Origin of the sequence: Pseudoalteromonas sp. (genome assembly GCF_018402495.1) — a bacterium.
Lineage (GTDB): Bacteria > Pseudomonadota > Gammaproteobacteria > Enterobacterales > Alteromonadaceae > Pseudoalteromonas.
Window position 1 is genome coordinate 57,672 of sequence record NZ_JAGYIU010000003.1, and the last position, 57,671, is coordinate 115,342.

The 57,671-nt window shown below is 39.3% G+C and carries 49 protein-coding genes and 3 pseudogenes (2 of these 52 cut by a window edge); 31 read left to right on the forward strand and 21 right to left on the reverse strand.

Annotated features, from left to right (window positions below):
* From KG708_RS10120 to KG708_RS10145, 6 genes are all read left to right on the forward strand, one after another.
* A protein-coding gene (locus KG708_RS10120; RefSeq protein WP_213609463.1) for an ATP-binding protein crosses the window boundary here: on the forward strand, positions 1-1,265 show its 3' end. It extends 1,492 nt beyond the left edge of the window; 1,265 of the gene's 2,757 nt are visible here — the last part of the coding sequence; its start codon lies beyond the left edge, outside the window; the stop codon is at positions 1,263-1,265.
* 131 nt (positions 1,266-1,396) lie between these two features.
* Positions 1,397-2,128, forward strand: a complete 732-nt coding sequence (locus tag KG708_RS10125; RefSeq protein WP_213609465.1) for a hypothetical protein — start codon at positions 1,397-1,399, stop codon at positions 2,126-2,128.
* Positions 2,129-2,827: 699 nt separating this feature from the next.
* Complete coding sequence (locus KG708_RS10130; RefSeq protein ID WP_213609467.1) at positions 2,828-3,616, forward strand: EAL domain-containing protein; 789 nt, start codon at positions 2,828-2,830, stop codon at positions 3,614-3,616.
* A 60-nt stretch (positions 3,617-3,676) separates the two neighbouring features.
* Positions 3,677-4,006 (forward strand): hypothetical protein, encoded by a 330-nt coding sequence (locus KG708_RS10135; protein ID WP_213609469.1) that lies wholly within the window; start codon positions 3,677-3,679, stop codon positions 4,004-4,006.
* Positions 4,007-4,009: 3 nt separating this feature from the next.
* Positions 4,010-5,392 carry a sigma-54 dependent transcriptional regulator gene (locus tag KG708_RS10140; RefSeq protein ID WP_213609471.1) on the forward strand — a complete coding sequence of 461 codons (1,383 nt, stop codon included), beginning with the start codon at positions 4,010-4,012 and terminating at the stop codon, positions 5,390-5,392.
* A 734-nt stretch (positions 5,393-6,126) separates the two neighbouring features.
* Positions 6,127-6,321: a (2Fe-2S)-binding protein gene (locus KG708_RS10145; RefSeq protein ID WP_213609473.1), complete on the forward strand. Its 195-nt coding sequence runs from the start codon at positions 6,127-6,129 to the stop codon at positions 6,319-6,321.
* Positions 6,322-6,379: 58 nt separating this feature from the next.
* On the opposite strand, the gene bfr (KG708_RS10150) is transcribed toward KG708_RS10145, so the two are convergent.
* The 3 genes from bfr (KG708_RS10150) to KG708_RS10160 all read right to left on the reverse strand — a co-directional run bounded on the left by bfr (KG708_RS10150) (position 6,380) and on the right by KG708_RS10160 (position 8,394).
* Positions 6,380-6,844 carry a bacterioferritin gene (gene bfr / locus KG708_RS10150; protein ID WP_213609475.1) on the reverse strand — a complete coding sequence of 155 codons (465 nt, stop codon included), beginning with the start codon at positions 6,842-6,844 and terminating at the stop codon, positions 6,380-6,382.
* A gap of 11 nt (positions 6,845-6,855) precedes the next feature.
* Complete coding sequence (bfr, locus tag KG708_RS10155) at positions 6,856-7,329, reverse strand: bacterioferritin (RefSeq protein ID WP_213609477.1); 474 nt, start codon at positions 7,327-7,329, stop codon at positions 6,856-6,858.
* 210 nt (positions 7,330-7,539) lie between these two features.
* Positions 7,540-8,394, reverse strand: coding sequence for a cation diffusion facilitator family transporter (locus KG708_RS10160; protein ID WP_213609479.1), 855 nt, complete (start codon positions 8,392-8,394; stop codon positions 7,540-7,542).
* A gap of 272 nt (positions 8,395-8,666) precedes the next feature.
* Here KG708_RS10160 and KG708_RS10165 point away from each other — a divergent pair, with 272 nt between their 5' ends.
* The 4 genes from KG708_RS10165 to KG708_RS10180 all read left to right on the forward strand — a co-directional run bounded on the left by KG708_RS10165 (position 8,667) and on the right by KG708_RS10180 (position 11,709).
* Positions 8,667-9,155, forward strand: coding sequence for a GNAT family N-acetyltransferase (locus tag KG708_RS10165; RefSeq protein ID WP_213609482.1), 489 nt, complete (start codon positions 8,667-8,669; stop codon positions 9,153-9,155).
* 72 nt (positions 9,156-9,227) lie between these two features.
* Positions 9,228-10,580 (forward strand): AlkA N-terminal domain-containing protein, encoded by a 1,353-nt coding sequence (locus KG708_RS10170; protein ID WP_213609484.1) that lies wholly within the window; start codon positions 9,228-9,230, stop codon positions 10,578-10,580.
* A complete protein-coding gene (locus KG708_RS10175; protein WP_213609486.1) occupies positions 10,577-11,044 on the forward strand; it encodes a methylated-DNA--[protein]-cysteine S-methyltransferase in 468 nt (155 codons plus the stop codon). The genes KG708_RS10170 and KG708_RS10175 overlap by 4 nt, the downstream gene beginning before the upstream one ends.
* 80 nt (positions 11,045-11,124) lie before the next feature.
* Positions 11,125-11,709, forward strand: coding sequence for a thymidine kinase (locus KG708_RS10180; RefSeq protein WP_213609488.1), 585 nt, complete (start codon positions 11,125-11,127; stop codon positions 11,707-11,709).
* Here the strand turns inward: KG708_RS10180 and ltaE are convergent.
* Both ltaE and rlmF read right to left on the reverse strand, forming a co-directional pair.
* A complete protein-coding gene (ltaE, locus tag KG708_RS10185; RefSeq protein ID WP_213609490.1) occupies positions 11,692-12,696 on the reverse strand; it encodes a low-specificity L-threonine aldolase in 1,005 nt (334 codons plus the stop codon). The two genes, KG708_RS10180 and ltaE, sit on opposite strands and share 18 nt — an antisense overlap.
* Positions 12,697-12,714: 18 nt before the next feature.
* Positions 12,715-13,647, reverse strand: a complete 933-nt coding sequence (rlmF, locus tag KG708_RS10190; RefSeq protein ID WP_213609492.1) for a 23S rRNA (adenine(1618)-N(6))-methyltransferase RlmF — start codon at positions 13,645-13,647, stop codon at positions 12,715-12,717.
* Between the two features lie 129 nt (positions 13,648-13,776).
* On the opposite strand from rlmF, the gene KG708_RS10195 reads away from it, so the two are divergent.
* Complete coding sequence (locus KG708_RS10195; RefSeq protein WP_213609494.1) at positions 13,777-14,685, forward strand: alpha/beta fold hydrolase; 909 nt, start codon at positions 13,777-13,779, stop codon at positions 14,683-14,685.
* Here KG708_RS10195 and KG708_RS10200 read toward each other — a convergent pair.
* The 3 genes from KG708_RS10200 to KG708_RS10210 form a co-directional block, all read right to left on the reverse strand.
* Positions 14,654-16,096: a tetratricopeptide repeat-containing sulfotransferase family protein gene (locus KG708_RS10200; RefSeq protein ID WP_213609496.1), complete on the reverse strand. Its 1,443-nt coding sequence runs from the start codon at positions 16,094-16,096 to the stop codon at positions 14,654-14,656. The genes KG708_RS10195 and KG708_RS10200 overlap by 32 nt on opposite strands.
* A gap of 144 nt (positions 16,097-16,240) precedes the next feature.
* On the reverse strand, positions 16,241-18,814 hold the full coding sequence (locus tag KG708_RS10205) for a TonB-dependent receptor (protein WP_213609498.1): 2,574 nt from the start codon (positions 18,812-18,814) through the stop codon (positions 16,241-16,243).
* Between the two features lie 323 nt (positions 18,815-19,137).
* Positions 19,138-19,296: an oxidoreductase-like domain-containing protein gene (locus KG708_RS10210; RefSeq protein WP_213609500.1), complete on the reverse strand. Its 159-nt coding sequence runs from the start codon at positions 19,294-19,296 to the stop codon at positions 19,138-19,140.
* 104 nt (positions 19,297-19,400) lie between these two features.
* Here KG708_RS10210 and KG708_RS10215 point away from each other — a divergent pair, with 104 nt between their 5' ends.
* Positions 19,401-19,823, forward strand: a complete 423-nt coding sequence (locus KG708_RS10215) for a hypothetical protein (protein ID WP_213609502.1) — start codon at positions 19,401-19,403, stop codon at positions 19,821-19,823.
* A gap of 83 nt (positions 19,824-19,906) precedes the next feature.
* Positions 19,907-21,268, forward strand: coding sequence for a leucyl aminopeptidase family protein (locus KG708_RS10220; RefSeq protein WP_213609504.1), 1,362 nt, complete (start codon positions 19,907-19,909; stop codon positions 21,266-21,268).
* A gap of 47 nt (positions 21,269-21,315) precedes the next feature.
* On the opposite strand, the gene KG708_RS10225 is transcribed toward KG708_RS10220, so the two are convergent.
* Positions 21,316-21,702 carry a VOC family protein gene (locus KG708_RS10225; protein WP_213609506.1) on the reverse strand — a complete coding sequence of 129 codons (387 nt, stop codon included), beginning with the start codon at positions 21,700-21,702 and terminating at the stop codon, positions 21,316-21,318.
* Between the two features lie 72 nt (positions 21,703-21,774).
* Positions 21,775-22,854 carry a ketoacyl-ACP synthase III gene (locus KG708_RS10230; RefSeq protein ID WP_213609508.1) on the reverse strand — a complete coding sequence of 360 codons (1,080 nt, stop codon included), beginning with the start codon at positions 22,852-22,854 and terminating at the stop codon, positions 21,775-21,777.
* Positions 22,855-23,234: 380 nt separating this feature from the next.
* On the opposite strand from KG708_RS10230, the gene KG708_RS10235 reads away from it, so the two are divergent.
* The 4 genes from KG708_RS10235 to ppiC all read left to right on the forward strand — a co-directional run bounded on the left by KG708_RS10235 (position 23,235) and on the right by ppiC (position 25,801).
* Positions 23,235-24,473: an ATP-binding protein gene (locus KG708_RS10235; RefSeq protein ID WP_213609510.1), complete on the forward strand. Its 1,239-nt coding sequence runs from the start codon at positions 23,235-23,237 to the stop codon at positions 24,471-24,473.
* Complete coding sequence (locus KG708_RS10240) at positions 24,470-24,994, forward strand: response regulator (RefSeq protein WP_213609512.1); 525 nt, start codon at positions 24,470-24,472, stop codon at positions 24,992-24,994. The genes KG708_RS10235 and KG708_RS10240 overlap by 4 nt, the downstream gene beginning before the upstream one ends.
* A 23-nt stretch (positions 24,995-25,017) precedes the next feature.
* Positions 25,018-25,437 (forward strand): DCC1-like thiol-disulfide oxidoreductase family protein, encoded by a 420-nt coding sequence (locus tag KG708_RS10245; RefSeq protein WP_213609514.1) that lies wholly within the window; start codon positions 25,018-25,020, stop codon positions 25,435-25,437.
* Between the two features lie 85 nt (positions 25,438-25,522).
* A complete protein-coding gene (gene ppiC / locus KG708_RS10250; RefSeq protein WP_008464312.1) occupies positions 25,523-25,801 on the forward strand; it encodes a peptidylprolyl isomerase PpiC in 279 nt (92 codons plus the stop codon).
* Between the two features lie 76 nt (positions 25,802-25,877).
* Here ppiC and KG708_RS10255 read toward each other — a convergent pair whose 3' ends face one another.
* The 4 genes and pseudogenes from KG708_RS10255 to KG708_RS10270 all read right to left on the reverse strand — a co-directional run bounded on the left by KG708_RS10255 (position 25,878) and on the right by KG708_RS10270 (position 29,061).
* Positions 25,878-27,287 carry a TIGR00366 family protein gene (locus KG708_RS10255; RefSeq protein ID WP_213609516.1) on the reverse strand — a complete coding sequence of 470 codons (1,410 nt, stop codon included), beginning with the start codon at positions 27,285-27,287 and terminating at the stop codon, positions 25,878-25,880.
* Between the two features lie 604 nt (positions 27,288-27,891).
* Positions 27,892-28,333: pseudogene (locus tag KG708_RS10260) on the reverse strand (nucleoside deaminase).
* A 152-nt stretch (positions 28,334-28,485) separates the two neighbouring features.
* Positions 28,486-28,728 (reverse strand): annotated as a pseudogene (locus tag KG708_RS10265) (DsbA family protein); the annotation flags it as partial.
* 189 nt (positions 28,729-28,917) lie between these two features.
* Positions 28,918-29,061 carry a hypothetical protein gene (locus KG708_RS10270; protein ID WP_213609518.1) on the reverse strand — a complete coding sequence of 48 codons (144 nt, stop codon included), beginning with the start codon at positions 29,059-29,061 and terminating at the stop codon, positions 28,918-28,920.
* Between the two features lie 42 nt (positions 29,062-29,103).
* Here KG708_RS10270 and tnpB point away from each other — a divergent pair, with 42 nt between their 5' ends.
* The 6 genes and pseudogenes from tnpB to KG708_RS10300 all read left to right on the forward strand — a co-directional run bounded on the left by tnpB (position 29,104) and on the right by KG708_RS10300 (position 39,347).
* A complete protein-coding gene (gene tnpB, locus KG708_RS10275) occupies positions 29,104-29,469 on the forward strand; it encodes an IS66 family insertion sequence element accessory protein TnpB (RefSeq protein ID WP_213609520.1) in 366 nt (121 codons plus the stop codon).
* A 180-nt stretch (positions 29,470-29,649) separates the two neighbouring features.
* A pseudogene (locus tag KG708_RS10280) lies at positions 29,650-30,303 on the forward strand (transposase); the annotation flags it as partial.
* Complete coding sequence (locus KG708_RS10285) at positions 30,282-31,055, forward strand: IS66 family transposase (protein ID WP_366513601.1); 774 nt, start codon at positions 30,282-30,284, stop codon at positions 31,053-31,055. The pseudogene KG708_RS10280 and the gene KG708_RS10285, both read left to right, overlap by 22 nt.
* Before the next feature lie 385 nt (positions 31,056-31,440).
* On the forward strand, positions 31,441-31,791 hold the full coding sequence (locus KG708_RS10290) for a hypothetical protein (protein WP_213609524.1): 351 nt from the start codon (positions 31,441-31,443) through the stop codon (positions 31,789-31,791).
* A gap of 19 nt (positions 31,792-31,810) precedes the next feature.
* The gene (locus KG708_RS10295; protein WP_213609526.1) at positions 31,811-38,881 is read left to right on the forward strand and encodes an FG-GAP-like repeat-containing protein; all 7,071 of its coding nucleotides are present in this window, start codon (positions 31,811-31,813) and stop codon (positions 38,879-38,881) included.
* Positions 38,874-39,347: a hypothetical protein gene (locus KG708_RS10300; protein WP_213609528.1), complete on the forward strand. Its 474-nt coding sequence runs from the start codon at positions 38,874-38,876 to the stop codon at positions 39,345-39,347. The genes KG708_RS10295 and KG708_RS10300 overlap by 8 nt, the downstream gene beginning before the upstream one ends.
* Before the next feature lie 672 nt (positions 39,348-40,019).
* Here KG708_RS10300 and KG708_RS10305 read toward each other — a convergent pair.
* Positions 40,020-41,057 carry an IS110 family transposase gene (locus KG708_RS10305; protein ID WP_213609530.1) on the reverse strand — a complete coding sequence of 346 codons (1,038 nt, stop codon included), beginning with the start codon at positions 41,055-41,057 and terminating at the stop codon, positions 40,020-40,022.
* A 293-nt stretch (positions 41,058-41,350) separates the two neighbouring features.
* Between KG708_RS10305 and KG708_RS10310 the strand changes: the two genes are divergently transcribed.
* Positions 41,351-41,836, forward strand: coding sequence for a hypothetical protein (locus KG708_RS10310; RefSeq protein WP_213609532.1), 486 nt, complete (start codon positions 41,351-41,353; stop codon positions 41,834-41,836).
* A 281-nt stretch (positions 41,837-42,117) separates the two neighbouring features.
* Here the strand turns inward: KG708_RS10310 and KG708_RS10315 are convergent, their stop codons facing one another.
* The 5 genes from KG708_RS10315 to KG708_RS10335 all read right to left on the reverse strand — a co-directional run bounded on the left by KG708_RS10315 (position 42,118) and on the right by KG708_RS10335 (position 45,997).
* Positions 42,118-42,777, reverse strand: a complete 660-nt coding sequence (locus tag KG708_RS10315) for a DsbA family protein (protein ID WP_213609534.1) — start codon at positions 42,775-42,777, stop codon at positions 42,118-42,120.
* Positions 42,778-42,896: 119 nt separating this feature from the next.
* On the reverse strand, positions 42,897-44,117 hold the full coding sequence (locus tag KG708_RS10320) for a Xaa-Pro peptidase family protein (protein WP_213609536.1): 1,221 nt from the start codon (positions 44,115-44,117) through the stop codon (positions 42,897-42,899).
* Between the two features lie 139 nt (positions 44,118-44,256).
* Complete coding sequence (locus KG708_RS10325; protein WP_213609538.1) at positions 44,257-44,865, reverse strand: flavin reductase; 609 nt, start codon at positions 44,863-44,865, stop codon at positions 44,257-44,259.
* An 11-nt stretch (positions 44,866-44,876) separates the two neighbouring features.
* Entirely contained in the window at positions 44,877-45,602 is a 726-nt protein-coding gene (locus tag KG708_RS10330) for an SDR family NAD(P)-dependent oxidoreductase (RefSeq protein WP_213609540.1), read from the reverse strand.
* Complete coding sequence (locus tag KG708_RS10335; RefSeq protein WP_213609542.1) at positions 45,599-45,997, reverse strand: thiol-disulfide oxidoreductase DCC family protein; 399 nt, start codon at positions 45,995-45,997, stop codon at positions 45,599-45,601. Before KG708_RS10335 ends, KG708_RS10330 begins: the two co-directional genes overlap by 4 nt.
* Positions 45,998-46,117: 120 nt before the next feature.
* Here KG708_RS10335 and ppc point away from each other — a divergent pair, with 120 nt between their 5' ends.
* Together ppc and cdd are read left to right on the forward strand one after the other, a co-directional pair.
* The gene (ppc, locus tag KG708_RS10340; RefSeq protein WP_213609544.1) at positions 46,118-48,763 is read left to right on the forward strand and encodes a phosphoenolpyruvate carboxylase; all 2,646 of its coding nucleotides are present in this window, start codon (positions 46,118-46,120) and stop codon (positions 48,761-48,763) included.
* A 121-nt stretch (positions 48,764-48,884) separates the two neighbouring features.
* Positions 48,885-49,814: a cytidine deaminase gene (gene cdd, locus KG708_RS10345; protein ID WP_213609546.1), complete on the forward strand. Its 930-nt coding sequence runs from the start codon at positions 48,885-48,887 to the stop codon at positions 49,812-49,814.
* Here the strand turns inward: cdd and udp are convergent.
* Positions 49,803-50,558 (reverse strand): uridine phosphorylase, encoded by a 756-nt coding sequence (gene udp / locus KG708_RS10350; RefSeq protein ID WP_008112319.1) that lies wholly within the window; start codon positions 50,556-50,558, stop codon positions 49,803-49,805. The genes cdd and udp overlap by 12 nt on opposite strands.
* Before the next feature lie 422 nt (positions 50,559-50,980).
* Between udp and KG708_RS10355 the strand changes: the two genes are divergently transcribed.
* From KG708_RS10355 to KG708_RS10375, 5 genes are all read left to right on the forward strand, one after another.
* Positions 50,981-52,090: an arginase family protein gene (locus tag KG708_RS10355; protein WP_213609548.1), complete on the forward strand. Its 1,110-nt coding sequence runs from the start codon at positions 50,981-50,983 to the stop codon at positions 52,088-52,090.
* 89 nt (positions 52,091-52,179) lie between these two features.
* Positions 52,180-52,881: a transporter substrate-binding domain-containing protein gene (locus KG708_RS10360; RefSeq protein WP_213609550.1), complete on the forward strand. Its 702-nt coding sequence runs from the start codon at positions 52,180-52,182 to the stop codon at positions 52,879-52,881.
* A 120-nt stretch (positions 52,882-53,001) separates the two neighbouring features.
* Positions 53,002-54,291 carry a hemolysin family protein gene (locus KG708_RS10365; protein WP_213609552.1) on the forward strand — a complete coding sequence of 430 codons (1,290 nt, stop codon included), beginning with the start codon at positions 53,002-53,004 and terminating at the stop codon, positions 54,289-54,291.
* Between the two features lie 209 nt (positions 54,292-54,500).
* Complete coding sequence (locus KG708_RS10370; protein WP_213609554.1) at positions 54,501-55,664, forward strand: efflux RND transporter periplasmic adaptor subunit; 1,164 nt, start codon at positions 54,501-54,503, stop codon at positions 55,662-55,664.
* Positions 55,665-55,675: 11 nt separating this feature from the next.
* On the forward strand, positions 55,676-57,671 hold the 5' portion of the coding sequence (locus KG708_RS10375; protein WP_213609556.1) for an efflux RND transporter permease subunit. The gene runs 1,136 nt beyond the window's last position; 1,996 of the gene's 3,132 nt are visible here — the first part of the coding sequence; it begins with the start codon at positions 55,676-55,678; its stop codon lies off the right edge, out of view.

The window sequence follows — 57,671 nt, forward strand, 5'->3', positions numbered from 1 at the left end:
TTACTTTAATTGCAGATATTTCTCAGTATAGTCCTATTTACTTTTTGGGTGATAAACAGCGAGTAAGACAGTTACTTCTTAATATTATTTCTAATGCAATAAAGTTTACTCCAGAGGGAAAAATTAAGGTATCAGTAAGTTATAACACTGAAGAAATATTAGTTATTTCGATAAAGGATACCGGTGTTGGGATTCGTAAAGAACGTATTGAACATTTATTTAAGCCATTTGCACAGGGGGATAGCTCAACGACCAGGAAGTATGGCGGAAGTGGCTTGGGCTTAGCAATATGTAAACAAATATGTGATGCCATGAAGGGGACCATTGAGGTTGAATCCGAGCTTGGCTTAGGCAGTAAATTTATATTGAGCTTACCATTAACTCAAGCAGTAACGCCTTGTCCTCAAAAGAAAAACAATTATTGTTTTCATAGTGTCGGTATAGATAAAGATATTGTAACTTCATTAGCAAACACTTTGCGAAGAATGGGTTGTTCCGTTTTTGAATATCAGAATATAGATGAGTTAGAGCATGTTAATAGCCAAGTTGATCGAATTATATTGAGTGAGTCAAATCAGCTTATTGCGCACAAGCATTTTTATGATAGTTACTTGCTTGGCGTGCCTATCTTATTAATTAATCCCAGTAATCAAACAGCACAACAATATCACAATATTCAAGCAATACAGTGTGTAAAAGGACCTATTGATGTTAAGCTATTAATAAATGCTCAGCGTTTATTTTTAGATGTTCTCATTAATTTTGGTTTTAACTTTATTACACCTTTAGCAACTCAGGATGAAAAATTTTCTCTACGTGATTATTTTAAGGCTGATGTATTAGTTGTGGAAGACAATGCTAATAATCGACTCGTGATTGGCAAGTATTTAGAGAAGTTAAACTGCAATGTACACTTTGCACATGACGGCGTGCAATGCCTAAGTCAAATTAATAAGCGTGCTTTCCAATTTATATTTATGGATATACAAATGCCGAATATGGGAGGGATAGAAGCATCTATAAGGCTAAGAGCTAGTTTTACAAAAGAGCAATTACCCATTGTTGCGTTAACTGCAAATGCATTAGATGGAGATAAAGAGCGTTACATTGAAGCAGGTATGAACGATTACATTGCCAAGCCAATTGTATTTTCTGAATTAGTACGTGTACTCGATAAGTATTTAAAACAAAGTCACACTTACGGTACCCGCCTAGAAAGAATGCAGCAAGTTAATTTGTGGGTGAAATCTCATTTGTATTCGTAAAATGATTCGCAATTTGCAAATATACACTGAATCAGTAAGTTTAAATCTCCAACTCACTGTTTAATAATTAAAAATTAAGTGGATTCATTTTTGCACATACCCTATGTAGCAACCATAAGGGAAGAGCTATCATGATCCAAACTTTATTTTTATGTGAGTTTACTGTTAACGCAGGGGCAAGCCATTTAAATTACATTAAACACTCAAATGAAGAGCGGCAACAGAAAATTTTTGGCTTAGTAAAGTGGGTATCTATCCTGTTTGCCTTTAATCAAGATATTGAGCATGTTGCTGTATGTTACGGTATTGCTTTAGATACTGGCATCGCTAGTGGTAGTTTAGCCAAACATTTAGGTAGAACACCTATGATTGTTTGGTATGACAATACCAGCGCCAAAATATTCCTTTTTAGCATAATTGAAGACTATAGCGCGTCAAAAAACATTATAAAAGGCATACATACTAACTGCAAAATTGCAATCGTATCAAGTCGTCAAGATTTACAACCTGGACTTATACTTAATGATGAACTCACTCATAGTATCCTTCAAATGCTGTCTCAAAAGTTAAAAGGTTTTGGAAATATTAGCTCCGGGTTGCCGTCACAATTAAATAATCAAGTGGCAGTTATAGACTTAATTAAAATAAGTGGGTTTGCTAAACCAAAAAAAGTAAAAATTAACTTTAATAATAGTTTTTTAGGTGAAGGTAATATTTTAGCACAGCGTTTATCGGCGGTTATCATAGTTAACAATACAGATATACTTATGTTATCAGATAAAATAAAAAACCAACTTATTCGCTTTCCGAATTCAACTGATTCCTTATTAAAAATGAGTTCGGCTTCTCTGACAATATTATAAACAGCAATACAACGTTTTCTCAGTTAAAAAGCAGTCAAAGTGATAGCTCTACTATTGAAATTCTTAACTAATGAGTCAGATTAGGGGCTGTTGACCTTTCAAGGTTAAATTTGCAGTAGTCTGTTTGGTATTTAGGCAAGGCAGAGCCTATGTGGTGTGGTTATTATTCCCCATAAATAGGCGGTAACGCAGCATCAATGCCAAACAGACACTGCCCTTCGGGTTGCACATGGATGGTGGTAAGGGGCGTGAGCAGGACGCACAAGCTGTGCTCGGGTTTGACTTAGCCCACTAGGTTAGAAGGCTCTTGGGGCGATTAAACCGCCCCTAGTTTGCGCAAATTGTAATCCGCAAAGGTCAACAGACCCTAATGTTTCATAATAAAAATGGCATCAAATAGATAACGTTGAAACAAGTACTAGCAGGGCTACTTTTATTACTTGGTAATGATCGAGTGCTTTGAACAAACAAAGTAGAAGATTTATCACAAATTTGAATATCTGTTTAGTTTTATGAAGTAAATAACAGAAAGTGAAAACAGTGCCGCCCTGATATTAGTATTCATATAAAAGGTCATGATGATGTGTTATCTAGCTTCATACGGTTCTCAATTGATGATCAAGTAATAAAGTCAATTGAGCAAGAGCGGCTATTAAATGTTTTTTTGGAATCACATTTTGAATTAAAGGGTGGTGTATTATGCTAAACGCAGAAGATATTAAGTATGAGCAGTTTTCATTAGAAAAAATATTTGAGCTAGCATTAAGAAACGATAGTTTCTATATGTGTTATCAGCCTATTGTTTCAACGAACAATAGTCGGTTAATCGGATTCGAAGCATTGATCCGTAGTCGAATAAATGATGTACGACTCAGACCAGATAACCTTATACCGTACGTAGAGAAAACAGGCCAAATTATTGAGTTAGGCTCTTGGATATTAAAACAATGCCTTGTAGATTATAAAAGGCTCGAAAGCTATGGTTTAAAGGATTTCACCATGTCTATTAATATTTCACCAATACAGATAATTGATCATGATGTGACAGTTGAAATAAACGACTTGATAAATGAGCTTGGTGTTTGTCCTAAAAATATTAAACTAGAGTTGACTGAAACCGCATTAATTAGTGACTCTAATAAAATATCTAATACGTTTGCTCGTTTAAGAGAAATGGGTATAAAAATTTGGCTGGATGACTTTGGAACAGGCTTTGCCTCTCTAAGTTTGCTGCGACAGTTTAAAGTAAATGGCATCAAAATAGATAAAAGCTTTGTGAGTAATATAGCCACCGATAACGATGACTTTACCTTATGCAGTGCCATAATAGCTATGGCACAACGGCTAAACTTAGAATTGATTGCTGAGGGTATTGAGACTCCGCAGCAGCTTCAAATACTCAATTGCTTAGGTTGTGAAAATATCCAAGGTTACTTGATTGATAAACCACTTGCTTTAGGGGATGTTATAACGAAGTGGGCAAAATAATATTGCTATTACTATAATCATTTCTATAATTAAATTAGTAAGTTATGTTGAGGTGTGAAAGTGATCAATCATACGAAGTTACATAAGCTAAGAAACGATGTTGGCGAAGATATTATTAATGAGCTTATTAAACATTTTATCAATGAGGTATCCCAGCAACTGATACAATTACAAAGCTATACTGTAGATATAGATTACAATCAAAAACAGATAAATGATGTTTTGCATATTTTAAAAAATACGACCAGTTTGTATGGTGCTGATTCATTATTTTATATAACTAATGCTAATTATGAAAAAGGTGTAGTTTCGGAAGCCGAATTGCTTGAAATATGTAAAGAGATATCTTGCTCGCTTGAGAGCTTCGAAATGCTAGTTCAACGGGGTTAACGCATGCAGACACCACTTGTATATATTGTAGAAGATAGCATAGCTGCTGGTTCCATGTATAAGGCGTACTTAGAAAGTCATGATTACAGATGCGAATTATTCATTGATGGTTACTCTGCTATAGCTGCAATAAAAGAAAAATCACCCGATATTATTGTTCAAGATGTTTGTCTTCCTGATATTTCAGGTATTGAAGTTTTAAAGTTTGCTAAAAAGATAAATAGCAATACACAAGTTATAGTAATCACTTCTAATAGCTCGATAGATATTGCAGTAAGCGCTATGCGTGAAGGGGGTTATGATTTTATTGAAAAACCTTTTGAAAATAGCTATCTCTTATCTGCAGTTGCTAGTGCAAGTAAACAAAGTTTGGCGCCTGTAGCACCTAAGAAAAAATTAAGTAGTCAACAAGCTAAAACGGATGTTCAATTTGATTTTATTGGTGATTCTATTGCTGTGCAAACTGTAAAACGAATTTTAAATTCGGCAAAAAATTCAAAAGCTTCAGTATTTGTCACTGGAGAAAGTGGCACAGGGAAGGAAGTATGTGCTCAATATTTACATGAGTATAGTAATCGAAAAAATCAGCGCTTTATAGCTATAAACTGCGCTGCTATCCCAACAGATTTATTTGAGTCTGAATTTTTTGGACACGTAAAAGGTGCATTTAGTGGTGCATTAATAGATAGAGTCGGTGCAGTGGAGGCGGCTGACGGAGGCACTTTGTTCTTAGATGAAGTATGTGAAATGGAAGCGCCTTTGCAGGCCAAGTTATTACGCTTTTTGCAAACAGGTTGTTACAGTAAGATTGGATCTTCAGATGTTAAGTATAGTGATGTTAGAATTGTATGCGCAACAAATAGGAATCCTCAAAAAGAAGTTGCAGAAAGTCGGTTTAGAGAGGATTTATTTTATAGATTAAATGTTATTCCTATTAATTTACCTCCTCTTAGAGAAAGAGAAGATGACATTTTAAATTTAGCTAATTTTTTTATTCGGCAGAAATCTTTGTCAGCAAGTAAGGAATTTAAAAGCTTAAGTCCTGAAGCTGCAAAAGCATTCGTATCTTATGATTGGCCAGGAAATATACGAGAGCTTCAAAATGTAATTGAAAATAGCGTGGTGATGAATGAAGGAGAAGTTATTGAGTTAAATATGTTGACTCAATTTAACGACCAAAAAATCTCTACAAAATGTGAAAAGTATCCAGTTCATGATCAGGAAATAGCCTTCTTTTCAGATCAAATTTTACCTTTGTGGCAAGTTGAAAAACAAGCTATTGAATCGGCGATTATTTATTGCGATGGTAATATTCCATTAGCAGCTGTTAAGTTGGGGGTGAGTGCATCAACACTTTATAGAAAAATAAAAAGCTGGGAAAATTAGGGGTTGTTGATTCTTCAAGTTTAAATTTACATTAGTCTGTTTGGTATTTAAGTAAGGCAGTGTTTATGTGGTATGGTTATTTTTTCCATAAATAGGCGTTGCTCGAAGTGTTTTTCCTAGAGGCGACTAATTCTATGTTGCCTAAATAGATGGTGGAAAGGGGCGTGTTCAGGAAGCACACGCTTTACTTGGTTTTTACTTAGCCCACTTGCATTTTAATTCGCTAAACTAAGGAGTTTAAATTTTAAATTATTCCAAAAAAGAGCTAATACATTGTCCTTAAAGTAAAAGTCGAGTAATCAACCTGAACTCTGGATAATAAATCTATCTCAAGGAGCTATTCTCAGCGTAAACTGCATTGAATCTACTTACAACAGGCCAGGTATTAACGCGAAAATTCGGCTTGTTTTCACTGTAAATCTCTGGTTTGAAAAAATAAACCTAATTATTACTATGATCCAATATGTTAGTAAATCTTTTAACCAGAGTTCAGGTTAATAAATATTTAACTTTATTGACCAAGACAAACTTAAACCTCATATAAAGTAATAGACTTTAGCTAATAAATCTCAATTTAAGTGCCATACTTCGAATGAAATTTAAACAATTCTCAATTTAAGTGGCACTGGCCAAAAAAATGCAAAAAAGTTAATTTAGGCTAAAAACCAATTGATAACTATTTTTGTTTAGATTAATATAGGCATATTAAATGTAATTGAGAGTTGTTTGTATTCATGTATGTTTGTCTTTGTCACGGTGTGACCGATAAAAAAATTGAGCAAACCATCGACGATGGTGCTACTACCATGCGCGAGCTAACTAAAGAGCTTAAAGTGGGCAGCCAATGTGGTAAATGTTGTTGTTGTACTAAAAAGATCCTCAATCGTAAATTGATTCAAATTGCTGATGTTACTGATCAAGTGGCATAGTAAATTAAACATAAAAAAAGCAGCTAAGGCTGCTTTTTTTATGTTTACAGGATTTAACTTACATTTGTGATTGTAAGTAGTTTTCAAGACCGGTGCTTTTAATTAACGCTTGTTGTGTTTCTAGCCAGTCAATTTGCTCTTCTTGCTCGTTGAGTATGTTATCGAGCGCCTCACGGCTAATGTAATCTTTTTTGCTTTCAGCTAGTTTTATAGCTGCACGTAGCTCGTCTACCGTATCGAGTTCAAAGCTCATGTTAGCTGCAATCATCTCTTCGCTGTTTTCGCCTATACGTAAACGGCCTAAATCTTGAAGGTTCGGTAGGCCTTCTAAAAATAAAATACGCTCAATTAATCGATCGGCGTTTTTCATTTTTTGTATCGATACTTTGTAATCGGCTTTGTCTAATTTACTAAAGCCAAAATCTTTGAACATACGAGCATGTAAAAAGTATTGGTTAATGCCAACCAGTTCATTGGCCAGTACTTTGTTTAAAGCTGCAATAACGTCTTTATCGCCTTTCATAATATAAGTCCTTATTCACCCATTTGTGATTGGTGATAGTTTTGAGTGCCGATTTTGTCAATTAGGCCAAGTTGTTGCTCTAACCAATAAACGTGATCTTCTTCAGTATCAAATAACAGCTTTTCTAAGATCTCACGTGATTGATAATCTTGTTGCTCTTCACAAATAGCGATGACATCTTTAACGCACTCAACAACTTCAAGCTCTAAGGTTAAGTCGTTTTGGATCATGCTTTTTACATCGTTACCAATTAATAAGTCACGACGTTTGGTCATGTTTGGTACGCCTTCTAAAAAAAGAATACGTTTTATTAGCCAATCAGCGTGGTCTTTTTCTTCTTCCATTTCATGATTAAGGCGCTCATAAAGTTTATTTAGGCCCCAGTCGTCGTACATACGAGAATGGATAAAATACTGGTCAATAGCAGCTAATTCGTTAGCTAACAATGTATTGAAGGCGTCGATTACTTTTTGATTACCTTTCATAGCGTTTACCTTAAAAATTCTAATTGCTGATAGTCTAGTGTATAGATACAAAATTGCAAGTAATTTACTTATAAATCATATGGTTAATATTGAGTTTGATTCTCGTTTAAGTTTGCATTGTTGGTTGATTTGTAAACAAGTTGCAATTTGTATTTTTTATCAGCAGCTTACCTTGATGATAAATAAACAGGTCTTTTTATTTAGCGGCGGCTAACAACATTCAATAATGCAGTGTTCAATTGCAAACTCGTCATGTAAGTAGTGTTTAATAGCGTTAAGTTCTATTTGTGTATCTGTTTGCAGAACAATTTCACAGTGAGTGGTGTTGTCGTCGAGCTGCCATGCTTTTATTGATTTTATTTGAGTAATGGCAAACTGTTGCAGTAATTTTTTGCTGATAAGTTGCTGATCAAAACCAATGGGCGCTGCTTGCATTAAAATATTGCAGCTGGCTTTAAGTAATAATATCCCATGATAAATAACATACAGTGATATCAATATAGTCGCTATTAAATCAACTACATACCACTGGTATAAAATAATTAAAGTACCCGCAATAATAACGACTATTGATGCCATTGCATCAGACACATTATGAATAAACGCCGCCTTAATATTCATATTGTTTTTAGCGCCAGCTTTATAAGTTAATAAAGCCGTTACTAAATCAATGAGTAGCGCAAAGGCAGCAACCCACACAATAATCCAACCGTTAATCGGTTGCGGATTTAAATAACTATTTATGGCTTCAAAAATTAAATAACCACCGATGACTATTAACGTAGTGCTATTAAAAAGGGTTGCTAAAATTTCCGCGCGTTTGTAGCCAAAATGATGGGTTGTATCAGCGTGTTTATTGCCAATTTTACGGGCAATTAAAGCGATAAATATAGACGCGGCGTCACTTAAATTGTGTAATGCATCGGCCATTAACGAAAGGCTGCCAGACAATAGCCCACCAATAACTTGGACCACAGTAAGTAAAACATTAATAACTACAGCAAAAGTGAGTTGTTTATCACTTTGACTGTCGTCAACATGACTATGTGAATGACCATGGCTCATTTTAGTTAAACTCCCTTATTACTATACTTTTTACTCATAATGACAATTATTAGTTGTTTATAAAAGCACTGTTTTTTATTTATTTTAAATACCACAATGGCTCAATTTAAATAAGTGGGTGTAAGTACACTGTTGAATATAAAAACAGTGTGTGAACTTGCCTAGGGTATAAATAAATGTATTAATGGCTTAAGTTATCATAATTAGTTAAGTCCTTTTTATTTTGAATTAGGTGCTTAACAGGCATAAACGTAGTTTTTAAAGGGCCAACAATGAATAAAACAATAGAAATTTGTGATGCAAAACCAAGTGACGCAAAAACAATCCTACACTTTATTAATGAGCTTGCTATATACGAAAAAGAGCCTGATGCGGTAAAAACTAATGAGCAAGCAATTTTAGATACGCTGTTTTGTGATGGGGCAACCGCACACAGTATACTGTGTTTACAAGATGACGAACCCATTGGTTTTGCCGTGTATTTTTATAACTACTCTACTTGGCTAGGTAAAAATGGTCTTTATTTAGAAGATTTATATGTCAGCCCGGATAGTCGAGGCAATGGTGCTGGTAAAGCTATAATGAAAGCACTGGCAAACAGAGCAATTAGCAAAGATTGTGGTCGCTTTGAGTGGGTGGTGCTTGATTGGAATAAACCCGCGATTGATTTTTATAATAGCATGGGCGCTGAGCCTCAAAATGAGTGGATTATTTATCGTTTGACGGGCCAGGCATTAATCGACTTTGCGAATAAAGATTAAGTACCGAATATGGCCAGTAATATATTTGGTATGAGTTAAGCTAAGTGCTAAATAATTTACACAGAGTTGTTTATGGGTGAGCAGCATTGGCAAAAAGCACGTCAGAGTCGGGATGCTCGTTTTGATGGGCTTTTTTATATAGCCGTTAAAAGCACCGGTATTTACTGTAGGCCTATATGCCCTGCGCCTACTGCGCATGAAAAAAATGTAATTTACTATCAGTTTGCGCACAATGCAGCGCAAGCGGGTTTTAGGCCTTGTATTCGTTGTCGGCCTGATAGCGCGCCAGGCAGTGCGGCTTGGCTTGGAACAAAAACAACGGCTTTGCGTGCTAAGCAACTCATTGATCAAAATAATGAGCACGACTGCGAAAAACTAGCTGTGCGTTTAGGAGTTAGCAGTCGTTACTTAAGGCGATTATTTTCTCAATACTTTGGTATCTCAATTACGCAATATCGGCTATTTAATCAATGCCACTTTGCAAAAAAGTTGATTCAAGAAACGAACTTACCCTTGACCGAGATTGCGTTTGCAGCAGGCTTTAAGAGTGTGCGCCGGTTTAATGATGCGTTTTTAAAACAACTTAATATTTCGCCTTCAGCACTTCGAAGTGCTAAACAATCACACGACTCATCTTTAACTTTAATTTTGCCTTTTCGTCCGCCGTATAACTGGCAGGCATTGCATGGGTTTTTAGCAAAGCGACTAATAAAGCCAATAGAGTGGTTAACGCCAACCAGTTATGGGCGTACTTTTACTTATAAATCGTGTAGAGGGCGCTTTGATGCTGAGTTTGTTGCAGATAAACATCATTTTCAGGTGCAAATTGATATAGATAATACGCAATATTTACAGCCAGTTATTAACAACATTCGCCGTGTACTTGATTTAGATGCAGATACTTATTTAATTGAGGCGCATTTAAGCGAACACATTAATAATGCATTTCCACTTACTAAAGGCTTAAGGTTACCAGGTATTTGGTCAAGCTTTGAAGCAGGTATTCGTGCTGTATTAGGTCAGCAGGTGAGTGTAACTGCGGCGCATAATTTAGTGACTCAATTAGTGCAACAGCTTTCAGAGCAGCAAGAGGGAAATGTTTACTTTCCAGCGCCTGAAGTGGTGGCAGGCAGTGACTTTGCTTTTTTTAAAATGCCGCAGGCACGTAAAAATGCATTACATAATCTTGCTGAATTTTGTGCCGTGAATCCCGATTATGATGACTTAGATCAATGGCTTAGTTTAAAAGGAATTGGCCCTTGGACGGTTAATTATGCAAAGTTACGCGGCCAAAGCCAGCCCGATATTTTACTCGATGGCGATTTAGGCGTTAAAAAGGCACAAGCCGCAGCCACCCCGTTTGACTCAATAGCCTGTGCTCCATTTCGCTCTTACTTAACTTTTCAACTTTGGCAGCAATTATGATCATTGAAACTGTGTTACCTAGCCCAATAGATGACATTATTATTCAGGCAAGCGATAAAGGTGTTTGCTACGTTGGATTTTATCCCCCGAACAGGTATTCCATCACACCTCTAAATAAAGTCACTAACGTGCATATTCTGCAATGTGTGGCACAACTTAGAGAATACTTTGCCAAAACCCGCACGCACTTTGAGCTGAGTTTAGATACAAAAGGGACTGCTTTTCAACAAAGTGTATGGCAAGCATTATGTAGCGTACCCTTTGGAAAAGTGGCGACTTACAAAGATATTGCCGAGCAGTTAAGCAACCCTAAAGCAGTCAGAGCGGTAGGGGCTGCAAATGGTAAAAACCCAATCAGTATTATTGTGCCGTGTCATCGTATTATTGGCGCAAATAAAAAACTAACTGGTTATGCAGGTGGTTTAGAGCGCAAGCAATGGTTACTAGAGCATGAAGCAAAATAAATAGCTAAATAACGTATCCAAATTTGTATTCTGAGCACTTTAAGGTAGCATAAGCGCACTTTTTATTTGAAGGCACGGCCATGGCGCAATTATACTTTTACTACTCTGCAATGAATGCAGGTAAATCAACCACCTTACTACAATCTGCATTCAATTATAAAGAGCGCGGTATGGAGCCGGTGATCCTTACGGCGGCTATTGACGATAGAGCCGGAGTGGGTAAAGTATCCTCACGTATAGGCCTTCAAGCAGATGCACATATTTATGATGCGGATAAAGACGTGTACGAGCTAATTAAATCGCTCAATAGTGATAAAAAACGTCATTGTGTGCTGGTGGATGAATGTCAGTTTTTATCAAAAGACCAAGTTATGCAGTTAACTGATGTAGTCGATGAGTTAGGTATTCCGGTATTGTGTTATGGCTTGCGTAACGACTTTAGAGGTGAGCTATTTAGTGGCTCGCAATATTTACTGGCGTGGGCCGATAAGCTGATTGAGCTAAAAACGGTGTGTCATTGTGGGCGTAAAGCAAACCATGTATTGCGCACTGACGAAAACGGCGATGCAATAAGCGATGGTAACCAAGTTGAAATTGGCGGCAACGACCGTTACGAATCGGTGTGCCGCAAACATTACAAAGCGGCGTTAAATATGGGCCGTTAACGCGGCTATAAAGGTATCTATATCAGCTTTACTAATATCTAAATGGGTTACTAGCCTAAGTTGCTTATTTGGGCTAAACACAATACCTTGTGTTTTTAATTGCGCTGCCAGTTTAGTGATATTAATACTAGTATCAAACGTAGCGTAAACCATATTAGTCGTGTTGTTCATGTTTACGTTAAAGCCCGCAACACAGCTTAACTGCTGCGCTAAATAACGCGCGTTAGCGTGATCATCTATTAAGCGTTGAGTGTTATTTTCTAACGCATATTGCCCTGCAGCAGCTAACATACCCGCTTGGCGCATGCCGCCGCCAAGCACTTTACGCCAGCGTCTTGCTTTGGCTATTAATGCCGTTGTACCAAGCAATAATGAACCAACGGGCGCACCTAAGCCTTTCGATAAACAAATAGAGACTGAATCAAAATGTTGGGTGATTTCTTTAATATCAACGTTAAGCTCGGCTGCGGCATTAAATGCTCGTGCGCCATCTAAATGCAGTGCTAAGTTATGTTGGTTAACAAATTCGCGTGCTTTGAGTAAATAATCAATACTCAGCACTTTACCCCCTATGGTGTTTTCAAGACTTAACAGGCGGGTTTTTGCAAAGTGGCTATCATCGGGTTTAATTGCTGCAGTAATTTTAGTAAAACACAAGCTACCATCGGTTTCATTTTCAATAGGTTGTGGCTGAATAGAGCCTAAAACAGCAGCACCACCGCCTTCAAACTTATAGTTATGGGCAGCTTGGCCACATATATACTCATCACCTCGCTCACAATGCGCCATTAATGCCAATAAGTTTGTTTGCGTGCCTGAGCTACAAAAAAGTGCATCTTCCACATTAAAGCGCAATCTAGCATAGGCTTCTAATTGGTTAACGCTTTCATCATCGCCATATACATCATCGCCAACCGGGGCATGATACATAATATCTCGCATTTTATTGCAAGGCTTGGTCACTGTGTCTGAGCGAAAATCTATCATGAGTGGTCCTTATGGTTGTTATACTAATTCTTCACAAATTTGTTCACGGGTCGTTTTATCAAAATAACTCCACGCAATAAAGCGACTGACTTTTTGCCCCTGTGCCATTTCAACAATTTTGAATTCACTAATAGGCTGTTGTTTTAGCTGTGTTTGTAAAGCAGCAAGGGTCTCTTTTTTAGAAACCAACGAGGTGAACCAGATCACTTGTTCGCTAAACTGAGCGCTCTCTTCGATCATCTTAGAAATAAAGGCTAGCTCGCCGCCTTCACACCACAGCTCATTACTTTGGCCACCAAAGTTGAGTGTTTTACTGGGGGCTTTACCTAAGTTTTTCCATTTACGCTCACTGCCTTTATTGGCTTCCTCTGCGCTGGCATGAAATGGCGGGTTGCACATCGTTAGGTGATATAAGTCTTTAGCATTGATCACCCCTTTAAAAATATGCACGGCATTTTTTTGCTGTTTAAGTGTTATTTTTAAGTTGTTAAACTGAGCGAGTTGTTTGGCTATTTTTATTGCTGTAGGGTCGATGTCGCTACCGGTAAAATGCCATTGGTACTCGCTACTGCCCGTTAGCGGGTAAACTAAGTTAGCACCGGTGCCTATATCGAGTACCTTAATTTGCCTGCCAAAAGGGAGCACATGGTTGTTATCGTCGCTGAGTAAGTCAGCTAAATAATGAATATAATCAACTCTTCCTGGAATAGGCGGGCATAAATTGTGTTCAGGAATGTCCCAAAAGTTAATGTTGTAATGGCTTTTTAATAGCGCCTGATTTAAGGTTTTTACAGCTAAGTTATTACTAAAATCGATACTTTGATTACCTGCTGGCGTCGTAATTAAAAAAGCAGTTAACGACGGTGTTTGCGAGGTAAGCAAGTTAAAATCGTAACCATTTTTATGTTGATTGCGCGGATGTAATTTAGAACGAGCTGATTTTGCTTTCATGAGGCTTTTTTAACAACAGGAATAAAAGCCAATAGTAACAAATACAGACAGAAAAAGTGCATAATTTTTCCTTTGGCTTACCAGTCATTACTGGTAGGATGAGTTGTTAGCAATTATAAGGAATTTGCTTTGGCAGTTACTCAAGAGTCTGTTTTTATTAAATTAGATGGCCATCAAACACTGCATTTGCGCCGTATCGCCCATCAACAGCAAAGCGGCCCTGTGGTGTTATTAATTCATGGTGCGGTAGAAAATGGCAAAATATTTTACACTCATAGCAATAAAGGGTTAGCGCCTTTTTTAGCTGAACACGGGTATTGTTGTTATGTCGCTGATTTACGTGGCCGTGGTGAAAGTAAACCTGCCATTTGTAAACAAGCACGTTATGGACAAACAGAGGCGATTGTTGAGGATATTCCGGCATTTATTGAAAAAATTGAACAGTTAGAGAGTAAAAAGCCTGACTTTTTAGTTGCCCATTCTTGGGGTGGGGTATTGCTTAATAGTATGTTTGCTCGCTTCCCTGAGCTGATAAACGATGTAAAAGCGTGTGCCTATTTTGGTTCAAAGCGTTCACTATTTAATAACCACCCTAAAAAATTATTCCAGGCCAATTTGATTTGGTATTTTATGGCACCAATTTTAGCGAAAAAACACGGTTATTTACCGGCAAAACGCTTGAAGTGGGGCAGTGATGACGAAACTCAAAAGTCCCATTATCAAAGTATGCAGTGGGCTAAGAAAAATCCGTGGATAGACAGTGATGATGGCTTTGATTACGCTAAAACATTAGCAAATCTCACGCTTCCTCCAACGTTACATATTGCGGCAGTAAAAGATAAAGCATTGGCACAGCCTATCGATATTCAAAAGTTTATTGATGAGTCAGGTACTGGGGTGCAAAAAATGCAAATATATGGCCGCCGCTTTGGGCACAAAGTAGATTACGACCATATTAATATGCTTACTCACCCACAGGCACGCCAAGAACAATTTATAGATGTACTTAATTGGTTTGAGGCAACGAGAGCAAACTAAGTAAAGGGGCTTCATAACGCTGCCATTTATCAAGGCTTTTGTTATTTACAGGCTGCCTAATCGCATGTTTACTGAGCGTTGTAACGGCGCTTTTATTTTTGTAAAAGTCTAAACAAGTCTGTTCAAATTCACAGCCAGTAAAACTCAATAGTGCGGTTAATTGATCTTTAGGGTTTTCAATTAACTGCTCATAACTTAAATTATAAATAGCTAAGCGGTTAAATTGCTGCCAATGGCTCATCAGTTTTTCATAAAGCTGATGGTACAAAGTAAATTCATTCAAATCACAAAAATAGGGTTCGTTTTCAGCAAAGTAATTAGTAAACACTGAAAATGCGGTTGCGTTAAAGTTGCGGGTCAGGTTAATAAACTTAGCGTCTGGGAATAAAATATAAATTAACCCTAAGTTTTGGTAGTTGCTAGGCAGTTTATTGATCACAAATGCGCAATTGCTCCCAGAAGAACTTAAGGTATCTAAATATATAGCTCTGGCTTGGTTAATTAAAGGCGGTGTTAGCTTAGTTAAGCATTGAGGGTAGCGTAACCCTGTTTTATGTTCTAAAAAAGCGACTACCTTATTACTAATACTGGTGTCTTCTCCAAGCGTTGCCCATTGACTGTGTCCTGCTAACATCTGCTCCAGTAAGGTTGAGCCGCTTCGTGGCATACCAATAATAAACACGGGCGTAACAGGATACTGCTTATTTAGGTTTGCTAAATTGAACACACTTTCATTATTATATTCAATAAGTTGATCATAAAACTCAATTAAATCTTCAGTATTAAATTCACTGAGTTTGTGTTGTTGCTGATTGGCAATCACAAAATAGTTAAACGCTTGATCAGTATCGTCTAATTTGTCGTAACTTTTAGCTAAAGCATAGTAGCAGACCATTTTTAAGCGTAGGTTATTTGTTTGCGTTAAAAAGTGGTGTAACTGATCGATGTAATTATTTGCTTTATTAAAGCGCCCTAATTGTACCAATTCAAATAAAACATAAGCCGTAACTGGTGCTATTCCAAGCTTTAATGCTTCCTCAAACGTGGCATGCGCTTTATCAAGCTCGCCAAAGGTTAAATAGTGCTGAGCCAAATAATAATGCGTCTCTGGGTTATCGTGAGCGATTTCTTTTGCATATTCTAGAACTTTGAGCGCATCATCGGGTGAGTTTACGCCATTAAATGCATCGGCAAGTGCCTGTAAAGGCTCTAAAACATAGGGTAGTCGTTGGCAAGCTTTTTGAAGTAAGTAAACAGCAGCATCAAAGTGTTCTAAGCGCAATGCTATTTTGCCTAGGCCAAATAGGGCATTGCCATTGTCAGGTTCTGTTTTTAACAGTGTTTTGTAGTGAAATTCAGCTTCTCTAAGCTTGTTTTGCGATAATAACTGGTCCGCTTTTTTTAGTAGCATAATACAACGAATATTGTTTTTATTTACTATAACCCCAAAGCCACAAAAAATGCGAGTGTAAAAGTCATTTTAAATGGGTTTATAAAGGGCAATAAAAAGGCGAAATGCATTACACATTTCGCCTTTGATTATCATTAACACATGTTAGAAAGTATAGGTTGCTTTAGCGTAGTAAAAGCCACCATTAATTCCGTATGGAGATGTTTCGTAGTACTTACCACCCCAGTTGTTATTTGGTGCCACTGTGAAATCAAGTTTTTCTGCTTCTTGATCCAGTAAGTTTTGTGCACCTAATGAGAAGCTAATAGAGTCATTCATAAAGTAAGTTACTTCAACATCTAAGGTAATGGCTGCATCAGCTGTTTTAGCGGTATCATCATAATCTACATGAACGCCTTGGTACTCACCAAAGTAGTTAAGGCGAGAAAATGCTGAAAAGCTTTCCCATTGTTGTGCCCAGCTCAATGTTGCACGGTGATTAGGTAAGTCATTTTCAAGACGGCTTACTTTAAATACACCGGTGATGTTACTTGAGCGTGTTACTTCTGTTTCATTCCAGTTGTACGCTAAGCTAAATGTAGAGCTACCACTGAACAATTCAGCTGAGTAGTTAGCAACTAAGTCGACACCTTGAGTAGTGGTGTCAAAGTCATTGGTAAAGAAACTCACTTGCGCTAAGTTTTGTACGTTAGGTACACCAGCCGCTTCAAGCGTGTCTTTGTCTGCTTGGTCAAGTTCGATTTTATCTGATTGGCTAATACGATCATCTACTTGGATATTGTAGTAATCAACCGTTAAAAATAAATCGCCAATAGTGTATACCGCGCCAAAGGTATAGCTTTGCGACTCTTCTGGCTCAAGTTCAGTACCACCTAATTGCACAGCAATTGGGTTTGTAGGTGGTAACAAGGCTGAATCTACTAGTACACCACTGCTTAAGTTTGTTTGAACGTTACTAACATTCGCTTGGCCTACGGTAGGCGCACGGAAACCGGTGCTGATAGAGCCACGAATATTTAGATCTTCAGTTAAGTGGTATTGACCCATTAACTTGTAGTTAGTGGTTGAGCCAAAGGTATCGTAATCCTCGTAGCGAAGCGCTAAACCCATTAAGAACTCTTCAGTAAATGGCGCTTCAATATCAATGTAAGCTGCGTAGTTACGACGTGTGTATTCACCTGCATCTGATGGTTTAAATCCAGGGAAACCGTTAGAACCTATACCAAAGCCTTGATCCGTCAGCGGGCCGGCAATAAATGAAGCTTCATCGCCTGCTACTACGGTAAAGGTTTCTTCATGCCATTCTAAACCACCGGCAATGTTTACATCGTAAGCTAAATCAAAGTCAAAACCCTTTGAAATATCAAAATTAAAGTTTTTCTCTAATTGTTCATATTTACCTGGGCTAAAATCACGCGGGCTATCTGGACCCAGTGAAGCATTGATTGTGTCGTATATAAAGTAGCGAGATTCGTTGTAACCTACAGTACCACTTAGATCATAATAAGCGCCTTCTAAAAAGCCGCCAGTAAACTCACCTTTAGTACCGATAGTAAGTGACGTATCTGTAATATTACCACCAAAGTTTGGTGTAAAACCTCCCGGAAGCATTTCGTTAAATGCGAAACAATCAGGGTTATTTGCAACCCCATTTATATAGTCAGGGCTTTCTAATACATTGTCAGTAATTGCAATATTAGTAGGGCAATTACCGCTCATATCGCCTGTCAAATCACCTACAAGCAATGTGTTGCCGCCATCGTTTGAGTAAACACCAGGTCGTGTGTGCGGATTACGATAATAAAAACCACCACGTACATCACGCTCAGAGTAGTTACCAAACATATAAAATTGTGAGTCGTTAGTCAGCTCTAAACCAACATTACCAAAAATTGATATATCGTCATCTACCTCTGGTGCCCCCCAAACTTGAGTGATGGCAGGTATGTCTGGCACACCAGCTTTGATAAGCTGTGCAGCATCGTAGCGTTGCACTGAGCGGCTGGTTGCATCGGCTGTTTTGTACTGAAAGCTTAAATTAGCGAAACCATCATCAGTAAAGGGGAGTCCCACGTTACCTGAAATTTGCGTTGTATCACCGTCACCTTCGTAATATCGGCCTTTACGAACTTCGAACGATCCGCCTTCAGAGGCGTCTTTAAGTTGAAAGTTTAAAACTCCAGCAATTGCATCAGAACCATATTGTGCAGCGGCACCATCACGAAGTACTTCTACTTGTTTAAGTGCAATACTTGGAATAACTGAAATATCAGAACCTTGCGCACCATCGTTAATACCACCACCTAGAAAGGCAATAACTGAGGCGCGGTGACGACGTTTACCGTTAAGTAAAATTAGTGTGCTATCTGAAGGTAGTCCGCGTAAGTTTGCAGGGCGCACTAATGAAGCAGCATCACTGATTGGCATTGAGTGTACGTTTAAAGAAGGAATAGCCCCTTTTAAAAGCTCTAGCATATCAGTGTTACCTGATTTACTTAGCTCTTCACCACCAATAATATCGATAGGTACAGGAGAGTCTCCAATAGAACGAGGCGCAGAGCGCGTACCGACTACGGCAATTTTTTCTACATTTTTGTTAACTTTAACTTCGGTTTGCTCTTCTTGAGCAATTGCTGAACCAGAAACAAACAAGCCTGCGGCTGTTGTTGCTAGAGCAAATTTGATGGCCTGTTGAAGCGCATTGCTTTTTAATTTCATTCTAAATATCCCCAGTTAGAATTGATTTGTATAGTCTATTTAATGACTTTTATTGTGGACGGTTCACATTCAATGGGGAGCAGATATTGCTAACTCACTCCTAAAAGCTTAATAAACTAAGCGCACCTCCTGTGAGTCCTCGAAATAGACTATAGATAAAAAAACTAAGGAGGGCAATGGGTAATTAACCATTACTTAACAAATTATTTATCTAAAAATAACCCGGAGTTAACCATGGGTAGGGCAGGGGAAGGGAGTAAAAGCAGGCTTTGATACAGAATTATTAACTAAATAAGCTATTTTAGCTACTTTCTATTATTGAATTAAATTGATTTACTATTGATATTTTCACCATGATGTTTTTTCCACTGTGCAAGCTTTTCTTTGTATTCATCCCACACACATGGACAGCAACTACCGCCGCCGCAACACTCATCAGATTTTGGTCTTTCGGGTTTAGTGCTTGCTCTGTCTTTTTGCATTTTTTAGTTGAAAGCTGAGGAAAAAGGACACTAAGAATAAATGATTGAATAAAGCGTGTAAATTATTCTTTGTGAACTAACAGTGCTGTGTGAGAATATAGACTATGCGATTATATAAAGTTATCCATCGTGCACCCTGGCGGGTTGCTAAAATAAGTAAAAAGCGGCAGCAAATTCGTTTTCGTCGCGCTATGGTTGCGCTTAAAATTGCGCTTGCTCAAGAAAAGCAAGAAACCAAAGAAATGCTGCAAACCTACCGGCGTTACACGCAAGGACAAACAAATAAGGCAGAACTAAAACGTGCTAATGAGCAGTTTGTTGATATTTTAAAGGGATTAGGGTTAGGCATTTTTGCTTTATTGCCATTTGCTCCGTTAACTATCCCCTTGGTTGTAAAGTTGGGTCAATTAGTTGGTGTTGATGTACTACCTAGTTCGTTTAGTATGAATAAGCCGATTAAAGAAATTGATGCAGAAATAACTCAGCAAGACCAAAAACAAGACTCTACGCCGTCCGTAAAAAAGTAATGTATAGGCATTGAATTTACTATACCTTTTAATGGTGCTTATTGTTATGCTAGGGCATCATTTTCTAATATGTGAGTCATTTAATGAGTGCTTTACTTTGTCATACCTCTTCAGGAACTCCTCTGTCATTTGTGGTTAAAAATGAACTATCCGATTGGCTTACGCAGCAGCCGAATTTTATACAGCGCTGGCTAGCAAACACAGATTTTGAAAAATCAGGGCTCGCACTAGTGCCAAACCCAGAAACGGGTGAACTAAGTCAGGTGTTTTGTATTATGCAAAGCGCCGATGATTTTTGGGCTGCGGGTGAGCTTGCCAATAAACTACCTGCGGGTTGTTATCAAATTCAGGGTGATGAGCTTTTAACTACTCAACTTGCTTTAGGGTTTGTGTTAGGGGGCTATGAGTTTAGTGAATACAAACAAAAAGCCACAGCGAAGGCGCAGCTTGGTATTGCTGATAAAACATTATATGAACAAGTAAAACAACAAGCGGACGCCATTAATTTAGCACGCGATTTAGTTAACACCCCAGCTGCCGATATGATGCCGCAGCATTTATCACAAGTCATGAGTGATTTAGCAGATACATTCGACGGTGAATTTACGCAGTGGGTAGGTGATGAGTTATTAGAGCAAAACTACCCGACTATTCATATGGTAGGGCGTGCTAGTGAAAATAAACCACGATTACTCGATTTAAAGTGGGGAGCGGTTGATGCGCCACAAATTACGTTAGTTGGTAAAGGTGTGTGTTTTGACTCTGGCGGACTTGATTTAAAACCCAGCTCTGGTATGCGGAACATGAAAAAAGACATGGGCGGTGCTGCGCATGTTATTGCCCTTGCACAACTTATTATGGCTGCTAATTTACCAGTAAGATTGCGTGTGTTAGTGCCTGCGGTTGAAAATGCAGTATCACGCAATGCATTTCGCCCTGGCGATGTAGTAAAAACCCGTAAAGGTATTATGGTCGAAATAGACAATACCGATGCGGAAGGGCGACTAGTGCTGTGTGATGCTTTAAGCGAAGCACAAAACGATGATCCTGAATTAATTATTGATTTTGCTACATTAACCGGTGCGTGCCGTATTGCGTTAGGTACGGAGTTACCGGGATTTTTCTCAACGGATCGCGCTGTAGCAAATGCTATTATGGATTCGGGGATGCAAGTTAACGACCCTGTTTGGCAATTGCCGTTGTTCGAACAATACAAACCATTTTTGAAAAGCGATGTGGCTGATATGGCTAACTGTGCAAGTACGCCATTTGGTGGCGCAATAACCGCTGCGCTTTATTTGAAAGAGTTTATAGAGCCAACGACACCGTGGGTTCACTTTGATGTAATGGCATGGAATTTACGTGCATTACCAGGGCGTCCAGCCGGTGGTGAAGCACTGGGTATTCGTGCAGTATTTACTTACCTACAAAATCGATTTAACTAACCTGAACTTGGGTTAACTAAATTAAATATACCTTGAGTTATCTGATGTTAAAGTGCATATAACTCAAGGGGTAAGTCATCTGGATCGGCAAAAAAGGTGAATTTTTTGCCGGTTATTTCATCGATTCTTATTTCTTCTACATCGATTCCATGCGATTCTAAGTACGTTTTACTGTTTTCTACACTCTTAACTTTAAATGCTAAATGTCTAAGTCCTTGTGCTTCGGGGTAGCTTGGTCTACTTGGCGCATCATTAAACGAAAACAATTCTAACTGACTGCCATCAGGTAAAGCTAAATCGAGTTTGTAAGACTGACGCTGTGCACGATAATGCTCATTAATAATCGTGAGTTTTAATATTTCACTATAAAAATGTTTAGAGCGTGAGTAGTTGCTACAAATAATAGCTACATGGTGAATACCCAGTAACTGCATAAAAGTGTCCTTAGAAAAGAAAAAGCGCACTTTAGACTGTGCGCTTTCGTTATCGATTTGATTTGTTTTTATTTAGCTAGGCTCTGCGTCTTTACACGCTTTTACAGCGGGTGCAACAAGCTCTAAACCGGTTTTATCACACGGTGGAAGTGTTGCATCGCTAACTGCAATAGGTGTTACTCGCTCACCCCATTTTATATAGCTGGCCGCCCAAGTAAGGCCTGCACCAAATGCAGCCGACATAATGTTTGCATGCGGTTTAATTAAACCTTGCTCTACTGCTTCACATAATGCAATAGCAATAGTAGCTGCAGATGTATTGCCGTACTCTCCAATATTAACCATTACTTTTTCATCATTTACTTTTAAACGACTTTGAATAGCTTGAATAATACGCAAGTTAGCTTGGTGTGGCACTAGCACATCAATATCATCGAGCTTAAGGTTAGCTTGTTCAAGTACATCGTCACAGGCTTCACTCATGCCCTTAACGGCACGTTTAAATATTTCACGCCCTTCAAATAAAAGATCAGATGGGCCAATTGGTTCATATTTATTTAAATTACTACCAAAGTTAGTAATATGAAGAATATCGCGATCTTCGCTGTCACAGCCGGTTTTAGTACCTAATAAGCCCGCTGGTGTTTCAGCGGCTTCAAGGACAACCGCACCTGCGCCATCACCAAATAATACCGCGCTGTCGCGTCGTGCCCAGTTTACATACCACGTCATGCGCTCTGCAGCGATAACCACGGCTTTTTTGATCATACCGGCTTGAATTTGCGCAGTGGCCGCTTGTAAAGCGTATAAAAACCCAGAGCACGCTGCATTAGTGTCCATGGCTGCAGCACCTGTGGCGCCAATGTTTTTTTGTACTAATGACGCAGTATTAGCTACCACGGTAGATGGTGTACAGGTTGCTAAAATAACTAAATCGATATCTTTTGCATCTACGCCAGCACAAGAAATGGCATGTTTTGCAGCCACGCTGGCAAGTTCAGCAGTACTTACATGGCTAACTCTTCGTGCCTTGATACCTGTGCGTGTGGTGATCCACTCATCGGTTGTATCTACAATTTCACTTATTTCGTCGTTGCTGATGCTTGCTGGTGGAATGCATTTACCCCAACCAGTGATATGTGCGTAAGGCATAGTGTGTTCTCTTAAAAGTGGTATGACGTGTTCGTCTAATGAGGACGTTATATCAAAAATTAGCTGTTAACACTAGTTTATAGCATGGTTTGCTTAGTAATTACTGTTATTTTTCGGACTATTTGCTGCATTTTTGTATAAAGGTAAGTGGCTTGTTTTTATTGTGTAAATTAAATGCTTTTAATGATTGTGTGTGTTTTACACGATAGCTCACAGGCCTTCTACACTTATTAGAATACAAATACTTTGTTGGCCATATATGCTTGAGTGCGGCTGAGCGAGCAGCTAATATGAGGCGCATATTATGGAATCATTACTATAAAAAGCATTATTTATAATGGATAACAAAGCAATGTATATACAGTCAGGTGAACCTTATTGTGTTAATTAAAACCGATCCTGCTATTAGCCGGTTATTAATGCTGCGCAGTGGCGCCATTGCAGTGCAGCTTATTGCGGTGTTAAGCGTTTATTTCTTATTAGAGCATCAAATTGCGCTCATGCCGTTGCTAGCCGTTATTACGCTTGAGGCGGTTTTTCAGTTAGCAAGTATCTTTGCTTATAGAAATGTTAGCCAAGCAAAGCCTGTTGGCATGCTGATGCAACTGACCGCTGACGTACTTTTTTTAACTATTTTGTTGTCTTTAAGTGGCGGTGCAACTAATGCGTTTGTGTCGTTGTTGTTATTACCTATTATGATAGCAGCGGTTACGTTAAGCGCTCGAGGGCTTGCTTATATTGCTGTGTTGGCTATTGCCGCCTACAGTTTGTTACTCATTAAAATGCCAGAACATAACATGCACCAAATGAATATGAGTGGTCATTTTATTGGTATGTGGGTTAATTTTGTTATCAGTGCATGCGTGATTGCTTTGGTGATAGGTACTATGAGCCGTGCTTTACAACAACGTGAACGCACCATTGCTCAGGTTAGGGAAAAACAGTTACGCGCTGAGCAATTGCTAACACTTGATGGCGCTGCTGCGCAAATTACCCATCAATTGGCAACGCCTATTGCTAATTTACAATTATTGTTTGAAGAGCTTTTAGAGGAGCACCCTAATAATGAGATTATTCAACAAATGCAAACGCCTTTGTTGCAGTGTCGCGTTCAGCTAGATGACTTTAGAAAGTTGTCATCGCAGCTTAGAGATAAAAACACTCGAACACCGATTGAAGCCGAGCAGTTACAAAATCAAATTAATGATGCGTTACTACTGCAGTACCCTAATCAACAAATAAAGTGGCTTAATAATGCCCCCGCAGCTAAATTGAAAAGTGATGCCATGCTGTTACCGGCTGTTTTAAACTTATTGCAAAATGCCGCTATTGCTAACGAAAAAAATGCTCAAATGCAGTTAGAGTTAAGTTGGCAGCAGCCAGATGCGCAAAGTATTGCTTTAGTTATTCGGGACTTTGGCGCTGGTTTTTCACCCTCGCAATTAGCAGAGTTAGGCGGGCAGCTCATGCCGAGCGAGCAAGGCATGGGAATAGCGGTTATGCTATCAAATGTCACGTTTGAGCGTTTAAATGGCTCGTTAACTGTTTATAATCACCCCAATGGGGGGGCGGTGGCCAAGATACAAATGCCACTATTAATAACTGGGCCGGCATTATGAAGCTGTTAATTATTGAAGATGACATTAACCTTGCTACCACTTTGGCCAGGCGCTTAACAAAACACAGCTTCAACTGTGAAGTGACACATAACCAAACAGAGGCTTTACTTAGGGCACGCCAGCAGCAACCTGATTGTATTTTACTAGATATGAAGTTAGCTGATGAGAATGGACTGGCTCTGATCGCACCGCTGCGAAATTTATTACCCAGTGCACATATTGTATTGCTTACTGGTTTTGCAAGTATAGCTACAGCTGTAGAGGCGATGCGCTTAGGTGCGAATGACTACTTGACCAAGCCAGTTGATATGGCAAGCTTATTAAAAGCGCTAAAAGTAGAGCCGGTATTGACAGTAACCGAAATTCCTGAAGAGGTTATGTCACCCGAGCGTTTAGAGTGGGAGCATATTCAACATGTATTACACAGTAACAACGGTAATGTATCAATGACCGCAAGGCAGCTTAATATGCATAGACGCACTTTGCAGCGCAAGCTACAAAAAAAACCAGTGTCGCAATAAGCCCCCGCTTGAGGAAGCAATTAATGACTAATGTCGCCGTGCTAATAAAAAGCCAAAAAATTATACTGTTCGACGCCCAGTGCAAGCTTTGTAGTGCGTGGTGTAATTTTATTATTACTCACGACCCTCAGGCCATGTTTAAACTGTGCAGTGTACAATCGCCAAAAGGACAGCAAATATTAATGCACTTTGGCTATTCGACAACTGATTTTGCCTCTATGGTTTACATTGAAAACGCTCAAGCATTTATACAAAGCCATGCATTTTTCGAGGTGATTAAACAGCTAGGCTATCCGTGGAAAATGATTTGTATATTCAGTGTGTTGCCAAATCGTTTTAACAATTGGCTTTATGATAAAATTGCATCAAATCGATATACCTTATTTGGTAAATATCACTATTGCAGACTCCCTTCACAGCAAGACCATGCCCACTATTTATAAGTGCTTTAATAGATGCCTGAATATATTGGCTGTGCTAAAATCGCGGCGTTTAATCACTAATAAATAGGTTTTAAGGGCTTTTTCCATGGCAAATACGGCGCACGCACTGCATATTTTAGTAAAGCATAAAGAAATTGCAGAAGACATCATTAAGCAATTGGGTAAAGGTGCAAAGTTTCAAACTTTAGCTAAAAAGTATTCGTCATGCCCATCGGGTAAAAAAGGCGGCGACTTAGGTGAGTTTAGACGTGGTCAAATGGTTCCGCAGTTTGATAAAGTCGCTTTTAGTGGTGCAATTTTAGAGCCGCATTTAGTAAAAACAAAGTTTGGTTGGCATGTAATAAAAGTGCTGTATCGCACTTAAGTGATACATTTAAATACCGTAGTAAAAAACCACCTTTTAAAAGGTGGTTTTTTGGTTTTGAGCCTTTATTTTTAAGCTAACTCACTGCGGTTGGTTGAACATCTAAGCCATAGCCAAACATCACTGCCAGTACTAATACGATGGATGCTGCAACCATTAATTTAATTAACAGCGGTAAACAAAAACGGAACCAGTGACCATAAGGTACACCCGCCATACCTAAAATTCCCATTAATACGGCATTTGTTGGGATGATCATATTTGAAAAACCATCACCAAATTGATATGCAAGTACGGCAACTTGTCGAGGTACACCCACTAAATCACCTAATGGTGCCATTAATGGCATAGTGACATACGCTTGACCTGAACCTGAGGGAATAAAGGTATTTAATAATGTTTGAATAACAAGCATACCAATCGCTGAAATTTCAGCGCTTACATAGGATAGTGGCAAAGACATACCATGTACTAAGCTATGTAAAATCTGTCCATCTTCTAAAATTAGAGCAATACCACGGGCAACACCAATTAAAATGGCGGTGGTTACTAAGTCAGAAACACCCTCAATAAAACGATTAGCAGTTTCATCTGCTGATAGACGACCAAGTACAGCAACAACTGCGCCCCAAGCAATAAATACACCGCCTAGTTCATATAAGTACCATCCTTTAGTCGCAATACCCCAAACAGCAATAGCGAGTGTAACAATAAAGCTACCAAGGATTGCTTTATGACGAGTGGCAAGGGCAGGATAGTTTGCAGGGGCTTGGTTTGCTAATGGGCAGGGCACATCAAGCATCATCGATTTGCTTGGATCTTTAGCAACTTTTTGCGTGTATTGCCAAACATGATGAAAACCAATTAAAACAAAAGGAACAAAAATAGCTAAACGAAGCCACAACCCAGAATAAACAGGTACTTCCGCTATTTGCTGAGCAATTAATACCGTAAATGGATTAAATGCCGACACGCCATAACCAATGCCATAACCCGCAACAATCATACCAACCGCAGTCATAGCATCAAGGCGCATAGCCTTACATAGAGCAACAAGTATGAGTACAAAAGGGATATATTCGCCCGCAGTTCCTATACTACTTGAAGCTAAAGCAAAACAAAATACAACCATAAATATGAGTCGTTGCGGTTTGTCGCCATGGCGTTCAAGTAAACGGCCAATCAGTGCATCAACTGTGCCGGTTGCCCTTGCAATAGCCAGTACACCGCCCACAATTAATACAAAAAATATAACATCTTGCGCTGCAGCAAATGCACGTGGAATTGCTGTTAGTAAATCCCATGGGGTAAGATAGTGGCGCTCGGCAACGGTTTGATACGTACCTGCAATCACCATTTCTCGGCCTGATTCAGATAAGGCTGTATTAAAAAAGCCTTGAGGTACTAGCCACGTTGCAATTAATGCTGTAACCATCATACCCAATAGTAAAATCAAAGTGTGTGGAACTTTGAACCTGGTACTCATAACTTCTCCAAGTTAATACGTAATAATACTTAGCTGCATAAATAGTTAAACGAACTTAACTTTCTATAACTCTGTTAAATTTTTAATTTAGGGTAAATCGCTACCAAAAATTTGCCTAGTTTTAGAACAAGGTTTTACCGTTAAAATAAACCCTCTATTTTAGCAGATAGGCATACATACTTAATTTTTACATAAGAATACCATGGGATTTACACCACATACAAAATTTAACTATGTATCTGTAAATAATTGTAAAAAGTAGCTATAAATAGCTTATTTTTAGGCTGAAAATTCATCAATAAGCGGAATTGAAAATCCATGATGGGTCAATTTATTAAAAAGTAATGCTGAGCCGCCATCAATCAATAAAGGCCTACTGGAAAATAGGGGGGGTTGTGTTTGGAACGGGGGTAAAACATGCTCGCTTGAGCGGCTATGCGCAACAAATTCCAGCACTGCGAATGCCTATTCTTAAACACTCTTTACACTGCAGCTAGTGAAGATGTTACTGGATTATCCAATAGATGATTACATGAAGTGTGAAGAATTTAATTCGTGTTTAAAATTTTCAAACCTTTCTGCTTTATCCTAATCAACAAATAGTTTATTTACCAATATCTTCAAACCATAAATCAGGGTGGCGTGCAATAAACTGCTGCATTAAGTCCATGCATTGAGTGTTATGCTGATCTTCAATCGTCACTCCTCTACTTTGTAAATATGCTTGTGGCCCCTGAAAAGTCTGACTTTCTCCGATCACTACTTTATTAATGCCATAGAGTAAAACCGTACCGCTGCACATATCGCACGGTGATAATGTAGAATACAAAGTTGCACGTTTATAATCTGCTGCACTTAAACGCCCCGCATTTTCAAGGCAATCCATTTCTGCATGCAATATACAACTGCCTTTTTGCAGCCGTTGGTTATGACCTGCACTTACAATTTCATTTTCAATGATAAGCACAGAGCCAATTGGAATACCGCCCTGTGCAGCGCTTTTTTTTTGCTTGTGCTATCGCCGCTTGCATAAATATATCCGCCATCATATTGCCTTTTTAGTTGTCTTATTAAGATTGAGTATGGCAAAAAAATACAGATTGACCGATATATTTAATATTTTTGTATGTAGCTACGTGCGTCATTTTAAGCAAGAATATCGCTGTATAGAATCCTCACAACAAACATGCTTTTAAACTTATTGCGTATTTTCCTCTTCTTCACTTATTTGCTTAAGCGCTTGAATAAATGACTCACTCGGCTGCCCACCGGTAAGCGCGTACTTATCATTTATAATAAAAGTAGGCACTGAAGTAATACCCATTTGCTTAACGTTATTTTGCTCTTGGCGGACCGCTTGTACGTATTTGTCTGAGTGTAAAATTTCTCGGGCTGTGTTTTTGTTAAGGCCGACTTTTTCTACCACTTCAAGTAATGCATCGTAAGCGCTCAATTCTCCGCGTTATTCCAAATTTAAACTGAGCCTTGATAATGACGTTAGTCATTAGTTTACGAGGTTCAATATGTCACATTCTCAACATTGGCAGCAGCATATCGATGCTTGGTAACAGTCCGGCGGCTCGCAAGCGCAGTATTGTCGCCAACATGAGCTTGATCAGAGTCAATTCAGCTATTGGAAACGCAAGTAAATCAAAACCAGCAACCCCAAATCGGTTAAACCTTCACGTTTTGCAGTGGCGGTGATGCCTGAGCCACCATCATCACTTTCCATTAGCTTGCCCAATGGCATCGTCCTTGGCGGCATTGATGCCATGAACGCGTCAGTGGCGGCGCAATTGTTGGAGTACCTGCGCTAATGCAACCAACACTGCGACCTGCTATCCATTTACCGCGGGTGTATTTGTATTGCGACCCGATTGATTTTCGCAAGTCTCATCGCGGCCTTAGCACCTTAATTGAAGCAGAATTAGGCCATAATCCTTTCAGTGGTGAGCTTTATGCGTTTACCAATAAGCAGCGCAATAAAATCAAATGCGTGTTCTGGGAAGATAATGGTTTTGTGCTCTATTACAAAGCCCTTGCCGAAGACAAATTTAAGTGGCCCAAGCGTCCTGATGAGCTGGTCACCTTAACCGATCAGCAGCTCAATTGGTTGCTCGATGGCTATGATATCAACCTGATAAAACCGCATAAAAAATTGCAATTTGAGTCGGTTTTTTAGCGACTCAAACAACCTTTTTGATACAATAAGCCCAATTAAAATAAGGCGTTAAAGGCTATTAGTATCGTGACTTCCTCTTCTAAAAATCTGACTGAAATTGAGTTGCTTCGTGCTCAGTTAGCCGAGCAAGAACGATGTATTTAAAGCCAGTCTGAGCGCATCAAAATCTTAGAAGAAGTGGTGCGACACCTTAAAATCAAACGCTTTATGCCCAGCAGTGAAAAAATCGGCCAAGGGCAGTTCTTGCTGTTTGATGAAGCTGAGTTGGTCACTGATCCTGATGTGATTGCCCATGAGCAAGACGATAAGCTTACTACTCACACTAAAAAATCTGCGCCGCGTGGCCGCAAACCGTTTGCTGCCGATTTACCGCGTGAACAAATCTTTCTCTACCTAACGGATGAAGAAAGAATGGGCGCTAAAAGCACCTTCTTCGCCAAGGTAAAAGAAGAATTAGACATCGTCCCAGCCAAAATTCGCGTGTTGGAATACATGCAAGAAAAAGCGGTGCTTGCAGAAGAAGCCGATAGCGATAAAATGGTGGCGGCAGCACTGCCCAAGCACCTGATTAAAGGCGCCATGGGCAGTATTGGTTTACCGCTGTATCGGATTGAAAAACAGCTGAGCCGCTATGGCGGCAACATCTCCCGTGCCACCTTGGGCAATTACGTGATTAAGTCGGCCCACGTGCTCCAGCCCATCATCAACTTGATGTGGGACAAGCAACATGAAGGCAACGTGATTGCGATGGATGAAACTCCACTGCAGGTATTGAAAGAGCCCGGCAAGGCCGCGACGTCCAAGAAATACATGTGGGTTTCTTTGGGTGGTTTACCTGGGCAGCAAAGCGTGTTGTATCACTACGACCCGTCGCGCAGCGGGCAGGTGCCACGACCTTACTCGATGGTTTTAAAGGGTATCTGCAAACCGATGGTTATTCGGGGTATAACCCTGCGTGTGAACAATACACGCTCATTAGCGTGGGTTGTATGGACCATGTCCAGCGTAAATTTAAAGATGCCCTCGACGCTGCGCCCAAGAAAAAAACTAACCAAACCAATACAGTCGACAAGGCTGCCGTGGCACTCGCGTTGATTAAAAAGCTCTACAACATTGAGCGCCAGATTAAAGACCTAAGCGAGAAGCAAGCCGACTTCACGAGTGAGCATATCAAAGCGTATCGGCAACAAAACAGCATCCCGATATTGGAAGAAATAAAAGCCTTCCTCGACACCAACGTGAGCAAAGTGCCCAAAGACAGTTTAACCGGCATCGCCATTCACTACATGCTGAATCAGTGGAAAAAGCTGACGGTTTACTGCACCTGTGGTGAACTGCGTATCAGCAATATCTTAGCTGAGAATGCTATTCGCCCGTTCGTGGTTGGGCGCAAAGCCTGGCTGTTTGCGGATACCCCGCAAGGCGCCCATGCCAGCGCGGTGTGTTACAGCATTGTCGAAAGTGCCAAACATAATGGCCTTGAGCCGTACCACTATATCCACGACCTGCTGACGAGGCTACCCTACGCTGAAACAGTGGATGAGATCGAAACGCTGCTACCGTGGAATATTAACAAGAGCCAATGATCGCCTAACGGTCAAGCATGCGGAGTATTGAGCGCTTACAGTAAAATAGTAATAAAAAACCTAATGTTTTCTTGTTTATTTATGAGCAACTATACCTAATCATGTAGATATACCATTATATTGGATCTTCTAGACGTAGTGTCGTAAATGACTGAGGGATAGGTTATCGCATAATTGTTTGATTAACAGAAATATCTTTGTTACTACATTTCGCACATATAAAGTCTTCAGTGCCCATTACATTCTGAATAAACTCAAAATATTAATATTAGGTTAACTTTCTGTTTTTTTTGTGTATTATCTTGTACCTAATTAAGTGGGTGTGTATTTAAACTCGCAAATTTAACTTTTCTATCAAACCAATAACATAAAACTAGGCTAAAAAATGAAAATTATAAACACGTTGGTTTCACTATCCTTATTAACTCTTAGCTCTCAAGCTAGTGCTAGTTGTAATAAGTATACTTGTGAGGGAATCTCAAATGTTGTTTTTTCTTCTGTTGTTGCTGACAACAACGATGTAAAGGTTAAATTTCACCAAGGTACTGGGGCTACGCTATCTTGCAACTTAGATTATGAAAATAGCGCACCTTTAAACCAAAGAAGTGCTAATTATCGTAATATGCAATCCATGCTATTAACCGCTGTTGCTGCAAACCTTCCCGTTGTACTGACTTTTGATAACACATCAGCACTTTGTGAAATTGCATCAGTTGAAGTGAAAGTTGTTGAATAATAATAAAAAGTGACACTGCATGTTTAACAAAAAAGGATTATGGACCATCTTTTTAGGTCTAGTTAGTTGGAGTGTGATCGCTAGCTCAGTTACACCAACTAACAATATTTGGCAAGATAGCAATGGTGATCTTTACTATCAACAACCTGTAAAGCAAGTTACTACCATCGATGAAGCGCCTGTTAGCATTCGACTTTTTGAATCAATGCCTTATGTACGAATTATAGAAACTGCTGACGGCTATCAGCTTGTTCCTATGTCTAAATCAGAGTTTATGAAACTAAGTAATGAATTAGATGTGGTTGGTAAACGCTTAAGAAGTGACTTTGATGGCGATGGTATTCCAGATATTTTAATCCAAACCGATCTCGGCCATGAGCTGTTGGTTTCTAATAAAACAGTTAAGCCTTTTAAAATAGGTATTGATATCAGAAGTTTCGGTAATGAAATAGAAATTCGAGATGTAAACTACGACTTTAGAGCTGATATAGTTAATAAAGATACTCAAGAAGTGTATTATGCTCAAGCCGCAGGCTTAACGCATGCGATTAATACGAATGATTATGTAGGCACAATTGCGGCTGAAAGTAGCGTAACACCAAGTGGTGAATTTACTTATAACATTCCAATTACACTCGGAGAAGCAACGGGAGGTCTTAAGCCTAGTGTGTCCTTAAGTTACTCTTCGACCCCCAGAAATGGCCATGTAGGAGTTGGTTTTAATATCGGTGGCTTAAGTGCTATTACACGCTGTGAAAAAAATATGGAAACCGATGGGGTTGCTAGTTCGGTAAATTTAGATAAAGATGATATGTTTTGTTTAGATAGCCAACGCCTTATTTTAAAAACAGGGCAGACATATGGCGCTAATAATACCGAATATCGTACGCGACAAAATAATGGTCAAAAAATAGTAGCGCATACAACCAATACTACAACAGGCCCCTACGCATTTACTGTCTATGACACTCAGGGTAATAAATATACTTACGGGAAATATAGCTCTTCACAAGATGCATTAATTAAAGCAACGAATGGCCGGGGGTTTGCGTGGGCATTAAAGCGCGTTGAAGATGCGTCTGGAAATTATTATAGCTATAACTACGGTTCCGTAAGCGGTAGCTTAGAGTATTACCCATTATCAATTAAGTATTCTGGGTATGGTGCAACAACTCGTAATGAAGTGCGTTTTAATTGGCAGACTCGTGCAGATACAAGTCGTGTAACTTATTTAAAAGGTAACAAAATTACGTTAACTAAACGTCTTCAAAACGTTGAATCGTATTATTCTGGTAATTTAATACGTCGCTATAATTTGACCTATGGCTATATTGGTACAGGGGTTACTGAAAGTGTATTGCAACAAGTTCAAGCTTGCTCGAATGATAATAAATGCCTCTCACCTACTATATTTAATTGGACAAATAGAGGTGGCGTGAAGCTTGGTCGTGATATTGGCACTGATTATTCTAGAAATAGTCGTTACAAAGCGCATCAATTTTTAGACTTTAATGGCGACGGACTTACAGATATTGCTTACGTCAGAAACGACCGTGGTAGCTCAACTGATTATCTTTATTTAATACCAAATACAGGGAGTGGTTTTGGTACGGAAAAACGCTTTAATAACTTAGCAAGCAAATCATTTAGAAAAACCTGGAAAGTCATTGATTACGACAAAGACGGTAAAGATGACATTCTTTACATGCCATCAGGCTCAAGTTATTGGCGAGTTTTAAAACATACCTCAGCGATGAATTTTTCGTTTACTGATTTAACCGCAATAAGTAAACCAAGTAATGATAATAATACCCGCTTTATGGATATTGATGCTGATGGATATCCTGAGTTACTTCACTTTGTAGGAAATAAATTATCTTACCAGAAAGGCACTAAAACGGGTTTAGCAAGTGGAGCGGCAAAGGCGATTAAATTTAATCTATCTGCTCCTGCTGATTCTAGTGCAACTATGTTGGCATATGATAAGGAAGATAATACATTTCAGGCAATGGATTTTAACGGTGATGGCCGCGCCGATTTTTTAGCAAAAGTACAGCTGTCAACTTATATTGAAGAACCCCCTTGCAGAAATAGATTTGATTGTGATGTAAATCCAAGATCTGCTCCTTTAGCATCAAATCAACAAATAAGTCAGTCTAGCTTAACAACAGAGAACCAAATTGAAGAGCTTCATAACAATGGTGATTTGAATGCTAATGATGCCTTAATTCCATTAAATAGTAGCCAATTAAATCCAGTTAATATGTTAGCCTCAGTTGAAATTCCACAACAGGCTACGCTCAATGACGCTCAAAGCATTGAAGGGCTAGTTACAACTCAAAGAGTTTCAAGGACTACATATTGGAAAGTATTAATCTCAAAAGGAAACGATACATTTGATGAGTTTTTAACTGTTGGCAGTACCGCAGGAATAAAAGATATCCAAGTTGCTGAGTTGAATGGAGATGGGCTAGCGGATATTCTATATCGCGATAACAATAATAAATGGTACGCACGTATTAATAATGGCAATGGTTTTAATAGCGCTATTTATCTGTTTACTTATGATAAGCCAAGTTTAAAAACTGTTGATATTAACGGTGATGGCGTGCAAGAGATCTATCGTGAGAATTATGGAGACTATTTCCATTTTTATAATGGTAGTGGTTTCACATCAAGAAAATTAACAGATAACCGTTCAGATTATAACTTTTCTACCTACATGGATGTCACAGGAGATGGTACACCCGATAAGCTTGTTTTTTCTGGAAGGATGGGGCTTTATCAAAATTCAGATGCAGCAGCCACGTTAATAACCTCGGTTACGGATGGTTTTGGTGCCAAAACTCATGTCACTTACTCTACGTTAAATAATCGTAATGTATATGTGCCTCATAATGATGCGAGAAGTAAAAATTGGGGTAGTGGGCGTGTCACCGATGTTAAATCGGGAGCGAGAGTCGTTAGCTTACTGCGCAAAGGGGGCGACCAAATCACTTACAAATATCACGGTGCAAAGGCGCAGGTTGGCCGTGGTATGTTGGGCTTTAGACAAATAGAAATCGAAAGTAAAAATACAGGGACTAAAGTAGTAACAACCTATCGCCAAGATGGTGATTATCGAGGCAGTGCCGAGCGAGTTCAGTCTTATGTTCGTTATGGTGATGATAACGGCTCTGGTGGTGGCTCTGGGGGGGGGAATCCCCCTGGTGATCCATGCGAAATTATACCTGAGTTATGCAATTGCAAATGGGGAGATAGAGCATGCGAAATTCCTAGAACAGTACCCATTGCAGATGCTGAACAATTTACAATGGCATCAGGTAGCAAGCAAATGTCGTCGGTAAATAACTTTTCAGCTTCGGATTTGGCAAAGGTTGCAACACTATCTACGGCCACTGTAAACAGTAATATTTGGCGATTAAAGTCAGAGATAAAAACTACGTATAATCGTAAGCAAGAAACTGCTTTTAAAACTGCAAATGCAACTGTCCCTTACTTAGTTTTTCCAAACCGCACAGAAACGCGTAGTTATAATACGGATGATAGTAACCAAACTGTTATCGCCACTAAAATTAAAACATTGGCTATTGATAATTTTGGTAACCCAATCACTGAAGCAATTACCGTCGATAGCCGTAATGGTTATGCACATAGCAGCTCAACCAGTACATACAGTTATAGTGTTTACGGTGGGCGATTAACTAGAAAAGCAGAAAGCAAACGTTATTTAAACCGTTTATCTGGCAGTAATAAAGGTAATTATACTAACGCCCATGTAAGTACCTTTGTTTATGATGGCTTAGGCAGGTTGACGAAATCGATAGCAGACAATGGCGTGACCAAAACATACACCTTAAATAGTTATGGTTTGATCAGTAAAGAAACCGTCAGTAAAGCAGGTTTACCAACTAAAACTTTACATACTTATTATGATAGTACCTATCGACACGTAACTGGAGAAGAAAACACTTTAGGACATCGTAGCACGATTGGTTATGACGGCTATGGGCGCAAAAGCTATACACAAACAGCAAATGGTCAACGTACTTATTATACATATAACAAGCTTGGTCGTTTAACGGGAGAGATATCGACACCCGCAAACAATACCAGCACATCCGGTAGTCAAGCACTGAGCAATAGTAAAACTAAATATTGGTGTAAAAGCACGTCACATTGCCCTTCAAATTCGGTTTATTATGAAGAAACTATCAGCGAAGGATCGCCTGCAAGTCGAAGTTACTTTGATGTACTAGGGCGCCCCTTGCGTGAGGGGAGTATCGTGCTTAATGGAAACTATGTGTATGTTGATTACAAATACGATAGTAAAGGGCGTAAAATTCAGGAGTCAATGCCATTCTTTGCAAATGCTACCCCGACTTGGAATACTTACCAGTATGATAAACAAAATCGCGTTGTATCAGTTACCAAATCCGATGGTTCTGTATGGGATACACAATACAATGGTGAAGAGGTTACCACCATTAATCCCTCAGGGCACAAAAATACACAGCTGAAAAATGCGATGGGATTACTGGTTAAAGTGATCGACGCTAATGGTAAATCAGCCACTTACCAATACGATGAAAATGGTAAATCGCGTATATTAGCGGGCCCTAAAGGTAACCAAATTAAAGTTACGTTTGATAAATATGGCAATAAAACGCAGGTAATTGATCCCGATAAAGGGACTGTTAACTACAGCTACAATGCGTATCACCAGCTTAGTCAAGAAAGCGACAGTAACGGAAATTTAATAACGTATAAATATGACACGTTAGGTCGTGTTATTGAAAGTGTGCGAAAGCGTAACAACAAACTTGAGCATCACACTGTCACTACGTACGACAGTGGTAGTTATGCTAAAGGCATGGTGTATACTACCAGTGACAAAGTAAGTGGGTTTACTGAACGCTTTTATTATGATGCATTTGGTCGCAACCGTGAAAAACACACTATTATTGATGGTGATACCTATAAAGAGCTTTGGGCTTTCAATAATAATGGTCAACTATTAACTGAAACAGACGCAACCGGAAAATCGGTTTCGTATATTTATAATAGTTACAAGCACCTAACCTCTGTAAAAGATAACCAAACCAATGCAACGGTTTGGCAAGCAAAAGCAGCGGATGCGTTTGGTAATATTACCAAAGAACAACTCGGAAGTAGGATTACCCGTAACAAAGTGTTTGATGCTCATACTGGTTTATTAACCAGCATGGTTTCAACGGGCAGCGGTACACTGCAAAATTTACGCTATGATTGGAATAATTTAGGCAATCTAAATTATCGCCAAGATTTAGCGGTCAATAAAAAAGAAACATTCGGCTATGACAGTTTAAACCGTGTAACCCGCAGCACTATATCAGGGGGAGTAACCACCGATATTCGCTATAATGAATTAGGTAATATTACTTATAAAACAGGGGTGGGTACTTATTATTATCAAAGTAGTCGCCCACATGCTGTGACACAAGTTACAGGGTCTCGCCCTAATAATTACCAGTATGATGCTGCTGGTAATATGGTTAAAGATAATGACCGTGAGCTGGTATATAACTCATTCCATAAACCGACTTACATTAAAAAAGACGATTATTGGGTTGAGTTTGCCTACTCGGGGGCAGGTAAACGTTACAAACGTTCAGAGTTTGGTGGCGAAAAAGGCAGTTTAATCCCTATCCTAAACGGTGATATCACAGTATTTATACCCCTAGCACAAGAAACACGCTATGTTGGTAACGTAGAGTTTATCCGTTATGGTGGGCAAAGTGCGTGGGTGAGTAAACGTTACATTGCAGGTAAAGTATTAGTCACCACGGTGAATAACCAAGCCACAACACGCTACATGTTAGACGATCATTTAGGCTCGACTCATGTGATTGCTGATGCCAGTGGTAAGCTTGAACAAAGTATGAGCTTTGATGTGTTTGGTGCACGGCGTGATGCAAAAACATGGGCGAGAGATTTCAGCGACCAAGCTAAATTTACCAGTAAAATAACGTTACGTGGTTTTACTGGTCACGAGCAAATGGACGAAGTTGGGCTGGTACACATGGGCGGGCGTATTTACGACCCTATTCTTGGGCGCTTCTTACAAGCAGACCCCATGGTGCAAGCACCAGAGAACATTCAAAACTTAAACCGCTACTCGTATGTAGTAAATAATCCGCTGAATAAAACCGACCCAAGTGGGTATATATTTATGACGCTTGCAGTATGGGCACTGCAGTCGGCTATTGCTAGCGGAATCGCAACAGGCGTTGCTGCCGGTGTAATTTCAGGAATGCTTACAGCGTATCAATTTTACGGATACGCGCAATTTGCAATATCAGTCGCGCAAGCAATAGATGGTGGCGGCACCGCCATGGCCAACTTTGCGGGTGGTTATGCTAAGAGCTGGGCGAAGGGACAAGCGCTTAACTTAGCAATTGCAGGCATGGGTATGGCTATTAACAGTATCGGTAAAGAGCAGGGAGCTGCAGATACAGATAGTCATTCAACGAAGAAAGGAAAGTATGCTGCTGAATTACTAAAACAAAAAGTAACTGTAGCAGGAAATGTCGACGATGAGGTTATCGTAAATGAATCCTTTAGAGGGGTACTCAAGACTGATGTTAGTGTTTCTCAGAAAAAGTATTCAATTAAACTCGATTTAAAAGTTGCGACTAAAGATTTAAGTGAAGCTGATTTAAATGAGCAGGTTGAATTTCTAAAGAGCAGCCTAAAAGGTAAGGCTAAATACAATGACAGGTATGAAGTTGAAATATCAGCAAACGTATCTTTAGCCCCCGATTTGGAAAATGCTAATTTAATAATTAATGAATGTCCAACGCCCTGTAGTGCTGGAAATGTATGGGATGCCGCAGCTAGAGCAAAAGTTGGATCTGGCAATGTAATTGAAATGGTGCCTTGGAGAGCTAATGAAACCACTGGTGCGCATGAGTTAGGACATCTGTTAGGCTTATCGCATCAGCCTGAAAATTCAGGAAGCATTATGTCGTATGATGCAAATAAAAGTTTCTCTCAACATAACGATCTAAAAAGGTTATTTGATGCTTATAGGAAAACTGGTTTTGAATAGATTTTTAACACTTTTCTTCTTGCTGAGTATACATGAAGTTAAAGCTTTAGAAGTTAATGAGTATAGTGTTCATAAATACGATTATAAGGAAGATATTGTTGATATTTTTTCTGAAGCTAAGATTAGATTTGGATATTGCTCAAAAAAGAAAGTACGTATTACCTATGTAAAAGACGACTTTTATTTTGATGAACAACTGCTTTTGAGTAATGTTGACATAAATTGTCAAAGTGCAGAGTATGTTATTTTTAATATTGAAGATAGCAAAATTTCTGAAGGTCTTTTAAAGAAAGTGTTTAAAATATCTAATGACCTAAATAAAAAAGGTGGTGGAATGCTAAAGCAAGTATTGGAAAGAGCTGATAGCGAAGAGTTGCTCTTTATTACTTCAAAAAATGACAGTCCTTTATTTTATCATGTCAATATTAATGACTCTAAAGTCGTCAAGGCGAGGTACGAGAATTAGCCAGTTATTATAGGTTGGATCTTAAGAAAACTTGAAGTTGAACTCTCTTAAAAAGTGAATACGAAATAAATAGGGTCACCCATTAGAAAGTTCTGGTCAAGCAGGCAGTTGTGTTTTCTTGATCTTTTTATTCAAAAAACCAAGTGTTGTTACTTTTTAAACTCACTTTAAATATGACTATGCATCCAGTAATGACGTCGATTGGTGTGAATATGTAAAAGTGAATAGGGTCACCCATTAGAAAGTTCCGGTCAAGCAGGCAGCTGTGTTTTCTTGATCTTTTTATTCAAAAAACCAAGTGTTGTTACTTTTTAAACTCACTTTAAATATGACTACGCACCCAGTAATGACGTCGATTGGTGTGAATATGCACCAGTCACCCATGTGAATTTAGGCAGTTTAATTAAGCATCATGGATGATTAATTAAGGCCCTTGGCTTTCGCCTCAGTCATCGTTTAGTACCAATGTCAGTCCAGTTTCTGGCTGTGTTTACACACTGCGCTGTAACAATTCTGTGGTTTATGTTTGAACATAACCACCCCTTTTTGGCTCAAACATTGGGCATATCCAGTATTTAAAATATGAGCGGTTAACGTGCAGGCTCAATCAAATCTAATGGTTTTACCAACCCCATTATTAGCTCAACACGTTAACCTAATTTTTTATAGTCGCTAAGTAAACGCCTTGTGTTCATCAAATGGGACATTATCTTTAAGCACGTGATAACAGGCTCTTGCGAGCTTATGCGTAACCGTTTTAATTGCGATAACGTGGTTCGTTTTAGCCAGTTTTCGTTGATAATATTTTTTAATTGTTGGGTTATACCGAATGGCAAAGTTAGCGGCCTCAGTAAACGCCCACGCTAAGTAACGATTACCATTCTTTTGATTAGTAGCGCCTTTCTTCTTCCCATTGCTGTATTTTGCACCTTTAACGCAGCGACAATATGAGGAGAAATTACCTGGACTATCAAAACGTTTAATAGTGCCTGTCTCTAACATAATGGTCAGTGCTAACGTATTCCCAATCCCATCGATACTAGTTAGGTTTATAAACTCAGGGGAGAGCGATGTTTGTTGTAAAATAGCGCTCTCTATTGCATTAATTTGCTGTTGGGCACAACGTATTAATGAGAGGTTAGAAATGACCGACAGTGCTGTATTCATTGAGCTAAAGTCTGCGTGTACCTGCTCAGTATCAACCCCTTTTCTGATAGCGGCCATTTGTTTTATTTTGTTGCTACTGAGTTTGTAGCCAAGGTGTCGCATGTAACAGCTTTGCACTGATAATAGGTTTTTAGTGGATTGTTGAACAATGTCCATTCGTTTACGCATTAAGTCGCGAACAGCTCTGAGTTCACGAGGATAAATGTAGCCCTCAGGCAGGATGTCTAGACGTAACATTTCAGCCAACCAGCGTGCATCACTGTGGTCGTCTGCATATTTTAAGCCTGAATATTGTTGAATTGCAGCGGGGTTCGCTAAGTGAAGTTTAAATTCTGCATCCATTAAAGCGTCGACTAACCAGTACCAATTAAATGTTGATTCGACAACAAGCCCTTTTAAGTTGTCTTTATAAGGACTTAAAAAAGATAAAATGACAGACATGTCATTATTTAAACGCTTAACGGTAAGTGTTTCACCCTGTTCATTAATGATAGCAATAACACAATTATTTGAATGCAAGTCAATTCCACCATATAGTTTCATACTAAGCTCCTCGAGATACAGTTTATGTTTTGGTTAACACAACTGTATCGAAAAACTCGAGGAGCTTTCTATATGATTATCAAGTCTTGCTTCTTGCCTTTTGGTGATGAGTTTTGTTTTTAATAAGGAAATAACGTGAAATTTTTACTTTTATTGAGTTTGCTTGTAATGGTCTAATGAAATTGGAGAGGTTTATAGCGTAAAATTGTAGTGGTACAGAGAAAGAGTGTCTGCTATTTCTCATTTGAGGCACAACCCTTATGTTTTAGAACATAGTATGATGGGGAAAAATTATGTTGATTAAAAAACTAGCTATTGTAACTTTGATGATATTCACATGTTTATCTTGTGCCAAAAGTAGGGCAGTCGATGTTAAAGTCAATTTAAGCTGTAACTTTGAAAATGAAGAATTTAATTTATTAGTAAGCTACAGTAATAACAATTTAAAAGATTCAAGAAAAATAAGATTCAATACTGATTTCAGTGGGTTAGCTTTATTTAAATACGATGAATATAAGCAAGCCATTAACACTGGTAATAGAAATAGTTTCATGAAAATTTTTTTAAAACATCATGAAAAAATAACTCCTTTCGAAGTTGAAATTAAAGCCGGTGAAATCTTCATTATTGATATCCCAATAGAGAAAATCTATAAATTAACCATTTCAGAAGAGGAGTATATAGTTTCGCTTATGGAATTTGTGAAAATAAATAGTGAGTACAGAAAGTTTTCAAGTAACAACCTGGTTATATCTAAATATGGATGTTTTGAAGCATAGATTAAGCTTTTAGAAATAGGAATAAAAGTGAATAGGGTCAGGTCTTGCATTTTGCCTTTTATGAAATATGAGTGGGTAGGTTTTGCATCTTGCATTTTATAAAAAAAGAATGAAAACAGTAAACGGGGTCAAAATGAAGTGAATAGGGTCAAGTCTTGCTTCTTGCCTTTTGGTGATGAGTTTTGTTTTTAACAAACTAAAACTAGTTATATTTCAAGGTTTATTGCAACCATTATTAAATATAGGGAGCTTGTATTTGCTGTCGCTCCCTTATTTAAAACTTATTGAGTATTTTTTGCTTCTTCTTCACTTATTTGCTTAAGTGCTTGAATAAACGACTCACTCGGTTGCCCACCTGTCAGTGCATACTTATCATTTATAATAAAAGTAGGCACTGAAGTAATACCCATTTGCTTAACGTTATTTTGCTCATGGCGGACCGCTTGTACGTATTTATCTGAGTGTAAAATATCACGGGCTGTATCTTTGTTAAGGCCGACTTTTTCTACTACTTCGAGTAATGCATCTTCTTGATTTAAATATTTTAAATTGGTGAAGTGCGCCTCAAAAAACGCCAATTTTAACTCGGTTTGCTTGCCTTCTTCGCGGGCCCACATTAGTAAGCGATGTAAATCAAAGCTGTTGATCATGATGCGTTTACCGTCAAAATTAAAGGTAAAGCCAGCTCGTTCACCTGCATCCACTAGGTTTTTCCGATTTCGCGCACTGTCTTCTTCGGTTAAGCTGTATTTTTGCTGCAAGTGCTCGTTTAAATCTTGCCCTTGAAGTGGCATATTGGGATTAAGTTCAAAAGGGTGCCATGTAATGTCCGCACTCATTTCGTCTTTTAATTCTGCCAATGCGGTTTCTAAGTTTTTATACCCAATAATACACCACGGGCACATTACATCTGAGACGATATCAATTTTAAAGTTTTTCACAGGGATCCTTGAAGGATTGCTTGGTAATAACAATGGATATTGGGATGAAGTTTAGTTTATCAATCATTGAACATAAAATGAGCAGCGAAGGTGCTGCTCTTTTATTGAATGTTTTCAGGTTAGCTGTTTAAACCAAATGGGTCGTCAATGCTGTGGCTTGGTTGGGTAAACCAACGCGGGCCGTCATCTGTCATATAGAAGTGATCTTCTAATCTCACACCAAATTCATCTGGAATAACCAGCATTGGCTCGTTACTAAAACACATGCCTGTGGCAAGCGGGGTTTTATCACCCCCCACTAAATAAGGCCATTCATGAATGTCTAAGCCAATACCATGGCCTGTGCGGTGCGGGCAACCTGGTGTTTGGTATTCAGGGCCTAAGCCTTGAGCTGCTAAGTAGCTGCGAGCGGCTTGATCAACCGATTCACAGGTTTTGCCAATGGCGGCTTGATTAAAAGCTGCTAGTTGCGCTGCTTTTTCAAAATCCCAAAATAGGCGTTGGCGGCTGGTTGCTTCACCAAACACGTAGGTGCGCGTAATATCAGACAGGTAATCGTGTACTTTGCATCCGGTATCAATAAGGACCATGTCGCCTTTTTTCAAAATTTGCGGATCTTTTACACCATGAGGGAATGAGGTAGCAAGGCCAAACAATACAATACAGAAGTAATTTCCCGGGGCACCTACTTTTTGATGCGCTTTTTTAATAAATTCTTCGACTTCTATGGTACTAATACCTTCATAAAGTATACTCGCAGTAGCCTGATGAACCGCTAAGGTCATATCCATAGCGCATTGCATTAATGCTAATTCATTGGCTGATTTATGCATTCGACAATGCGCAGTAACTGGTTGAGCGTTAACCAGCTTTAACCCTGAACTGGCTTTATTGATGCCATCAAAAATAAAAAACTGTGCGCTTTCATCAATACCAACCGTTGCAGTGTCACTAATATTAAGCTGTTCAAGCACGTTAACGAATAGCTCAAACGGGTTCTCGTGTTCTTGCCAGCCGTGTATTGGGCCATCAATGACTTTAAAGCCATTTAAAGAGCCAATTTCAAAATGGGGGGCAATGTATTGCACCTCACCCATGGCCGGTAAAATAGCGCCGACTAGTCGTTCACTGGCATACCATTTCATACCTGTAAAATAGGTTAAGTTGGTACCTGCATTTAAATAGATTGCAGCAATATTATTAGCTTGCATATAAGCTTGCGCTTTGGCCATACGCACTAAATACTCATCGGCCTGAATAGGCGTGACCGAGTGGGTCATATTACTGAGGTTAGCCAGTGCTTGCTCGGGTGTGTGAGTACCAATACCAAGAGGTGTCATCTATATCTCCTACAAAATTTTGCATAGTGTGTAGGCTAAACGTGTTCAATTCAAATTAATTGCGAATAGTGAAAAAAGTATTGAACAAATGGGGATGAGTTATCAAGTCTCTCATTACCAAGGACTTGATAACCTTGGGCTATTTTTTTGCGTAGGGTAAACGATTGAGCTTATTCGCCGTGTGGTAACTATCTAATCCGGTTACTGCAACTGTATCGATGGCTTGTAAGTCTAAAAAGCCGTCGCTTTGCAATGCTGATTCATCCACATAAACATCCATTATTTCACCAATCACCAGTTCGGTGCCGTTTACGGCTAAATGTTGGTTTTCTATAAATTTTACTGCGTATTTAAGTCGGCTTTGTGCCACAAATGGTGCATTAAAGTCGTTTAAATATTCTTTTGTGAGATTCGTTGCATCAAATTCGCACTCATCTTTATCATAACGTGCAGAGGTTTGATGCGCCTGTGTATAAATAGCACTATTTACTTGGTTAATAGTATAAACGCCGGTTTCTATAATATTTTCGAATGTGTGCCTTGGTACGCTATGCGGGCGCATTATCATGCCAACAAGTGGTGGGTGGGCACCTAAATGAATAACCGAGCTTACAATGGCTAAATTAGTATTACCCTGTGCATCTTGTGTACCAATTAAGTTGGCGCTTTTAAATCCAGACAGAGAGTTGATAAAGTGTGTACGTGTGTGTTTTTCCAGTGCAGCTATGCGGTCTTTAGAAAAATGCATGTGTTGAGTCCTTACCATTTTATGGTGTTTCCTTGCCAATCTAAGTAGGCAGGTTCGCCGTTGAGTTCTAACTGTGGGTTTTCGTAAGTAAATTTAAATAATTGCTGCGCGACAAACTCAGGGGTAAACAGTTTATCTGCGGGCACATTTTTTTGAAATGGCTTAGAAAGCTGTGTATCTGTAGTACCCGGGTGAAATAAAACCAGTTTAGTGTTTTTAGCGCGACGAGCAAGTTCAATAGCAGCTGTTTTAAATAGCATGTTCAGTGCAGACTTAGAGGCGCGATAAGTATACCAGCCACCCAGTTTATTGTCGTTAATACTGCCTACTCGAGCGCTCAAAGCGGTAATTGTGCAGTGAGTTTTGTGGTTAAGCAGTGGCAGTATACTTTGTAAGCACAGCAGGGGGACAAGTGTATTAGAGTGCAAAAGCTGCATAAAATAATCACTGTTAATTTCTTCGAGCTTTTTTTCTGGCATGTGTTGGTCGTTGTGTAATTGACCATTAAATATTATTACCTGAGCAAGCTCAATTTGTTGTGACTTTAACGACTGGGTTAGCTCATTTAGGCTTTGCGCCGAGTAGTCGCTGTGGAAATAGGTTACCTTGTCATCATTATACTCAATACTCGATGAGCTGACACAAATTATATTAAATTGTGCTGCTTGCTGATTTAAATGACTTACGTAAGATTGTGCAATGGCGCTACTGGCGCCAAATAAAATCACTGTTTTCATTTTTCACCTTTAGATTTGATATTGCATTGACCATTACTACACTGCGCATTGGGCATTAAAAAACGGCTAATAGGGTGGCGATATTTTGCAAAAAAAGTGTAAGCATGATCTGCAAAAAAGCGAATTACGGGCAAACGAATTATTTTAAGCCAACGGTATTTTCCTACTGTGCGCCAAGCCTGATAAGTGACGTCTAAGCCGTAAATCATCTGCCCTTTATCAGTTTGGGCGTGCAATAAATCCATGGCATTTTGTTTATCGATTGCGGGAAAACGCTCACTAAAATCATCAGCGTTTAAATCTTCTAGTGTAATTTTATGATCAACATCGGCACGTTTTAAATGTTGCATTTCTGCATTGCACAGTGGGCAATTGCCATCGTAAAAAATGATCATGTTATCGCTTTGTGTTTATTTTACATATGCTTTTTTACGACAAGACAATGCAAATGGATCTATTAAATATTCCCTCTTAGTGATATTAATAGGTCTCCAAGAAACGAAGGAGAGCTAGAAATGAGTGAACAATATGCCGCCTTGCGAGGTAATGTTAATCTACTTGGTCAATTATTAGGACAAACTATTAAAGATGCCCAAGGCCAAGAGATTTTAGATAAAGTAGAAGAAATTCGGGCTTTATCAAAATCATCTCGCAGTGGCAATGAAGCCGACCGCCAAGCGTTAATTGATGTACTCCATGCGCTCAGTGATGAGGAGCTTTTACCGGTTGCCCGTTCATTTAATCATTTTTTAAACTTAGCTAATGTTGCAGAGCAGTTTCATACCGTATCACGTTTTAATGATGTTGGTTTTTGCCAACTAAATCCTCTCACTCAAACATTAAAAACGTTAGCAGCAAAGGCCGAGCAAGGTCAGCTTAATCATAATCATTTAGCCGACACCCTCTCAAAACTCCACATAAACTTAGTACTAACCGCTCACCCAACCGAAGTGACTCGCCGTACTATTATTAACAAGCATGTTGAACTAAGCGATTGTTTAGCGTCGCTTGAGCGTACCGACAACCTTGCGCAAGAGCGCGAAGCGATATTAAATCGAATTGCGCAGCTAATTAGCCAAGCTTGGCATACCGACGATATTCGTCGTTCTCGCCCAAGCCCTGTTGATGAAGCTAAATGGGGCTATGCGGTAATTGAAAATAGCTTATGGGATGCCGTGCCACGTTTTTTACGTGAGTTTAGCCAGCATGTTAAACAGCATTTGAGCCTTGAGCTACCTGCCAACTACAGCCCGATAGAATTTACGTCGTGGATGGGGGGAGATCGGGATGGTAACCCGTTTGTAACCGCCGAGGTGACTAAGCAAGTACTCGATCATGGCCGTTGGATGGCGCTGGATTTATACCAGCGTGATTTAGAAACTTTGTGTGCTGAACTTTCTATGTCGGATGCCAGCGATGAGCTCATTAAATTGGCTGGGCAAGAGTTTGAACCTTATCGAGCCGTGCTCAAAAAGCTTAAAAATCAAGTTGCTGAAACAGTGATGTACTTAAGCGCTAAAATTAAAAATAAGCGCACCGAATCACAAGATTTAATTACTGATATTAACCAAATTAAGCACCCCATTGAGGTGTGTTATCGCTCATTATTAAAATGCAATATGCAAGTGGTTGCTGATGGCTTATTACTGGATATGATCCACCGAGTAAATAGCTTTGGTTTGCGTTTGGCAAAACTAGATGTGCGACAGGATTCGTCAAGACACAGTGATGTATTTTCTGAACTCACTCGTTACTTAGGCATTGGCGACTACAACCAATGGCAAGAGCAAGATAAACAGGCATTTTTACTTGCTGAGCTAAATTCGCGTCGTCCGCTTATTCCTAAGCATTGGCAACCTAGCCCTGAGGTGCAAGAGGTACTCGACACCTTTGATGTTATTGCACAGCAAGATGCAAAAACCTTTGGTTTATACATTATATCTATGGCACGAACCGCCTCTGACATATTAGCAGTACAGCTATTACTTAAAGAGTCAGGCTGCGTTTTTGAACTGCCTGTGGCGCCTTTATTCGAAACCTTGGACGATTTAAACGATGGTCACAACGTCATCACTACGCTTTTAAATAACGAGTGGTACCGTGGACACATCAAAAACACCCAAAATGTAATGATTGGCTATTCAGACTCAGCCAAAGATGCAGGCATGATGGCTGCTGGCTGGGCACAATATGAGGCAATGGACAAGTTAGTGCAACTGGCGGATGAACGCGGTATTGAGCTGGTTTTATTTCATGGTCGTGGAGGCACGGTTGGTCGAGGCGGTGCACCTGCAGCGCAAGCCTTGCATTCGCAGCCACCGGGTTCACTCAAAGGGGGCCTTAGGGTGACAGAACAAGGCGAAATGATCCGCTTTAAATTTGGCTTACCCAATGTGGCATTGCAAAGCTTAAACATATACGCGGGTGCGGTGCTGCAAAGTAACTTATTACCACCGCCAGAGCCCAAAGATGAATGGCGCGAAGTTATGGCATTAATTAGTGATGTATCGTGTCAGCACTACCGCAATGTTGTTCGCCACGATGAAAACTTTGTACCTTACTTCAGAATGGCAACACCAGAATTGGAGCTATCTAAATTGCCATTAGGTTCAAGGCCAGCTAAACGTAATCCTAATGGTGGGGTTGAGAGCTTACGCGCTATTCCGTGGATATTTGCGTGGAGTCAAAATCGTTTAATGTTACCTGCATGGTTAGGCGCATTAAGCGGACTTAAAGCAGCGCTTGAGAAATATGGGATTGAAACCCTAAGCGAAATGAGTTTGCAATGGCCGTTTTTTAGAGCGCGTTTAGAAATGCTAGAAATGGTATTTAGTAAAGCGGATAGCTGGTTAAGTGAGCACTACGATAATGCGCTGGTGGAAGACATGTATAGGCCTTTAGGTGTTGCCTTACGTGAGGAATTAGCAGAGGCGATAACCTTAGTGCAATCATTGAGCCCGCAAAAAAGTCTATTAGCCGATCAACCTTGGATCAAAGAGTCTATCGGGCTTAGAAATCCGTACACTGATCCACTTAATGTGTTACAAGTTGAGCTATTACGTCGTTCTCGTGGCGATGATAAAGGTAATGAAAGCGATATAGATAATGCCTTAATGATCACCATGACGGGGATTGCAGCGGGTATGCGAAATACAGGTTAATCCAAAATTAGATTAGTTTTAAAGGGAACACGCGACGTGCTCCCTTTTTTACGTTAAATAGGCTGGTATTTCGTTTGCCAACCTTTTACACTACTTAGCCATTGAACAATTAAAAACTATTATGGCTTCAGCAACTTTTAAAGTGCAACATAATACAGCACTTAGCAATTCACACATTTCTTTAAACGTAGCGCAAACGCAAGCTCTACGCAGTCAATTAAAAACTCAACGCGGTATTTTATACCCAAACGATATTAAAGCGCTTTGCACCGAGCTTAATGTTAGCGAAGATATTTTATTACAAGGCTTAGTGCCGCTTGCTTCTGAATTTTCGGTTGCACCTATTTCCAAATTTCATGTCGGCGCAATTGTAAAAGGGCTCGATTCACAAGGAAACTCCACTTTTTACTTTGGCGCTAACGCTGAGTTTTACCATCAAGCACTAAGTTTAGTGGTGCACGGTGAGCAATCTGCAATTAATAATGCCTGGTTAAATGGCGCTAAAAAAATTCTTAAAATAGCGATTAGTGATGTCCCATGTGGGTACTGTCGTCAATTTATGAATGAATTGGCTGATGCGAAAGAGCTTGATATTTTATTGCCAGCACAAGAGTTTAAGCTAGCAGAATTATTACCGTATTCATTTGGACCAACTGATTTAGGCAATGAGCACAGCTTATTTAATCCGGCCGAGCAAACTAATCGTTTTGAAAACAAACAACTTGATGAAAAACTGATGAGCTATGCTTTAGCGGCATATGTGCCTTATAGTCAAAATTACAGTGCAGTTAAAATCAGTACGTTTGAAAACGGTGACTTTTACGGCAGCTATGCTGAAAATGCAGCGTATAGCCCGAGTTTATCACCGCTGCAAAGCGCAGTGAGTCAACTGTTTTTAGCAGGGTTAAGCTTTGATAAACAAACAGTAAAATCAATTACTTTATTAGAAACTGCTGGTCACGAAAACCAATCAGGAGTGGCAAAAGCTGTGTTAGCAAGCTTTACTGGCTTGCCAACACTTGAGGTTATTAGCGCAACATTAGCCAAGTAACACTTTAGCGGCTTCAAGTACCACGGCAACCGATTTTTTCTCAATCTCGCCGTGGTCCACGTTAGGGATTTCTTGGCGTGTTCTATTTACCAATACACCCGCAACACAGGCTGCTTGTAAGCCAAGTGCGGCACACATAGTAAATAAAGTAGCCGATTCCATTTCGTAGTTCATTACGCCTAATTTTTGCCATTCTTCACAGCTACCTTGTAATGACTTAGGAACATAACCAGAATGCGTATCGTAACGCTCTTGCCCTGGGTAGAAAGTATCGCTTGAAGCGGTAATGCCAATATGAAAGTCAATATTTAAATTTTCACAGGCTTTTACCATCGCTTGAGTGGCAAAAAAGTCAGAAACAGCAGGGTAGCACAGTGGTGCAAAATGCTGACTCGCGCCATCTAAACGAACGGAGGCTTGGCTAATTAAAATATCGCCTTCGTTAATATGTGGTTGAATAGCGCCTGTTGTGCCAATGCGAAGAAAGCTACGTACGCCAAGTTGCGCCAGTTCTTCAACCGCGATAGAGGTGGAAGGGCCGCCAATACCGGTTGAACAAACCACCACAGAGTGGCCGTTTAATTGGCCTAAATAAATATGAAACTCACGGGTTTGAGCAAGGCAGGTTGGATTATCTAAGAACTGTGAAATACGTGCAGCACGATCTGGATCCCCTGGAACAATAGCCAGTTTTGCACCTTTTAAATCATCAATACACAGTCCTAAGTGAAATACCTTTTCCATAATTAAGCCTTTTTAATAAGAATTGTTGTCAATTTACCATAATTACGAGAAACATAAATGAAGTACAGGACGGATGTCCGTATTGACTTTATTTGATTTATTCACCAACTCTGAATATTCAATCAATTGCTAAAATTACGAACAAAATGACCCCGTTGACTTGTTTACTCAGACACTATATTTATACCTCATAGCAAACCAATAGCTAGGCTAAAATGCCGTTAGCTAAATTTAAAATATTTTATATTCATAAGGTTAGTTAGTATGTTGGGTATTGCTTTGCCACTGATCTAGCCTAGCAAAGTACAACGTTTAGTGATTTTTATAACCAGATAAAATTAATTTTTAATTTATTCAGCATTCGTTGTTTTGCATAACTACTCAATAATAGACAAGACATACAGATTGGAAAAGGGTTTACAATGAGCACACAATTTCAAGCATTTAAAGATAAAGTTGAGCACTGTTTATGTGCACCTGGCGACGGTGTATTCACGGTTAATACGGCGAAAGAACGCAAAGCAGCACTCAGAAATAAATTATATGGCCAAACTGAAAATGTCGATGTTTTATGGCGTGACTCGCTAAATGAATTACCTCACTCACCGCACAAAGCAGTGATGCTGGGGATCAGCTCAGATTGTGGTGGTGGTATTTTACGTGGTGCAAACTGGGGGCCCTTATTTTTACGCTCAGCACTGATTGACCAACAAACACAATGTCGCTCATTTGACTTAGGTGATGTGCGCGTAATACCGCACTTATTACACGATAAGTACTTAAATGAGGCAACAATTACTAATTGTCAAAAAGCGTTGTACGGTAATGACAATAACGATCATTATGTGAGCCCATTGTCTATTACTGAAGATGTGTGTGACAGTTTTTATGCGACATTCCAAGACAAAGGTATTTTTGGTATTGGTGGCGACCACTCAATTAGTTATCCACTTACAAAAGCGTATTTAAAAGCAAAACGCGACCAAGGTAAACGTACGGCGATTATTCATTTTGATGCCCATACCGATTTATTGGTTGAACGTTTAGGGATTGATTTATGTTTTGGCTCTTGGTGTACGCATATTTTAGAGTTTTTACCCGCACCACATCATTTAATTCAATTTGGTATTCGTTCAAGTGGTAAGCCTAAATCACACTGGGAAAGTACTTTTGGTGTTAAACAGCACTGGGCTGCTGAAATTATTGAGCGTGGTGCAGCCGCTGTTGCTGCCGAGACGATTGCGCAACTAAAGGCTGACAAGGTTGATGAAGTGTATGTAAGCTTTGATATTGATGCGCTTGATGCTGAGTTTGCCTCAGCAACAGGTACACCTGAAGAAAATGGATTAACTCCACAGCATGCACTTGATATTTTGTCAGCCATTGCCGGTGAGTTTCCAATAACCGGTGCAGATATGATGGAAATCGCGCCGTTTACCGATAGCTCCTTAGTGGGTCAATCAAGCTCTGAGACAACATTGAGAGAAGGCGCTAAAATTTCTGCATTTTTAATCGGTGCAATGAATCGATAATCTCATAATTGGCTATTTGTAAATAATCCGCTATATTGAGTTGGTTTTAGGTAAAAAGTAACGTCTTTAATTTAATATAGTGGGTTATTGTGACTAAGTGGTATTGTGTATTCTTTCTCATTGTGAGTCAGCATTGTGCGGCTAAACTTACTGTTTTAACAGAGAACTTCGCGCCTGCACAGTATCTTGATGCGAATAATAATTTAGTCGGTGATGCAGCTGATAAAGTGCGATTAGCGCTCGATAGCACAGGGATTGATTATTCTATTTCTGTGAACGATTGGAGTATGGCGTACAATATTGCATTAAGAGATGCTCAAAGCTGTATATTTTCAATTTCGCGATCGCCTGAACGTGAAGACAATTTTATTTGGTTTGCTAAGCTTGGCCAATTTGATACCAATTTTTATGCGCTTAAAAGCAAAGGTATTGTGCTAAATAATCTCGAGCAGGCTAAGCAATATCGTATTGCGGTTTTAAAAGATAACTACAGCCATCATTACTTACTTTCAAAGGGCTTTAAAGAAAACGAAAATTTAATGCTGTTTAGTAGCTTTGATAATATTTTTAAGATAATCCAAACCCGAAGTTCGAGTATTGATTTAGTTGTTATACCAGCGCAGCGAATAAACCATGAACAATCTCATTTATTAAATAAATTACAACTCGAATCACTCATGCCCATCAATGCCCATCAAGCCCCTTTATATTTCGCCTGTAATAAAAACCTCCCCGATAACGTAAAGCAACAACTTAGCGCGGCTTTTTCTTCGTATGAGTCTAAGCTATAAATATTAAGCTTTTGATTTTTATTAGTTATTAATATTATTTAAATATCAATTGCCCTGTCTATAAAAGCGTCTATAATCCAGCTGCTTTTGCTTGTAAAAGCGATTATTTTGGAGTTATAAATGGGTGATTTAATCGGGATTGCGTTATTAATCTTGATGAGTGCGTTATTTGCGATGTCAGAAATTTCGATTGCCGCTTCACGCAAAATTAAGTTAAGAGTCATGGCGGATGAGGGAAATGTGCAAGCTTTGGCGGTTTTAAAGTTGCAAGAGCAGCCTGGGGCTTTTTTCGCCATGATCCAAATTACGCTCAATGCGATTGCGATATTAGGCGGGATTGTTGGCGAGCAAGCATTGTCTCCTTATATGCAAGAAATATTACAGCTGTTTTATCAAGGTCCATTACTTGGGCAAATTAGCTTTGTATTATCGTTTTTAATTATTACCTCGTTATTTATTTTATTTGCAGATTTACTACCAAAGCGTTTAGCGATGATTTTACCTGAGGCCGTTGCGGTGAGGGTGGTGACGATTATGCGCTGGGTGACATTTGCGCTCACACCACTGGTATTATTTTTTAATGGCTTAACCAATATTGTTTTACGGGTGTTTAAAGTACCCAGTGAACGTGAAGACATTGTGACCACTGAAGATATTGTTGCGATGATGGATGCAGGTGCTGAGTATGGCAGTTTACAGCAACAAGAGTATGATTTAATTGGTAATGTATTTGATTTAGAAGCGCGTTTTTTATCAAGTGTTATGTCGCCGCGCGAGCAAATTGTTTATTTTGATATTGATGAATCTAGCGACGATATAGCAAATAAAATTATAGATCACCCGCACAATCACTTTTTAGTGTGTAAGGGTAACCTTGATAAGTTAATTGGCTCTGTTGAGTCTAAAGATATTTTACGTCAAGTACTCAAAGGAGAGGCGGCTAACATTAACGATGATATGCTTGATAAGGATATTTTTTATTTACCAGAAACATTAAGTCTATCTGAGGCGCTAAATGCCTTTAAAACGGCGGTGCACCCTTTTGCGGTAGTGGTTAATGAATATGCGCTGGTGGTTGGGATTGTTACCGTTAAAGATTTAATGAAAGGTTTTATGGGTGATTTAATAACACATCAAAGTGAAGAATTAATTATTGAGCGTGACGCTAACTCTTGGTTGGTTGATGGTTTAACGCCGATTGTTGAACTAGCTAAGGTCCTTGAAATTGATGAATTCCCTGATCAAAATCATTATGAAACTGTGGCAGGGTATTTAATTTATACTATGAAGCATATTCCAAAACGGGCAGAATTTATTTTGTTTTCAGGTTTTAAATTTGAAGTTGTGGACGTGGAAGGAATTCGTATTGAGCAGTTACTAGTCTCTAGAGTTAATACTGATAACGAATAATAACAGCTCACATAGCATAAGAGCAGCTAATGTTATTTCATTAGCTGCTTTTTTATGGGTTTTGCTGAAATAACGCCGCTATTTTTTGCCTTATTTGTGTTACTAACGTATTCAATTGTAAAAATGTGTAAATATTACTCAGTGGCTATTTTTAATTGCTTTACTATAGTTTAGAATGATCGTTCATTCTAAACTAAAAGGTATTTGTCATGCAGCGTTCCCGCATCGCTTTTTTTGTATTTTCGGCCCTCGTTGGTTCTGTTGCTCTAAGTGGTTGTGATCAGGTAGCTGAACAACCAAAGGCGTCTGCTCCTGCAGCGACACCGGTTGGTGTGATCACATTAAAAAGCCAAGCTATTACACTTAAAAAAGAATTACCAGGGCGTGTGAGTGCATCTCAAATTGCACAAATTCGCCCTCAAGTCAGTGGTATTGTTCAATCTCGGTTATTTGAAGAAGGCACACAGGTTGAGCGAGGCCAGGCGCTTTATCAAATTAACCCTGACATTTTTGAAGCGGAATTAGCAGCCAGCAAAGCGGCCGTTGCGCGCGCAGAGGCTGGTATTGCAAGCAGTAAATCTAAAGCATCGCGTTATAAAGAATTGCTAGAAATTAAAGCGGTAAGCCAACAAGACTTTGATGAAGCTGACGCCGCTTATAAGCAAGCATCAGCAGAATTATTAACAGCAAAAGCGCAGTTACAAAGCGCACAAATTAATCTTGATTACAGTCATGTAAATGCGCCTATTAGTGGTCAAATTAGTAAATCAAGTGTGACTGTGGGTGCATTAGTGAGCGCAAATCAAGAGATAGCATTGGCAACAGTAACGCAATTGGATCCTATTTATGTTGACCTAACACAATCAAGTAACGAGCTCACACAATTAAAAAAAGCCTTAGCTGATGGTTCACTGAGTGTTGATGCGCAAATACAAACCGATGTTGAACTAATGATGGAAGATGGTTCTATTTATCCTCATAAGGGAACGCTTCAATTCTCAGAGGTAACGGTAGACCCAAGTACGGGCTCTGTGACTTTACGGGCTAAATTTCCAAACCCTGAAAAACTCTTGCTTCCAGGTATGTATGTTCGTGCTCAAGTTGTTGAAGGTGTTAAATCGAACGCCATATTAGCGCCACAACGGGGGGTGAGCCGCAACACTAAAGGTGAACCGACAGCAATGGTTGTTAGTAACGAAAACACCGTTGAAAGTCGCGTGCTAAAAGTAGAACGTACTTTAGGGTCTAACTGGTTGGTGAGCGAAGGCTTAGCCGAGGGCGATCAATTGATTGTTGAAGGGCTTCAGAAAATTCGCCCTGGCGCACCGGTTGCTGCATCGCAAGTATCGTCTTCAGCAAATAATAGCCAATAACGGAGAAGTTCATGTCACGATTTTTTATCGATAGGCCTATTTTTGCCTGGGTACTGGCTATTGTCGTTATGCTTGCAGGTATTATTGCGGTTAAAAATTTACCCGTTGCTCAGTATCCGTCTATTGCGCCCCCTGCTATTACGATTACAGCTAATTACCCAGGTGCTTCTGCGCGTACTTTAGAGGATTCGGTTACTCAGGTTATTGAACAAAAAATGAAAGGGTTAGATGGCCTGCTATATATGTCATCAACGTCTGAATCAAGCGGTTCAACAACACTGACACTGACCTTTGATGCCGAAACTAACCCTGATATTGCACAGGTACAAGTACAAAATAAATTAGCCAGCGCGACCCCTTTACTACCTGAAGAAGTTCAACGTCAGGGTGTTGTGGTTGCTAAGTCATCGTCTAGTTTTTTACTTGTTGTTGGTTTTGTATCGCAAGATGGCAGTATGACCAATATTGATATTGGTGACTATGTTTCATCAAATGTGCAAGATATTGTGTCACGTGTAGACGGGGTAGGCGAAGTTGAGTTGTTTGGCTCTCAATACGCAATGCGTATTTGGTTAGATCCCGCTAAATTACAAAACTACAAGTTAACCCCAAACGATATATCTGCGGCTATTAAAGCGCAAAATGCACAAGTGTCTGCGGGTCAGCTCGGTGGTATGCCGTCATTGGCTGGGCAGCAACTTAATGCCACGGTCACCGCTCAAAGTCGATTACAAACACCTGAGCAGTTTAAAGATATTTTGGTGAAAACGAATGCTGATGGTTCGATTGTGCGCCTTCAAGATGTGGCAAAAGTTGAGCTTGGTGGCGAAAGCTACGGTGTGGTTGCGCGTTATAATGGTAAACCGGCATCGGGATTAGGTGTAAAGTTAGCCAGTGGTGCGAATGCGTTGGATACAGCGCAAGGTGTAAAAGATGCACTTGAAGAGCTTAAGCCGTTTTTTCCGCAGGGGCTTGAAGCTGTTGTTCCTTATGACACCACGCCTTTTGTTGCATTATCAATTGAAAAAGTAGTGCATACGCTAATTGAAGCAGTTGTTTTGGTATTTGTTGTAATGTATTTGTTTTTACAAAACTTTAGAGCAACTATTATTCCAACTATTGCAGTACCTGTAGTATTGCTGGGTACATTTGGTATTTTATTTACTTTCGGATACTCAATTAATACCCTCACTATGTTTGCTATGGTGCTTGCTATAGGTTTACTGGTAGATGATGCGATTGTTGTTGTTGAAAACGTTGAGCGTTTAATGACCGAAGAAAAACTCTCGGCAGTTGAAGCAACACGAAAATCAATGGATGAAATTAAAGGGGCGCTTGTTGGTATTGCTATGGTGCTTTCGGCTGTATTTATTCCTATGGCATTTTTTAGTGGCTCGACAGGGGTCATTTACCGCCAGTTTTCTATTACGCTAGTTTCAGCAATGGGTCTGTCGGTACTGGTTGCGCTTATATTAACACCTGCTTTGTGTGCCACGTTGTTAAAGCCAAGCCATGTTCATAACAGCGACTCATTCATAGGGCGTTTTTTTACAGGCTTTAACCGTCGATTCGATAAAACTAATCAAGGGGCGCAAGGTTTTGTTGGGCGGATGATCAAACATTCAAAGCGTTACTTGCTAAGCTATGTATTGATTGTTGGTGGTATGGTCACTATTTTTTCAAGCTTGCCAACCGCATTTTTACCCGATGAAGACCAAGGTATTTTGTTTACCCAAGTCATGCTACCTGCTGGCGCTACTTCAGAGCAAACGCTTGAGGTGGTTAAAAAAGTTGAGAACCACTACCTAGAAGATCAATCTGAAGCCGTGCGTTCGGTATTTAGTGTTATAGGCTTTAGCTTTGCAGGTTCAGGACAAAACTCAGCAATTGGCTTTGTGGGCTTAAAACATTGGGATGAACGTCAGCGTGATGATTTATCTGTTGGGGCTGTTGCAGGAAAAGCGATGGGCTATTTTTCAACAATTAAAGAAGCGTTTGTATTTGCGT

Bases quoted from the DNA above. Each gene is read 5' to 3' on its own strand.
- KG708_RS10125 (WP_213609465.1), top strand. From the start codon at position 1,397: ATGATCCAAACTTTATTTTTATGTGAGTTTACTGTTAACGCAGGGGCA.
- KG708_RS10130 (WP_213609467.1), top strand. From the start codon at position 2,828: ATGCTAAACGCAGAAGATATTAAGTATGAGCAGTTTTCATTAGAAAAA.
- KG708_RS10140 (WP_213609471.1), top strand. From the start codon at position 4,010: ATGCAGACACCACTTGTATATATTGTAGAAGATAGCATAGCTGCTGGT.
- KG708_RS10145 (WP_213609473.1), top strand. From the start codon at position 6,127: ATGTATGTTTGTCTTTGTCACGGTGTGACCGATAAAAAAATTGAGCAA.
- bfr (WP_213609475.1), bottom strand. From the start codon at position 6,844: ATGAAAGGCGATAAAGACGTTATTGCAGCTTTAAACAAAGTACTGGCC.
- bfr (WP_213609477.1), bottom strand. From the start codon at position 7,329: ATGAAAGGTAATCAAAAAGTAATCGACGCCTTCAATACATTGTTAGCT.
- KG708_RS10160 (WP_213609479.1), bottom strand. From the start codon at position 8,394: ATGAGCCATGGTCATTCACATAGTCATGTTGACGACAGTCAAAGTGAT.
- KG708_RS10165 (WP_213609482.1), top strand. From the start codon at position 8,667: ATGAATAAAACAATAGAAATTTGTGATGCAAAACCAAGTGACGCAAAA.
- KG708_RS10170 (WP_213609484.1), top strand. From the start codon at position 9,228: ATGGGTGAGCAGCATTGGCAAAAAGCACGTCAGAGTCGGGATGCTCGT.
- KG708_RS10175 (WP_213609486.1), top strand. From the start codon at position 10,577: ATGATCATTGAAACTGTGTTACCTAGCCCAATAGATGACATTATTATT.
- KG708_RS10180 (WP_213609488.1), top strand. From the start codon at position 11,125: ATGGCGCAATTATACTTTTACTACTCTGCAATGAATGCAGGTAAATCA.
- ltaE (WP_213609490.1), bottom strand. From the start codon at position 12,696: ATGATAGATTTTCGCTCAGACACAGTGACCAAGCCTTGCAATAAAATG.
- rlmF (WP_213609492.1), bottom strand. From the start codon at position 13,647: ATGAAAGCAAAATCAGCTCGTTCTAAATTACATCCGCGCAATCAACAT.
- KG708_RS10200 (WP_213609496.1), bottom strand. From the start codon at position 16,096: ATGCTACTAAAAAAAGCGGACCAGTTATTATCGCAAAACAAGCTTAGA.
- KG708_RS10205 (WP_213609498.1), bottom strand. From the start codon at position 18,814: ATGAAATTAAAAAGCAATGCGCTTCAACAGGCCATCAAATTTGCTCTA.
- KG708_RS10210 (WP_213609500.1), bottom strand. From the start codon at position 19,296: ATGCAAAAAGACAGAGCAAGCACTAAACCCGAAAGACCAAAATCTGAT.
- KG708_RS10215 (WP_213609502.1), top strand. From the start codon at position 19,401: ATGCGATTATATAAAGTTATCCATCGTGCACCCTGGCGGGTTGCTAAA.
- KG708_RS10220 (WP_213609504.1), top strand. From the start codon at position 19,907: ATGAGTGCTTTACTTTGTCATACCTCTTCAGGAACTCCTCTGTCATTT.
- KG708_RS10225 (WP_213609506.1), bottom strand. From the start codon at position 21,702: ATGCAGTTACTGGGTATTCACCATGTAGCTATTATTTGTAGCAACTAC.
- KG708_RS10230 (WP_213609508.1), bottom strand. From the start codon at position 22,854: ATGCCTTACGCACATATCACTGGTTGGGGTAAATGCATTCCACCAGCA.
- KG708_RS10240 (WP_213609512.1), top strand. From the start codon at position 24,470: ATGAAGCTGTTAATTATTGAAGATGACATTAACCTTGCTACCACTTTG.
- KG708_RS10245 (WP_213609514.1), top strand. From the start codon at position 25,018: ATGACTAATGTCGCCGTGCTAATAAAAAGCCAAAAAATTATACTGTTC.
- ppiC (WP_008464312.1), top strand. From the start codon at position 25,523: ATGGCAAATACGGCGCACGCACTGCATATTTTAGTAAAGCATAAAGAA.
- KG708_RS10255 (WP_213609516.1), bottom strand. From the start codon at position 27,287: ATGAGTACCAGGTTCAAAGTTCCACACACTTTGATTTTACTATTGGGT.
- KG708_RS10270 (WP_213609518.1), bottom strand. From the start codon at position 29,061: ATGGCATCAATGCCGCCAAGGACGATGCCATTGGGCAAGCTAATGGAA.
- tnpB (WP_213609520.1), top strand. From the start codon at position 29,104: ATGCAACCAACACTGCGACCTGCTATCCATTTACCGCGGGTGTATTTG.
- KG708_RS10290 (WP_213609524.1), top strand. From the start codon at position 31,441: ATGAAAATTATAAACACGTTGGTTTCACTATCCTTATTAACTCTTAGC.
- KG708_RS10295 (WP_213609526.1), top strand. From the start codon at position 31,811: ATGTTTAACAAAAAAGGATTATGGACCATCTTTTTAGGTCTAGTTAGT.
- KG708_RS10305 (WP_213609530.1), bottom strand. From the start codon at position 41,057: ATGAAACTATATGGTGGAATTGACTTGCATTCAAATAATTGTGTTATT.
- KG708_RS10310 (WP_213609532.1), top strand. From the start codon at position 41,351: ATGTTGATTAAAAAACTAGCTATTGTAACTTTGATGATATTCACATGT.
- KG708_RS10320 (WP_213609536.1), bottom strand. From the start codon at position 44,117: ATGACACCTCTTGGTATTGGTACTCACACACCCGAGCAAGCACTGGCT.
- KG708_RS10325 (WP_213609538.1), bottom strand. From the start codon at position 44,865: ATGCATTTTTCTAAAGACCGCATAGCTGCACTGGAAAAACACACACGT.
- KG708_RS10330 (WP_213609540.1), bottom strand. From the start codon at position 45,602: ATGAAAACAGTGATTTTATTTGGCGCCAGTAGCGCCATTGCACAATCT.
- KG708_RS10335 (WP_213609542.1), bottom strand. From the start codon at position 45,997: ATGATCATTTTTTACGATGGCAATTGCCCACTGTGCAATGCAGAAATG.
- ppc (WP_213609544.1), top strand. From the start codon at position 46,118: ATGAGTGAACAATATGCCGCCTTGCGAGGTAATGTTAATCTACTTGGT.
- cdd (WP_213609546.1), top strand. From the start codon at position 48,885: ATGGCTTCAGCAACTTTTAAAGTGCAACATAATACAGCACTTAGCAAT.
- udp (WP_008112319.1), bottom strand. From the start codon at position 50,558: ATGGAAAAGGTATTTCACTTAGGACTGTGTATTGATGATTTAAAAGGT.
- KG708_RS10355 (WP_213609548.1), top strand. From the start codon at position 50,981: ATGAGCACACAATTTCAAGCATTTAAAGATAAAGTTGAGCACTGTTTA.
- KG708_RS10365 (WP_213609552.1), top strand. From the start codon at position 53,002: ATGGGTGATTTAATCGGGATTGCGTTATTAATCTTGATGAGTGCGTTA.
- KG708_RS10370 (WP_213609554.1), top strand. From the start codon at position 54,501: ATGCAGCGTTCCCGCATCGCTTTTTTTGTATTTTCGGCCCTCGTTGGT.